This window comes from Aquiflexum sp., assembly GCF_041749095.1.
GTDB lineage: Bacteria > Bacteroidota > Bacteroidia > Cytophagales > Cyclobacteriaceae > Aquiflexum.
In genome coordinates this window covers 1-53164 of sequence record NZ_JBGTCA010000171.1, presented here as the reverse complement: position 1 = coordinate 53164, position 53164 = coordinate 1, and the positions used below count along the sequence as shown (strand labels likewise).

Annotated in this window: 46 protein-coding genes; 21 read left to right on the top strand and 25 right to left on the bottom strand. The window is 39.3% G+C overall.

The window, feature by feature from the left end; all coding sequences use genetic code 11:
* From menD to ACEW8O_RS08545, 3 genes are all read right to left on the bottom strand, one after another.
* On the bottom strand, positions 1-1355 hold a 1355-nt coding region (gene menD / locus ACEW8O_RS08555), incomplete at its 3' end, for a 2-succinyl-5-enolpyruvyl-6-hydroxy-3-cyclohexene-1-carboxylic-acid synthase (RefSeq protein WP_373494205.1).
* Positions 1356-1357: 2 nt separating this feature from the next.
* The gene (locus ACEW8O_RS08550) at positions 1358-2569 is read right to left on the bottom strand and encodes a chorismate-binding protein (protein ID WP_373494204.1); all 1212 of its coding nucleotides are present in this window, start codon (positions 2567-2569) and stop codon (positions 1358-1360) included.
* A 1-nt stretch (position 2570) separates the two neighbouring features.
* Positions 2571-2993 (bottom strand): hotdog fold thioesterase, encoded by a 423-nt coding sequence (locus tag ACEW8O_RS08545; RefSeq protein WP_373494203.1) that lies wholly within the window; start codon positions 2991-2993, stop codon positions 2571-2573.
* A gap of 54 nt (positions 2994-3047) precedes the next feature.
* Between ACEW8O_RS08545 and ACEW8O_RS08540 the strand changes: the two genes are divergently transcribed.
* Positions 3048-3677, top strand: coding sequence for a histidine phosphatase family protein (locus tag ACEW8O_RS08540; protein ID WP_373494202.1), 630 nt, complete (start codon positions 3048-3050; stop codon positions 3675-3677).
* Here ACEW8O_RS08540 and ACEW8O_RS08535 read toward each other — a convergent pair.
* From ACEW8O_RS08535 to ACEW8O_RS08525, 3 genes are all read right to left on the bottom strand, one after another.
* Positions 3655-4077, bottom strand: a complete 423-nt coding sequence (locus ACEW8O_RS08535) for a hypothetical protein (RefSeq protein ID WP_373494201.1) — start codon at positions 4075-4077, stop codon at positions 3655-3657. The two genes, ACEW8O_RS08540 and ACEW8O_RS08535, sit on opposite strands and share 23 nt — an antisense overlap.
* A gap of 110 nt (positions 4078-4187) precedes the next feature.
* On the bottom strand, positions 4188-4952 hold the full coding sequence (locus tag ACEW8O_RS08530; protein ID WP_373494200.1) for a zinc ribbon domain-containing protein: 765 nt from the start codon (positions 4950-4952) through the stop codon (positions 4188-4190).
* Positions 4953-4955: 3 nt separating this feature from the next.
* Positions 4956-6056: a Nif3-like dinuclear metal center hexameric protein gene (locus tag ACEW8O_RS08525; protein ID WP_373494199.1), complete on the bottom strand. Its 1101-nt coding sequence runs from the start codon at positions 6054-6056 to the stop codon at positions 4956-4958.
* A 42-nt stretch (positions 6057-6098) separates the two neighbouring features.
* Here ACEW8O_RS08525 and lpxK point away from each other — a divergent pair, with 42 nt between their 5' ends.
* The 5 genes from lpxK to ACEW8O_RS08500 all read left to right on the top strand — a co-directional run bounded on the left by lpxK (position 6099) and on the right by ACEW8O_RS08500 (position 12795).
* A complete protein-coding gene (gene lpxK, locus ACEW8O_RS08520) occupies positions 6099-7154 on the top strand; it encodes a tetraacyldisaccharide 4'-kinase (protein WP_373494198.1) in 1056 nt (351 codons plus the stop codon).
* Positions 7144-9108, top strand: coding sequence for a putative porin (locus ACEW8O_RS08515; RefSeq protein ID WP_373494197.1), 1965 nt, complete (start codon positions 7144-7146; stop codon positions 9106-9108). Before lpxK ends, ACEW8O_RS08515 begins: the two co-directional genes overlap by 11 nt.
* Positions 9109-9143: 35 nt before the next feature.
* The gene (locus ACEW8O_RS08510; RefSeq protein WP_373494196.1) at positions 9144-9725 is read left to right on the top strand and encodes a tRNA-(ms[2]io[6]A)-hydroxylase; all 582 of its coding nucleotides are present in this window, start codon (positions 9144-9146) and stop codon (positions 9723-9725) included.
* 131 nt (positions 9726-9856) lie between these two features.
* On the top strand, positions 9857-11101 hold the full coding sequence (locus tag ACEW8O_RS08505) for an ABC transporter permease (RefSeq protein ID WP_373494195.1): 1245 nt from the start codon (positions 9857-9859) through the stop codon (positions 11099-11101).
* A gap of 2 nt (positions 11102-11103) precedes the next feature.
* Positions 11104-12795 carry a GMC oxidoreductase gene (locus ACEW8O_RS08500; RefSeq protein ID WP_373494194.1) on the top strand — a complete coding sequence of 564 codons (1692 nt, stop codon included), beginning with the start codon at positions 11104-11106 and terminating at the stop codon, positions 12793-12795.
* Between the two features lies 1 nt (position 12796).
* Here ACEW8O_RS08500 and ACEW8O_RS08495 read toward each other — a convergent pair whose 3' ends face one another.
* The gene (locus tag ACEW8O_RS08495) at positions 12797-13150 is read right to left on the bottom strand and encodes a DUF805 domain-containing protein (protein WP_373494193.1); all 354 of its coding nucleotides are present in this window, start codon (positions 13148-13150) and stop codon (positions 12797-12799) included.
* Between the two features lie 60 nt (positions 13151-13210).
* A complete protein-coding gene (gene mtaB / locus ACEW8O_RS08490) occupies positions 13211-14530 on the bottom strand; it encodes a tRNA (N(6)-L-threonylcarbamoyladenosine(37)-C(2))-methylthiotransferase MtaB (protein WP_373494192.1) in 1320 nt (439 codons plus the stop codon).
* A gap of 232 nt (positions 14531-14762) precedes the next feature.
* Between mtaB and ACEW8O_RS08485 the strand changes: the two genes are divergently transcribed.
* From ACEW8O_RS08485 to ACEW8O_RS08460, 6 genes are all read left to right on the top strand, one after another.
* Positions 14763-16925 (top strand): glutamine synthetase III, encoded by a 2163-nt coding sequence (locus ACEW8O_RS08485; protein ID WP_373494191.1) that lies wholly within the window; start codon positions 14763-14765, stop codon positions 16923-16925.
* Between the two features lie 523 nt (positions 16926-17448).
* Positions 17449-20505 (top strand): SusC/RagA family TonB-linked outer membrane protein, encoded by a 3057-nt coding sequence (locus ACEW8O_RS08480; RefSeq protein ID WP_373494190.1) that lies wholly within the window; start codon positions 17449-17451, stop codon positions 20503-20505.
* A 2-nt stretch (positions 20506-20507) separates the two neighbouring features.
* Positions 20508-22109, top strand: coding sequence for a SusD/RagB family nutrient-binding outer membrane lipoprotein (locus ACEW8O_RS08475; RefSeq protein ID WP_373494189.1), 1602 nt, complete (start codon positions 20508-20510; stop codon positions 22107-22109).
* Positions 22110-22175: 66 nt separating this feature from the next.
* Positions 22176-23321, top strand: coding sequence for a glycoside hydrolase family 18 protein (locus tag ACEW8O_RS08470; protein WP_373494188.1), 1146 nt, complete (start codon positions 22176-22178; stop codon positions 23319-23321).
* 75 nt (positions 23322-23396) lie between these two features.
* On the top strand, positions 23397-24419 hold the full coding sequence (locus ACEW8O_RS08465) for a LacI family DNA-binding transcriptional regulator (protein ID WP_373494187.1): 1023 nt from the start codon (positions 23397-23399) through the stop codon (positions 24417-24419).
* A 185-nt stretch (positions 24420-24604) separates the two neighbouring features.
* Entirely contained in the window at positions 24605-25474 is an 870-nt protein-coding gene (locus ACEW8O_RS08460) for an ROK family protein (protein WP_373494186.1), read from the top strand.
* Here the strand turns inward: ACEW8O_RS08460 and ACEW8O_RS08455 are convergent.
* Complete coding sequence (locus tag ACEW8O_RS08455; protein WP_373494185.1) at positions 25471-26871, bottom strand: vanadium-dependent haloperoxidase; 1401 nt, start codon at positions 26869-26871, stop codon at positions 25471-25473. The two genes, ACEW8O_RS08460 and ACEW8O_RS08455, sit on opposite strands and share 4 nt — an antisense overlap.
* 46 nt (positions 26872-26917) lie before the next feature.
* Positions 26918-28156 carry an ROK family protein gene (locus ACEW8O_RS08450; RefSeq protein WP_373494184.1) on the bottom strand — a complete coding sequence of 413 codons (1239 nt, stop codon included), beginning with the start codon at positions 28154-28156 and terminating at the stop codon, positions 26918-26920.
* Positions 28157-28400: 244 nt separating this feature from the next.
* On the opposite strand from ACEW8O_RS08450, the gene ACEW8O_RS08445 reads away from it, so the two are divergent.
* Complete coding sequence (locus tag ACEW8O_RS08445; protein ID WP_373494183.1) at positions 28401-28925, top strand: phosphoheptose isomerase; 525 nt, start codon at positions 28401-28403, stop codon at positions 28923-28925.
* Between the two features lie 47 nt (positions 28926-28972).
* On the opposite strand, the gene ACEW8O_RS08440 is transcribed toward ACEW8O_RS08445, so the two are convergent.
* The 8 genes from ACEW8O_RS08440 to ACEW8O_RS08405 all read right to left on the bottom strand — a co-directional run bounded on the left by ACEW8O_RS08440 (position 28973) and on the right by ACEW8O_RS08405 (position 36960).
* Positions 28973-30382: a DUF6600 domain-containing protein gene (locus ACEW8O_RS08440; RefSeq protein WP_373494182.1), complete on the bottom strand. Its 1410-nt coding sequence runs from the start codon at positions 30380-30382 to the stop codon at positions 28973-28975.
* A 384-nt stretch (positions 30383-30766) separates the two neighbouring features.
* Complete coding sequence (locus ACEW8O_RS08435) at positions 30767-30946, bottom strand: Lacal_2735 family protein (protein WP_373494181.1); 180 nt, start codon at positions 30944-30946, stop codon at positions 30767-30769.
* 50 nt (positions 30947-30996) lie between these two features.
* Positions 30997-32580 (bottom strand): hypothetical protein, encoded by a 1584-nt coding sequence (locus tag ACEW8O_RS08430; RefSeq protein ID WP_373494180.1) that lies wholly within the window; start codon positions 32578-32580, stop codon positions 30997-30999.
* Between the two features lie 86 nt (positions 32581-32666).
* Positions 32667-33215, bottom strand: a complete 549-nt coding sequence (locus ACEW8O_RS08425) for a hypothetical protein (RefSeq protein ID WP_373494179.1) — start codon at positions 33213-33215, stop codon at positions 32667-32669.
* 3 nt (positions 33216-33218) lie between these two features.
* The gene (locus ACEW8O_RS08420; protein WP_373494178.1) at positions 33219-34217 is read right to left on the bottom strand and encodes a 3-oxoacyl-ACP synthase III family protein; all 999 of its coding nucleotides are present in this window, start codon (positions 34215-34217) and stop codon (positions 33219-33221) included.
* Positions 34218-34373: 156 nt separating this feature from the next.
* Entirely contained in the window at positions 34374-35276 is a 903-nt protein-coding gene (locus ACEW8O_RS08415) for an MBL fold metallo-hydrolase (protein ID WP_373494177.1), read from the bottom strand.
* The gene (locus tag ACEW8O_RS08410; RefSeq protein WP_373494176.1) at positions 35276-35974 is read right to left on the bottom strand and encodes an SOS response-associated peptidase; all 699 of its coding nucleotides are present in this window, start codon (positions 35972-35974) and stop codon (positions 35276-35278) included. The genes ACEW8O_RS08415 and ACEW8O_RS08410 overlap by 1 nt, the downstream gene beginning before the upstream one ends.
* 26 nt (positions 35975-36000) lie before the next feature.
* On the bottom strand, positions 36001-36960 hold the full coding sequence (locus tag ACEW8O_RS08405) for a YheT family hydrolase (protein ID WP_373494175.1): 960 nt from the start codon (positions 36958-36960) through the stop codon (positions 36001-36003).
* A gap of 122 nt (positions 36961-37082) precedes the next feature.
* On the opposite strand from ACEW8O_RS08405, the gene ACEW8O_RS08400 reads away from it, so the two are divergent.
* Both ACEW8O_RS08400 and hslV read left to right on the top strand, forming a co-directional pair.
* Positions 37083-38804 (top strand): pyruvate dehydrogenase complex dihydrolipoamide acetyltransferase, encoded by a 1722-nt coding sequence (locus ACEW8O_RS08400; protein ID WP_373494174.1) that lies wholly within the window; start codon positions 37083-37085, stop codon positions 38802-38804.
* Between the two features lie 318 nt (positions 38805-39122).
* On the top strand, positions 39123-39665 hold the full coding sequence (hslV, locus tag ACEW8O_RS08395) for an ATP-dependent protease subunit HslV (RefSeq protein WP_373494173.1): 543 nt from the start codon (positions 39123-39125) through the stop codon (positions 39663-39665).
* Positions 39666-39898: 233 nt separating this feature from the next.
* Here the strand turns inward: hslV and ACEW8O_RS08390 are convergent, their stop codons facing one another.
* From ACEW8O_RS08390 to ACEW8O_RS08370, 5 genes are all read right to left on the bottom strand, one after another.
* Entirely contained in the window at positions 39899-40495 is a 597-nt protein-coding gene (locus tag ACEW8O_RS08390) for a mobile mystery protein B (protein ID WP_373494172.1), read from the bottom strand.
* Positions 40486-40947 (bottom strand): mobile mystery protein A, encoded by a 462-nt coding sequence (locus ACEW8O_RS08385; RefSeq protein ID WP_373494171.1) that lies wholly within the window; start codon positions 40945-40947, stop codon positions 40486-40488. The genes ACEW8O_RS08390 and ACEW8O_RS08385 overlap by 10 nt, the downstream gene beginning before the upstream one ends.
* A gap of 275 nt (positions 40948-41222) precedes the next feature.
* Positions 41223-41450 (bottom strand): DUF4172 domain-containing protein, encoded by a 228-nt coding sequence (locus ACEW8O_RS08380; protein WP_373494170.1) that lies wholly within the window; start codon positions 41448-41450, stop codon positions 41223-41225.
* A gap of 71 nt (positions 41451-41521) precedes the next feature.
* Complete coding sequence (locus tag ACEW8O_RS08375; RefSeq protein WP_373494169.1) at positions 41522-42103, bottom strand: hypothetical protein; 582 nt, start codon at positions 42101-42103, stop codon at positions 41522-41524.
* 186 nt (positions 42104-42289) lie between these two features.
* Complete coding sequence (locus tag ACEW8O_RS08370) at positions 42290-42706, bottom strand: PIG-L deacetylase family protein (RefSeq protein WP_373494168.1); 417 nt, start codon at positions 42704-42706, stop codon at positions 42290-42292.
* Between the two features lie 331 nt (positions 42707-43037).
* Here ACEW8O_RS08370 and ACEW8O_RS08365 point away from each other — a divergent pair, with 331 nt between their 5' ends.
* The 4 genes from ACEW8O_RS08365 (at position 43038) to ACEW8O_RS08350 (ending at position 45959) form a co-directional block, all read left to right on the top strand.
* On the top strand, positions 43038-43703 hold the full coding sequence (locus tag ACEW8O_RS08365; protein WP_373494167.1) for a TetR family transcriptional regulator C-terminal domain-containing protein: 666 nt from the start codon (positions 43038-43040) through the stop codon (positions 43701-43703).
* 9 nt (positions 43704-43712) lie between these two features.
* Entirely contained in the window at positions 43713-45032 is a 1320-nt protein-coding gene (locus ACEW8O_RS08360; RefSeq protein ID WP_373494166.1) for an ABC1 kinase family protein, read from the top strand.
* A gap of 229 nt (positions 45033-45261) precedes the next feature.
* Positions 45262-45612, top strand: a complete 351-nt coding sequence (locus tag ACEW8O_RS08355) for a DoxX family protein (RefSeq protein ID WP_373494165.1) — start codon at positions 45262-45264, stop codon at positions 45610-45612.
* Positions 45609-45959 (top strand): DoxX family protein, encoded by a 351-nt coding sequence (locus tag ACEW8O_RS08350; protein ID WP_373494164.1) that lies wholly within the window; start codon positions 45609-45611, stop codon positions 45957-45959. The genes ACEW8O_RS08355 and ACEW8O_RS08350 overlap by 4 nt, the downstream gene beginning before the upstream one ends.
* 490 nt (positions 45960-46449) lie before the next feature.
* Here ACEW8O_RS08350 and ACEW8O_RS08345 read toward each other — a convergent pair whose 3' ends face one another.
* The gene (locus ACEW8O_RS08345; RefSeq protein ID WP_373494163.1) at positions 46450-49038 is read right to left on the bottom strand and encodes a discoidin domain-containing protein; all 2589 of its coding nucleotides are present in this window, start codon (positions 49036-49038) and stop codon (positions 46450-46452) included.
* A 467-nt stretch (positions 49039-49505) separates the two neighbouring features.
* Here ACEW8O_RS08345 and ACEW8O_RS08340 point away from each other — a divergent pair, with 467 nt between their 5' ends.
* Positions 49506-50597: a glycoside hydrolase family 18 protein gene (locus ACEW8O_RS08340; protein ID WP_373494162.1), complete on the top strand. Its 1092-nt coding sequence runs from the start codon at positions 49506-49508 to the stop codon at positions 50595-50597.
* A gap of 347 nt (positions 50598-50944) precedes the next feature.
* Here ACEW8O_RS08340 and ACEW8O_RS08335 read toward each other — a convergent pair whose 3' ends face one another.
* Positions 50945-52081, bottom strand: a complete 1137-nt coding sequence (locus ACEW8O_RS08335; RefSeq protein WP_373494161.1) for a sorbosone dehydrogenase family protein — start codon at positions 52079-52081, stop codon at positions 50945-50947.
* 613 nt (positions 52082-52694) lie between these two features.
* Between ACEW8O_RS08335 and ACEW8O_RS08330 the strand changes: the two genes are divergently transcribed.
* A partial coding sequence (locus ACEW8O_RS08330; RefSeq protein WP_373494160.1) for an ATP-binding cassette domain-containing protein occupies positions 52695-53164 on the top strand: 470 nt, incomplete at its 3' end.

Below are 53164 nucleotides of genomic sequence, written 5' to 3'. Positions count from 1 at the left end.
TTGTGCCAAAAAGCATTTCTGTCATAGAAAAACGCCATATCTCCGATAATCAAAGTAACCGGTTCTTTGGTCGTAAAAGTGCAACCTACCGCTGCGCTGTTACTCCCATCAATGCCACTCGTGCCCCTGTTACAGATGATTTCCTGTTTTCTTGCTCCAAGAAAATTCAGATACCTCACAGCCATGCTATTGGCAACATGCAATTTGGACTGGTCCGGAATGTATTCCAGGCATTTGGCCATTGCGCTATATTCTCCGAATTTAACCTTTTTAAGTAAGTGGGGGAGTAGTTCAGCTATTTTTTGATCCTGTTTTTTCCAGCTTTCTAGAAAGGAAGGATTGGAGGCTCTATCTTCTTTCAATAATAACTGAAGAAAAGAATCAGGTTCACAAGGAATAGTTTTCGTCAGACTTTGATAGGGATCAGGTGTATAACCATTTGGTTGTATATGCCAATGCGTTGCCTTCGAATTTCTGAGGAATAGTTTGAGGCTTTTTGAAATAATTGATTTCCCAAAAGAAATGATCAGATCAGGATTTTGTTCTGGATTTGAATAAGCAACAAAATGGTCATGAAAAACAACTGTATGCTTTGACTGCATATTGGATATGGTATCGGAAACCACCACAGCCTTTCCTTTAGCAGAAATATCATCCAGGAGTTTTTGAATATCCTGATCAGGTCTTTGCTGACCTGGTACAATCAATATTTTTTCAAACTTTTCCAATGAAACAGACAGTATGCTCCTGGCTTCATTCGAAAGGGATTTTTCAAAATCAATTGCCTCAATAGATCTTACATCCGTAAAACTGAATTCTTCATTTGATTCGGGATAAAAAGGCTCACGCAGGGGAATATTGATATGCACCGGTCCTTGGGGAAACTGCATTGCCAGGTTAATAGCCTCATTTGCCAACCTATTGGCATGCCAGACCTTATCAGGATGACCGTATTCATCTGGAAAATGAAAAGAACCTTTAACATGTTGCCCGTATATATTCGTTTGCCGTATGGTCTGCCCGTCCCATTGATCTATCCATTCCGGAGGTCGGTCTGCCGTAATTACCAAAAGTGGAACCTGCTGAAAAAACGCTTCCGCAACTGCAGGGGCATAATTATAGGCCGCCGAACCCGAGGTACATACAATGACTACCGGATGAGACAGTTGTTGGGCCATCCCAAGGGCAATAAAAGCCGCTGACCTTTCATCAGAGATGATCCTGCAATGAAAACCCTTGTGGCGGGTAAATGCCAATGTAATGGGCGCACATCTCGAACCCGGAGATAACACAGCATTGGATATGCCTTTTTGGTGGCAAAGAGAAACCAGATCAATGATGGGTTGTAAGATCAAAATCAGGTATTCAGGTTAAGGTGCTGACCAATAATATCACATTTCATTTCAGTTTCCTCCCATTCTTTCTCCGGAATAGAGTCTTCTGTCACCCCTGCCCCGGCATAAAGAATGGCCTGATTGCCTATTAGGCGTGCAGTTCGGAGATTCACATAAATGGAAGTTTCCTCTTCAATATTGACCGGCCCGATGTATCCTGCAAACAGTGACCTGTCGAACTTTTCATTTTCCCTGAGAAAGTCAAATGCCTCTTTTCTGGGCATCCCACAAACAGCAGAAGTCGGATGAAGTAATTCAAGCATGACCGAACCTAGTTGGGGAAAGTTGGTCGCTTTCATATCCACTTTAAAATCTGATCTCAGATGCAATAGGTTACCGGCCAATACTGTCTTGGGACCATGTTCATCATATTCCCGTAACCGGATTTTTTTAAAACAATCCACGATATACCGGCTTACCAAAGCCTGTTCTTCAATTTCTTTCTGTGTCCATGCCACAGATTTAAGGGGATTGTCTCCTTGGGCTTTTTGGGTTCCTGCTAGGGACATGGTATAAAATTCATCCCCACGGGTCTGGATAAGAATTTCCGGGGAAGCCCCGATCCAAGTTCCTAAATCAGGAATATGAAAAAAATTGATAAATGCATTCGGATAGGCTTGAATCAAGCTTTTTAAAGAAGATATCAGGTCAAAATCATGGTTTAATTTTATCTTTTTTATCCGGGCAGGTACGATTTTGCTCAGTTGACCTGAATCGACCGCTTTTATTCCTTTTTCTACCAATTCGGCAAATTCAATTTTACTGCATTCTTCAGAAACCTTTTTCTCTTGTGTTTTGTCATCTTCTGCAAAGTTCCTTTTGATGTTATCGGCAAATACTCCTTTTGGTTTGAAATGAATAATTGGCTCCAAATCATCCTTTTGATTTGCGACATTGATATTGAGGTCTATTTTAAAATATGTATTGGCCTCTAGGAAAATTGCCTTTTTATCCACTTGGTCTTCAAAAGGATGTACAATAAATCCGGATGGCAGTTCTTCAATATTTGGAGTTACTCTTTTTAAAAGTCCTGTCTTGTCAATCAATACCTGCAAAAATCCGGATTTCGGTTTTCTCCAAACCGCAATCTGATGACCTTCAAGCATGTGCCGGGATATCAGGTTGCCAAGGTAATCTTCGAGTGATATTTGATTGATATCTGTAGTAGTCTGCATATTACTTTTTATCAATTACGGCTATTGTAATTCTGCTGATACAGATCAAGTCACCTTCTTCATTGAATATCTTTGTTTCCCATACCTGGGTTTTTTTACCTAGATGGATTGGTTTTGTGACACCCCTTACAACTCCCTGCTTTACTGATTTGAGGTGATTGGCATTGATTTCCAAACCCACACAGTATTGCACTTTTTGGTCGACAGTCATGGTTGCTGCCACAGAACCTAAGGTTTCGGCAAGAACTACATTAGCTCCTCCATGTAACAGTCCAAGTGGCTGTTTGGTTTTGGAATTGACGGGCATTGTTGCTTCCAAAAAGTCTTCACCGATCTCTGTAAACCTGATGTCCAAAAAATCCGTCATGGTATTTTTTCCCATATTATTAAGAGTTTCTAGACTAAGGTTTTGAGGAAATATCATGGATTGTTATATAAAAGTTTTTTCTTTGGTACCTGAAAACAAAAATAGAGAAACTTGCTAACTAAAAAAATCTACTTGATAAGACATGGTCAAACTGATTACAATCTCCGGGGAGTTGTACAGGGCAGTGGGATTGATGCACCTTTAAACCTGAACGGTCGGAAACAGTCCGCTTCTTTTTTTGAGCATTATAAGGATGTCCCTTTTGGGAAAGTTTACTACTCAGGTCTTCAGCGTACCAAACAGTCAGTCCAGGGATTTATTGAGCTTGGACTGCCACATGAGGGGGTTCCTGAATTGAATGAGATTTCCTGGGGCAGATATGAAGGGTTGCCGATGACCCACGAGGAAAATAAATATTATGAATCTATGTTGGAAAGATGGAGTTCGGGTGACCTTGACTATGCAATAGAAGGTGGAGAAAGTCCCGTGATGGTAGCAAAAAGGTTACAAAAGGGAATCAATTACATTCTTTCGCAGCAAGTTGAAACGATTTTGATCTGTATGCATGGAAGGGCAATGAGGATTTTACTTGCAGTAATGTTAGGATATGACCTGAAATATATGGATGTATTTTCACATCAAAATCTTGGCCTATACCTTTTGCAGCAAAATAAATCAGGGAATTTTATAGTAGAAAAATTTAATTGTGGCGATCACCTCAAGGGCTTGGAACTACTTTGACTGCTTTCCCGGATTTTTTGTTTTTTTGTATTTTATCTTCCAAGGAAGCCACTAGGTATTGATATTTGTTTTTGGATTCGTCCATGTCAATGATCTGAAAAGCTAATTCACCCAATGAAGATACCTTGTTGGCGTTTACCCTAATAAAAAAATCAGCTAACTGACATTCGTTTATGTTGTCATAAGGGACTTTGACAATGATAGCTGCATCAGAATTACCTGCATAGGATTTTGTTTTGAATACATTGCTCAAGCTCAATTCAATATAAGTTGTACTGGTCTTGTTGGCTTTCAGTTCTGCTTTGTCAAAAAGAATCAAAAAGGTTTTTTCTCCTGGATCTTTTGCAAATCCCAAAGAAACAATACTGATAAAAAAGACGGATAGAAATATTCTTTTCATAAGTGCAAACTATAAAAAGAAAACGGGTTAAACAAAAAATGGTTTGAATTCAATTAAATAATCCGAAAAAAAGAAAAAGCCCGATTATCTCGGGCTTTTAAAATTATGGATTAAGCTCTGCTTCTCTTCTTCTTGGTTACCTCTTCCTCGATTTCGTCTTCAACACCGGCAAAAATCCTACCGCAGTGTTCACAGACGATGAGTTTCTTTTTCTCTCTGATGTCTGCCTGTCTTTGTGGTGGCACCACATTAAAGCAGCCTCCACAGGCACCTCTTTTGACCATTACCACAGCAAGACCGTTTTTGGCATTGGTCCTGATTTTGGTATAAGATTTGGAAAGCCTTTCTTCTATTTTTTTCAGGGCCTTGTCTCTATCAGTTTTAAGTTTGGATTCATCGTTCTCGCTTTCAGAGACGATGGTATCCAACTCAGACTTTTTATTGTCAAGATCTTTTTTCCTTTCTGAAAGGATGCCTTTCAGTTCATCAACTTCTAGGTTTTTTGTTTCTATTCTAGCTTGTGATTCCCCTATTTTCTTTTTGGATACCTGAATTTCCAAATCCTGCAATTCCAGTTCTTTAGTAATGGCGTCGTACTCCCTGTTGTTTCTGACATTCATCTGCTGTTCTTGGTATTTTTTGATGAGCTTCTCAGATTCTTTAATATTATCTTTGAATCTTTTGATGTCATCTTCCAATGTAACCAAATCCGTATTGAATTTATCCAATCTGGTTTCGTACCCAATAATCTCATCTTCAAGGTCTTGGACTTCTTCTGGGAGTGCTCCTCTTACTTTAAAAATCGCGTCGAGTCTGGAATCTATTTTCTGAAGGTTTAATAAGGCTTCAAGCTTTTGTGCAACTGTACTTTCCATGTACTATATGTAAGTTATGGGATTCGTAACTATTTTCGTCAAATAGAGTGCAATATTAGTAAAATTTTGCGACAATAAATCCCTGATTAATTCTTTTGTGTAAATTTCACTTTCATAATGTCCTATATCGCAAACAATCAGTTGATTATCAGCATTAAAGAATTCATGGTATTTGATGTCTGAAGTAATGAAAATATCAGCACCTGATTTTTTAGCATCAGATAAAAGAAAAATACCTGCTCCACCACAAACAGCAACAGTTTTTATTGGCTTATTTAATAAAGAGGTATGTTTTACTATTTGCAGGTTCATCTTGGATTTTAAGTAATCCATGAAGGCGATCGCTTTCATCGGCTCTTTAAGTTCACCGATCATTCCTGCACCGACCTCCTGGTTTTCGTTTTCTAGTTGTTGGAGAAAATAGGCCACTTCCTCATAGGGATGTGCTGCTTTGAGACTTTGAAGAACTCTTTGTTCAAAATGTTTTGGTAGAAGGACCTCAATTCTGGTTTCAGGTTCTTTATGCGGCTTCTCCTTAGAACCCTTATGCGGGTTTGATTTATCAGATGGAGTATAAGTCCCTGTCCCTTCTGACATAAAACTACAACCTGAATATTCCCCGATCTTTCCTGCACCTGCTGCAAAAAGGGCTTGAAGGACTACTTCTGCCGCTTCATGAGGAGCAAAAGTGGTAAGCTTTGATAGTAGTTCTTTTTTGGGTTGAAGAATCCTGGTTTTTGTCAATTCCAGCTTGTCACATATTTTTTTATTGACACCATGGGATACATGGTCCAGATTGGTATGAATGGCATAAATCGCAATATCATTTTTAATGGCTTTTATCACAGTCCTTTCGACATAGTTTTTGCCGGTAAGGCTTTTTAGTCCTCTAAACACGATAGGATGATGGGAGACGATCAAATTGCAGCCTAAGTTGATAGCTTCTTCAACCACCTCCTCTACTGTATCCAAAGTGCAAAGTATGCCTGTGACTTTGTCATTGGGATTGCCCGAGATCAATTGTGCATTGTCATAGGATTCCTGATAGGAAGGCGGTGCTATTTTTTCGAGGTAAGAAACTATTTCCCGAATCGTGTAATCCATAATTTTTATTTTACTTTGTCCAAAATTAAGGAAAAATAGCCAATGCGCTGGTACGACCCCTTGCTTTATCCTTTTGCTGCAATCTATGATGGTATCACATATTATAGAAACAGGATGTTTGAAACAGGGAAAAAGAAATCCATATCATTTTTGATCCCAACCGTTGTTGTGGGTAACCTTAACCTTGGAGGTTCAGGGAAAACACCAATGGTGGAATTTTTGATTGAATTATTTCTCCCTCATTTAAAACTTGCAACTTTGAGCCGAGGTTATGGTAGAAAAACCAAGGGTTTTTTGATAGCAAACGATGATTTGGGCCCATTTGAAATCGGAGATGAGCCTTTTCAGATTTTTGAAAAATACGGAAAAGAGGTGTCAGTAACAGTAGGTGAAAAAAGGACACTTGCCATCCCTGAAATTATTTCTCAAAAACCACAAACTGAATTAATTCTGCTTGACGATGCCTTTCAACATAGGTATGTCAAAGGGGATTATTATATCCTTTTAACGACTTTTCAGAAACCATTTTTCAGTGATAGAATTCTTCCCCTCGGTACATTGAGGGAAAATAGAAGTGGTGCAAATAGAGCCGATGTGATTGTCGTAACCAAATGCCCTGATCAGATATCAGAAAGTGAAAAAGAATTATACATTGAAAAAATACATAATATTGTCGAAGTTCCAGTGCTATTTTCGGGAATTGAGTACGGTGATCCCTTTCCTGTTTTCAATCAGCATCTCGAGCTTTTAAAGAAGGTAATTCTGGTTTCTGGTATCGCCGACAATCAGTTGTTTGTTTCAGAAGCAAAAAGTAGATATGAGGTGGTTGAAACCATAACCTTTGAAGACCATCATAGGTATAAAGAGGCAGACTTGATGAAACTATCAAGTTTGGTAAAAGAGCATCATAATTGTTTGGTTTTGACTACTGAAAAGGATGCTGTCAAACTTAAAAATAAAGCCTTTAATAAATATTTGGCAGAAATTCCGATTTTTGCCCTACCGATAAAAATCAAGTTGGCTGAAAAGGATAAAGAATTCCTTTTCGGACAGATCACCAAAATTGTCAAGGACAAATCGTATATCCGTGAGATTTAGCCCCATTATTATTCTTTTTTTACTCTTCTGTTTTTGGGCAGTTCAGTCACAGGCTCAAATCAGGCCTACAGGCCCTCCGACTCGAATGCCCCAACAAGGCAATACCAATCTGCAGCAAGGTGACCCTGACCAAGAAATAACACAACAGTCAGGTGAGCGGAAAAAACTGATTGATGACAGTACCAAAATGGTATTCGGGCCCAAGACCACACTTTATTTTTTGGAAAAGGATATCAAAAGGAATTTGACAAAAAAGTATGAGGTGGATACTGTGCTGACCGGTTTTCATTATTATGAACCTGTGGCCAATTCAGGTTGGATGTATCAGGATTTGGGCAATGTGGGAAGTGCGGCTAAGCCCATTTTTTATCATATTCCCCAAATGATCGGGACTACCTCCGGATTTCATGTATATGATCTGTACCATCATTCGGCGGACAGTATGCGTTATTTTGATACCAAATCCCCTTATACTCAGATGGATGCTTTTTTTGGTGGAGGCAACAGAAATATGCTGGACCTTTCCTTCGCCAGAAATATCAACCCAAGATGGAATGTTGGGCTCAATTTTCATACCATCAAAGCAAGAAAAACCCTCAATCCAAATGCAAGGGATGATAACTTGACTGAAAACACCTCATACTCTTTTCATACCAATTATAAGTCTGAAGACGGGAAGTATTTATTGTTGGCAAACCTTACACGGACGAGGCATTTGGTCAATGAACAAGGAGGAATCATCTCACCTGATATTGATACAACTTCTTTGTTCTTTGCTTATGAAGATGCTAAAGTCTGGCTGAGGAATTCCCGTGCTACAGACCTTCGGGTTGATTATCATTTATATCATGAATATGAAATAGTAAAGGGTTGGCAGGTTTACCATGTCTTTGATAAAAGAAAACAAGATGTGCTTTTCAGATCCAATCTCAATAGTTCTGATTCTTTGTTTTTCAATAGATTCAACCCTGAAAGGTTGGTGTCCCGGGACAGCACGTATAATCGGGGCCATTTTTCGGAATGGAGGAATGAGGTAGGATTCAAAGGTGATATCGGGCCATTGTATTACAATGCTTTTGCAAAGTTCAGGTCAGGAAGAATGCATTTATATGATACCTTAATGAGAAGAAACAATTTCAACGAGCTCTTTTTGGGTGGGGCATTAAGGGGTGATATCAATGAAAAATGGAGGTTTGAAGCTGAAGGGGAATATTTGTTGCCCGGTGCCTTTAGAATTCAGGGTTTATTCGTTTCCCCCTTTTTAGAAGCATCATATATCAAAGCTTTGTATAAACCCACCTCTGTTCAGGATTTTTACTCGGGCAACCACCATAGTTGGGATAATTCTTTTTCCAATATTGGCGTAGATCAAATTAAAGGAGTTCTGAAAGCGGATTTCCCAAGCTGGAATTTCAGACCAAATATTACCTTGAACAGGGTGAGCAATTATGTCTATTTCAATGAAGATCAACAGGCCACACAAGCTGAAGGAGGGGCCTTCATGGTGATTCCAGGTCTGACTTATTCCTTCCATATCAAAAAGAAATTTTTCTGGGAATCAGAATTGTATTACAACATCATCACAGGGGATGGAAAGGAAAATTTCAGGATACCGGAAATCGTGGCCAACTCCAGGATTTACTTTGATAGTCCGATGTTTGATGAAAACCTTTTTATTCAGATTGGCCTGGAAGGGAGATTTAGAAGCGATAATTTTGCCGAGGCATATAATCCCGCCCTTCAACAATTCCATTTACAGAATGATTTCAATGTTTTTGCTTACCCTGTTTTGGATTTCTTTATGAATTTAAGGATCAACAGAACCAGGGTATTGGTGAGGATGAACCATATCAATATCAATATAATGAACGAACCAGGGTATTTCGTGACTCCTAATTTCACAGGATTAAGAAGGACACTGGACCTTGGTATTAGCTGGCCTTTGTTTGATTAATGTAGATGAATTGGGAAGAAAGTACAAAAAACAAGATGTTGAACTTGCATTTGCCCACGGATCCCCGTTGGGTGAATATCGCAGAAATGAACCTTGAAGAGATTCTAGTGGACCATGCTTACTGTGAACAAAAGGCAGCTTCTTCCTGTATTTCCTTAATTGTGAATTTTCATGAATTCGACGAATTGGTAGAAATGTTGGCCCCGGTGGTAGCTGAAGAATGGAGTCATTTTGAAAGGGTATTGGATCAGATCAAAAAGAGGGGATACAAATTCGGAAAACCTAGAAAGGACGAGTATGTGATCAAGTTGGTAGAATTCGTCAGAAAAGGTGGAAGCAGGTCTGACCAATTGGTAGAGCATTTATTGATGAATGCGCTGATTGAAGCAAGGAGTTGTGAAAGGTTCAAGCTTCTTTCAAAAAACATTTCCGATGAGGAACTCAAAAAATTCTATTACGAATTAATGGTCTCCGAAGCGGGTCATTACGTGAACTTTATCGAATTGGCAAGAAGATACAAGGATCAGGAAAAGGTCAATGAGAGATGGAAACAATGGTTAGCTTATGAGGCAGATGTGATTGGCAATCTTGAATTAAGGGGGGACAGGATACATTGACCTCCGATAGTACGTCTTAAGGCTGTAAAAACATTTTTTACATCGATGGGAGGATTTTTTTCCGGATTATACTTAATATTAAAATTGGATCGGGCTTAATAAATTTATTTGTGTCCCATTTTGTACAGAATATGAATTTGATCGAAAATATTAAAGAAGCACTCAAGTCGGTTAAAGTTAACCTGCTTAGGACCATTTTGACCGGAACTATTATTGCGATTGGGATAATGTCGCTTGTTGGAATGCTGACCGCCATTGATGGAATCAAGGCTCAGATAGCTGATAGTTTTTCCGGTTTGGGAGCCAACAATTTTGACATCAGGTCAAAAGGATTTTCAGGAGGAAGGGGTGTGCAGCAGGGCGTTGCAGAAAAGACATATCCGATTGTAAGGTTTAAAGAGGTGCTCAGCTTCCAGGAGCAATTCAGTTCAATAGGCCCTTCTACTATATTCACAACTGTTTCAGGTGCGGCTGAAGTAAAAAGGGGGTCCAAAAAAACCAATCCCAATGTCAGAGTCACGGGTATCGATGATCAATATTTTAAGATTAAAGGTCTTAAGGTAGAGCAGGGGAGAAACTTCAGTATTACAGAAATACGATATGGTACCAATGTCTGCGTGATAGGATTGGATATCGTCGAAACATTATTCGGAAAAGAGGAAGATCCATTGAATGACTACGTTAATTTTTATGGCAAACGCTACACCATAATTGGTATTTTGGAAAAACAGGGCAGTGTCGGTGGGGGTTCAGGTGCCGACAGGGCTATATTCATACCTGTGGAGAATGCCAGTAGGTTGGATCAAAGAGGGACGTTTAGGTACTCTCTTACAGCAAGTGGTTCTGATCCATTAAAGTTGGAATACGAGATGGGACAGGCCACAGGTATCATGAGGAAAATCCGTCAGGACAGGATAACCGAAGAAGATTCATTTGAAATCGTCAAAAGTCAATCCGTTGCAGAAAGCTTGGAGGAAGTAGCCGGCTACCTGAGGATTGGTGGATTTGGTATTGGATTTATAACGCTTTTGGGGGCTGCTATTGGATTGATGAATATCATGTTGGTCTCTGTGACAGAGCGGACACGGGAGATCGGAATAAGGAAGGCACTTGGTGCAACACCCTTGAGAATCAGGCAGCAATTTTTGATAGAGGCAATCGTAATCTGTATTATGGGAGGCATCCTGGGAGTAATCATTGGGATTGCAATAGGAAACATAGTAGCAAATATCATCGGTCCCGGAGGTTTTTTGGTTCCATGGCTTTGGATTTTTGTGGGCCTTGCCATATGTATATTTGTTGGTTTGGCTTCGGGCTATTTTCCAGCGAGAAAAGCCAGTAGGCTTGATCCAATCGAATCACTCAGATACGAATAAGTATGAAGAAAGAAAATGAATTTGACGCCATCGTAATCGGTTCTGGCATCAGTGGAGGCTGGGCTGCAAAGGAATTATGTGAAAAAGGGCTTAAAACGCTTGTGTTGGAAAGAGGAAGAAATGTAGAGCATAAAAAGGATTATCCTACTATGACTGCTTCCATATGGGAAATGCCTCATCGCAATAGAATGCCGCTAGAGGATAAATTGGAAAACCCGGTCGTCAACCGATGCTATGCCTATGCAGAAGATACAGAGCATTTTTTTGTGAAGGACACAGACCACCCTTACGTACAGGATAAGCCTTTTGATTGGGTGAGAGGCTATCAGGTAGGTGGAAAGTCTTTGCTTTGGGCAAGGCAGACCCAACGATGGAGCAAATATGATTTTGAAGCTCCGGGAAGGGATGGTTTTGCTGTCGATTGGCCTATCCGATACAATGAGATTGATCCCTGGTACAGTTATGTGGAACGTTTTGTTGGAATCAGTGGCAGCAAAGAAGGAGTTGAAACTTTACCTGATGGGGAATTTCTTCCTCCATGGGAAATGAACTGTGTAGAAAAAGTGATCAGGGATAGGATTGTAGAGGCCTACAAAGACCGGTATGTCATGATAGGAAGGTGTGCCCATTTGACTGAACCTCAACCCCATCATTTGCAACAGGGCAGAGGTCAGTGTATGGCAAGAAATCAATGTCAAAGAGGATGTCCCTTTGGTGCATATTTCAGTTCCAACTCATCGACTTTGCCTGCCGCTGCAGCTACGGGTAATTTGACACTCAGGCCTGACTCGGTAGTTCATTCCATTATATATGACGATGCAAAAGAAAAAGTGACCGGTGTCAAGGTAATTGACAGCATCACGAAAACTTCCACAGAATATTTTGCTGATGTAATTTTTTTAAATGCCTCAGCACTCAATTCGAACCTTATTCTACTCAATAGTAACTCAAATAGGTTCCCAAACGGTCTGGGCAATGACAGTGGGCTATTAGGTCAGTATATTGCTTTCCACAATTATCGGGGAAATATCAGCGCTGCATTTGAAGGATATGAGGATAAATATTATTTTGGAAGAAGACCATGTGCTGTAATGATGCCCAACTTTCGGAATGTTGAAAAACAGGAAATGGATTTCCTTAGAGGCTACATGACTTTTTACAGTGCAGGTAGAGGAGGATGGGGAGGCAAACCTAATTCACCGTTTGGGTCAGAATTCAAAGATCAGAATTCCACTCCCGGGCCTTGGCATGTTTCTATGATGATGCAAGGGGAAACTATTCCCAAAGAGCATTCTAAAGTTTCCCTAAGTCTGGATAAAGTAGATGAATGGGGAATGCCATTATTGAATATAGATGTGGATTACGATGACAATGATATCCAATCCATGAATGACTTCTTTGAACAGGGAACAGAGATGTTGGAAAAGGCCAGCTGTTTCAATATTAGAACAAGAGATACGAAACAAGCGCCTGGTCTGGATATACATGAGATGGGCGGAGTCCGAATGGGGAGAGATCCCAAGTCTTCATTATTGAATGGCTGGAACCAAATGCACCATTGTAAAAATGTTTTCGTCACCGATGGAGCGTGTATGACCTCTACAGGTTCACAGAACCCTTCCATTACCTATATGGCATTGACTGCAAGAGCGGTAGATTATGCAGTAAAGGAGATGAAAAAAGGAAATATTTGATCTAAACCAAATCCGTTTTCCGGGGATCTGGGCCAAATTTATTTTCACCATCCTGACCTTCCTCCCAGGCCAACCAAACAAATCCAAAGAAATTGACAGGAGGCGGAATTAAGAGATATAAAGAATATTTCCAATTGTAACCTAAATCATGCAATCTTCGGATAGCCTGGATCATTAACAAAACAATAGAACCGATAAGTAAAATGCCAAATACCCAAAATGTGATCCATTCCTTGGATCGATATGATTCGAAAATCATAATTAAACTCAAAACATTGATAGAATAAAAAGTTAAAAATAAGGTCAAGTATTTTCTTCTGGAAATTCTTCCTTCTGGATTAAGTATAGGTATCATAAAAAATTAACCTGTAAAAAAATATATTGTTTGGTTTTTAGAGTGTTTTATGTACAAAACTCAATGTTTTTCCAGGATCATCTCCGGTTCCAATACATCAACATTTCCTTTATCATTAATTTCACTTAGAGTTACCTGTTTCAGCTCGTTGATAAGTAAAGGGTCATATTTTGCCGAAACCCTAATGTAGTTTTCGGTGAATCCATGCATCTGACCATCTTCGATATCCTCCTCAAAAAGAACTGTAAAGGTTCTACCTAGATTTTCTTCATAAAATTTCCTTCGTTTTTTCTCCGAAAGTATTCTGAGCATTTTGGAGCGTTCGTTTCTTTTTTTAATGGGGACCACTCCGTCCATTTCTGCCGCTCTGGTATTGGCACGTTCTGAATAGGTGAAAACATGCAGGTAAGAAATATCCAAATCATTCAGGAAATTGTAAGTTTCCAGAAACAGTTCGTCCGTCTCTCCAGGAAATCCTACTATGATATCTACGCCAATACAGCAAGGTGGCATCAAGGTTTTGATTTTTGATATCCGATCCTCATACAATTCCCTTAGATATCTCCTACCCATACTTCTCAATATGGAATTACTGCCTGATTGCAATGGGATATGGAAATGTGGGACAAACCTTTCTGACTGGGAAACAAATTCAATGATTTCATTGGTCAATAAATTGGGCTCGATGGAAGAAATCCTAAACCTTTCTACCCCGTGCACAGCATCAAGGGCCATCACCAAATCGGCAAAGCGTTCTTTTCTTTTACCCTCATGAATCCCAAAATCACCAATATTAACTCCTGTAAGTACCACTTCTTTGACATCAGTACGGGCAATTTCTTCAGCAGAGGCAAGGATATTCTCTATGCTGTCACTTCTGCTTTTACCTCGGGCAAGGGGAATGGTACAAAAAGCGCAACCATAATTACATCCATCCTGAACTTTTAAGAAGGTCCTTGTTCTGTCATGAATAGAATAGGCATTATTGAAAATAGTTGCCTCTTGGATTTCTGATGCAAGTACTTTGGTTTCCTGTGCTTTGGCAAACCCATCAAGCAACTCTATCAGTCTGAATTTCTCGGCAGCACCCAAAACAGCATCAACACCTTCAATTTCGGAGATTTCCTTTGGTTTTAGCTGTGCATAGCAGCCTATGATTGTGACGTAAGAGTTTGGAGATATTTTTTTGGCCTCTTTGACTATCTTTTTACACTTTTTGTCTGCGTTCTCTGTGACCGAACAGGTGTTGATGATAAAAATGTCAGGATTTTGCTGAAAATCCACTTTTTCATAACCCTTCGCCTCAAACATTCTACTAATCGTAGATGTCTCCGAATAATTCAATTTACACCCTAATGTATAAAACGCGACTTTTTTCACCTATCTCCAAACTTTACAGGCGACAAAGTTAAATATTATCCTGAAGTTTTCAATTTTCTATTTTTTAGGGTAAAACAATGTTTTTTTTCAGTAAACTAATTAAAATCTACCCTTATTTTTTAAAAATAATGTAAAAATTTAAAATATTGGCTTCAAAAACGGGTAGTTGTCTTTGAAATTCATATTATTTCCTATTTTTGTGGGTATAAAATCAAACCACTTATTGTAGAAAATGGCAACTTTAAGACAAAGTGCGCTCCTAATAGCGCAAGGCAGACAAAGAACGTTTGTCAATCCTCCCTCTCCAAAAATTTCTGACTTCTTCGGAAGCAATGTTTTTGGAATTAAGCAGATGAAAGAATCATTGGCTCCATCTGTATTTAAAAAAGTAATGGAAGCCATAGATAAAGGCAGTAAAATTGACCCCGCCACTGCTGAAGAAGTAGCGTCCGCGGTGAGAGTTTGGGCCTTATCCAAATCCGTCACACATTACACACACTGGTTTCAGCCCTTGACGGGCTCCACAGCTGAGAAGCATGATGCGTTTTTTGATGCACATGCAGGAATTGAAAAGTTTAAGGGTTCTGCTCTCGTTCAGCAGGAACCTGATGCTTCTTCTTTTCCCCATGGCGGGATTCGTTCTACTTTCGAGGCAAGGGGATATACTGCTTGGGATCCTTCATCGCCGATTTTTATTTTTGATAAAACACTTTGTATTCCCACCATATTCGTTTCTTATACAGGAGAGGCGCTAGACTATAAGACTCCTTTGCTCAAATCCATGGAGGCGATCAATGCAGCAGCGGTTGAGGTGTGTCAATTGTTTGACCGGAACGTAAAAAAAGTAACGCCATCATTGGGTGTAGAACAGGAATATTTTGTGATAGACAAAGCGCTTTTTGCAACAAGACCGGATCTTGTTATGGCGGGAAGAACGGTTTTTGGTCATAACCCGGCACGAGGTCAGCAGCTCGAAGATCATTATTTTGGATCTATCCCAACAAGGGTAAAAGACTTTATGGTGGATTTCGAAATTGAAGCCCTCAAACTTGGAATTCCTGTTTCAACCCGTCATAATGAAGTTGCCCCTGGACAATTTGAGGTTGCCCCTTTATTTGAAGAAATCAACAAAGCTGTTGACCATAATCAATTGTTGATGGACCTGATGGACAAAATTGCTGAAAAGCATGACCTTAAGGTTCTGTTTCACGAAAAGCCATTTGCAGGCGTAAACGGAAGCGGTAAGCATAACAATTGGTCCCTGATTACAGATACCGGAGTAAACCTATTCCAACCAAGCAATTCCGCAAGGGAAAATCTACAGTTCCTTACTTTTGTGATAGCTACTGTAAAGGCAGTATATGACCATGCTGATTTATTGCGGGCAAGTATCGCTTCAGCCAGCAATGACTTTAGATTGGGAGCAAATGAGGCCCCACCGGCCATTATGTCTGTATTCCTTGGCTCCACCTTGACCTCTGTATTGGATGAGTTGGAAAAGAACGGTAATGTGAAAATCGAAAAAGGTGATAACATGTATATGAAATTGGGTATTTCAAAAATACCTGAAATCATTTTGGACAATACGGATAGAAACAGAACTTCTCCTTTTGCCTTTACAGGCAATAAATTTGAATTCAGAGCAGTTGGTTCAAGTGCCAATTCTGCAGGCCCAATGACCGTATTGAATGTGATTGTTGCTGAAGTATTAAAGTCTCTGATTAAGGATATTGAAAAAGAAATCAGTTCAGGCAAGGAGAAAAAAATTGCGATTGTCAATGTTCTTAGAAAATATATCAAAGACAGTAAAAAAGTAAGATTTGAAGGGGATGGTTATTCAGATGAATGGGCAACGGAAGCGGAGAAGCGTGGATTGTCCAATCTAAAAAGCACTCCATTTGCTTTGGATGTTTACCGTGACAAAAAGACTATTGACCTTTTCAACAAACATGGCGTACTGAATGCCATTGAAGTCCATGCCAGACACGAAATCATGCTGGAGAGTTACATTAAGAAAGTTCAGATCGAATCCAGGGTAATGGGCGACTTGGCTTTAAACCATGTGATTCCAACAGCCATATTGTATCAGAATAAACTGATTGAAAATGCAAATGGATTGAAAGGTCTTGGACTTGACAATACTGCGGCAATTGAAACTGTCAAGGAAATCAGCAAACATCTTGAATCACTAAAACAAGGTGTCTATGATATGATAGATGCAAGAAAGAAACTTAATAAAGAGGATGATTTAGTGAAACGGGCAAAGGGTTACGGTACAGAGGTCAAGGAAGCATATTTTGAGAAAATCAGATATGCTGTGGATAAACTTGAGTTGGTGGTCGATGATGAATTTTGGCCATTGGTGAAGTATCGGGAAATGTTATTTATCAAATAAAGATTAAGAACCGCTTCGGCGGTTTTTTTTTTGACCTGCCCGTAAAGTTTTTCGTGCAGGTATTTTTTTTTGAAAGTACCGGAGACTTAATTTATAATTTGGATTTTTTAAATAAAAAGAAGTCTAATAAATATAAAAATTAAGACGCCTGGTAGATAAGTTTTTTAATTAAATAACTTTTATCTAAAAAACTTCATCTAAAATATTAAAAAGACGATCCAATTTGAATATCATTATTAAATTTATTAGCTAAACCGATTTATTAAATATAATAAATAATGAAAGTCAGATAACTTTTTTAAAAAAAAAGATTAAATAATTTTAACAATAATATTTTTTTAATATTTTTACATATCCCTTAATTCTTTGTAATATAGATTTTACGATATAAAATTCTTAATAACATGTTTATTGTAAACAAACATTCTAAAATCATAAATGAAATGCATTTAAAATGAAATATTACTGAACTATATTCTATAAATAACCAATGATTAAATGAAGTAACCTTAAATTAAATTCTATGAACAAAGTTGTACTATTAATGTTAGCAATGGTCATGATATTTGCCTCTGGTATTGAGGCATATGGCCAGACGCGGGTTCTCACCGGTAGAGTGGTAGATCCTTCCGGAGAACCTATTCCAGGAGTTAACGTCCTGGACAAGCAAGCGAATACCGGTACTACCTCCGATTTGGATGGGAAGTATTCTATAACTGTGACCAATACTACCTCATTGGTGTTTTCTTTTATAGGTTTCGAATCCCAAGAAATTGTTGTAGGGAATAGGTCTGAGTTAAGCATAACTTTACTGGAAAGCGACACTGCTTTAGGTGAAGTGGTAGTTACCGCCCTTGGATTGACAAAGGACAAGGAAAGGATTGGTTATGCCGTAACCACTGTTGGTGGTGATCAAATGGATTTGGCACGGGAACCCAATGTGGCCAACTCCCTTACAGGTAGGGTAGCTGGTCTAGTAGTAAGAGGAACAAATAGCGGGCCGCAAGGAACCTCAAATATTGTTCTTCGGGGCCTTCCGAGTATCTCTGGCACTGGTTCCCCATTGTTTGTAATCAATGGGGTACCCATGGACAATTCTCAGCTTGGTTCCTCTGGTCAGTGGGGCGGAGCTGATAATGGGGATGGCATTGGTAACTTAAGTCCTGATGATATTGAATCTATGACGGTTCTGAAAGGACAGGCAGCTTCTGCACTATATGGTGCAAGAGCCTCCAATGGTGTGATTATGATTACAACAAGAGGTGCTAAAAGAGGAGGCGATTGGATGCTTACCTACAATGTTAACGTAATGACGGAGCAGGCTATGGATTTTACCAATTTCCAGAAAGAATACGGTCAGGGTACTGGAGGTCGCCGACCGCAAACTGCCACAGAGGCACAGACAACCGGCCGATTTGCTTGGGGAGAAAGAATGGGCGGTAATGTTATCGGCTTTGATGGAAACCAATATCCATATCAACCATCAAGTGAAAATTGGATGGATTTTTACAGGACAGGAACTAACTTGACCAATACAATTGCTGTTTCCAAAGGACTTGGAGAGGATGGTTCTTTTAGGCTGTCTGTTTCTGATGTAAGGTCAAAATCGATCGTTCCCAATAGTGATGTGGACAGGTTAAGTATCAATTTAAATGTGGATCAAAATATCACTGATAAGTTAAATATATCTGCAATGATCAATTACCTAGATCAACAAAGCACAAATATTCCCTTTTTAAGTGACGGGCCAAAAAATCCTAACAACTTTTTATTTCTAGCCCCAAATATCCGTCCGAGTATTTTTGCTCCCGGAATTAACGAAAATGGGAGAGAAGTGGTCTTTAGTGACGATATATTCGTAACCAATCCTTACTTCATTACTTCACGCGGGATCAATGACAGAGGTAGAAAAAGAACGATTTCTGCAATCGCTGCGAGGTATAATTTCGCTCCCAAGACTTATGCTTTGTTCAGGGTTGGTAATGATGTATCCAATGATGACTTCTTTTCAGTTGATCCTACAGGATTAGCTTACACACAAGAACAGAGAGGGAACCTTGGTGGGAGAGGATTGTCCACAAGGTCAGAAACGAATGTTGATGCGATTTTTGGATCTGAATTCTCAATTACCGATGATATAATTTTTGATGGTTTATTAGGAGGAACGTTCCGAAACAATAGGTTTGAACAAGTGAGTGTCGGAGGTTCCCGTTTTGTAATTCCGGGATTGTACTCTCCATTCAATGTTGATGTATTTAATAGGGGTTATGCTTTCAATGAGCGAGAAGTACTTTCGGCTTTTTATTCTTTCGGGTTTGGTTATAAAGATTTCCTGACCTTGACGACTACCGGGCGATATGATGTATACAGTACCTTGCCTATTGATAATAACAGAATCTTCTCCCCATCAATCACAGGTGCATTCTTGTTTGATAAATTCCTTAACTTACCAGCATTGGATTTCGGTAAGATTAGGGCGAGCTATGCAGTTACTAGTGGCGAACCATTCAATGCTTATCAAACTCAGTTTTATTTCAGTTCTGCAAATACCTTTAATGGAGTTGCAGCAGGAGCATCTCCCCTTACTTTGCCAAACCTTTTCTTAAAACCATTTACGACAGATGAAATAGAATTAGGTTTTGATCTGGTTTTCTTCAAAAACCGCTTAAGCATTGACGTTGCTTATTTTACCAAAACCACGAATAATGAGATCATGCCTGCTACTACCAGTATCTCTTCAGGTTTCTCAAGTGCTGTGGTGGCAACCGGGTCTGTTAATAACAGAGGTTTGGAGTTGATGATTTCGGGAACTCCGATTCAGACCAATGACTTTACTTGGAAGTCTATGTTTAATTTCACTAATGTTAGAAATGAAGTTTTGAATACAAACTTAGATAATACTCCAATAAATCTCGGTCAAAATAGACAGACGCTTGGTAATGCAGTGACAGCCTATGTTCCGGGACTTCCCGGTCCTCAAATAAGAGCTTTTGATTATCAATATGATGCCAACGGAAATGTCGTGGTGAACGATGCAGGTCTTCCTGTTCGTGGTGAACTTAAAAATTGGGGTTCAGTACTTCCCACTCATTATGGTGGTTGGAATAACGAATTCATTTATAAAGGCGTTTCTTTTTCCTTCTTGATGGATTACAACTTTGGGAATAAAGTGTTGTCCGCAACTGAGTTTAATGCACATTTCCGTGGATTGCATCAAAATACCCTAGTTGGAAGAGAAGGTGGTGTGACAACTAATGAAATTACAGCTCCTGCAGAAAACTACTATCAGACACTCGTTCAGAATGTGACAAAAACCAGTGTGGTCGATGGAGACTTTATCAAGCTTCGACAGTTGACACTGGGATATACCTTCCCCGCAGCCATGTTTAATTCGGTTCCAATATTTAAAGGCCTGACAGCTTCGATCGTTGCGAGAAATTTGGCCATCTTATGGAGGAAAGCGGAAAATATAGATCCTGAAGCTCAATTTGGATCAAATATCAACTTTTTGGGTATAGAAGGTACTGCTTTGCCACCTACACGTTCTATTGGATTTAACCTAAACTTCAAATTGAACTAATTATGAAAAAATATATAAGTTTATTTCTACTAAGCAGCTTTTTAATAGTCACATCCTGTGACGAGAGATTTGAAGAGCTAAATACGGATCCAAATAGGCCAGGTGGTTCAGTTTTTGACCCGAACCTGTTACTTCCTACTATTAGTTATCAGCATGGTAACCTGCTTACGGGTTATTCAGGTCCGATTTTATTTCAAAGCATGTGGATTCAGGCCATGGCATCCACTTCAACAGGAGGGGCCATTTACTATTCCAATGCAGATAAATATGTGATATCCTCAAGTACACCTAGCTACATTGAAGGTAACTGGAACAATGGATTTCAACTTTCTTCAAGAGTGAATCAGATGCAAATATTGGCACAAGCTAGAGGTTTGACCAATCTAAATGCTGTAGGAGAGATTTTGAAGGTAAGTGCTTTGTCAGTCGTTTCGGATACCTATGGTGATATTCCATATTCAGAGGCGCTTAAAGCTCAGGAAGGAATTTCGCAACCTGGGTATGATAGTCAGATGGAAGTATATAATAAGTTGCTTACCGACCTAGAAACAGCATTAAGCTCAATTAGTCCTTCAGCAGACCCGATAAGAAATGATGTCATATACAGTGGGGATATTGCCAAATGGAGAAGATTTGGATATTCTCTCATGCTAAAGCTAGGTTTGCGTCTGACCAATGCAAATCCTTCCTCAGCACAGTCCTGGGTCCAAAAAGCAGTTGCAGGTGGAGTCTTTTCATCACCTGGTGATGATGCTTTGGTTCCATCTGATGAAGCAAACGGGTATTCTAATACAAGTGCCAATGCTTTGAATGTTCCAGATGATATATATGAGGTGCGTTGGTCTAAAGTTATGATTGATTACCTGAAAGCTACCAATGATCCTCGTTTGAGTATAGTGGCTGAGGTACCCCCTCCGGGGCTTGCTGCTAATAGAAATGGATTGGTAGTAGGGAATAATAACCCTGCTGCTCAAATTGGCTTGCCAAATGGGTATGACCTCAGAGGTGGTGAATTTGATATTACAACTCATCCTAATTTCCCCGGTGCAACTGGTTCCGGAGGTGACGAAGCTGTCATTGGAGCCTACTCAAGACCAACTGCTATTTACAGAAGAAGGAACGCCCCCATTTTTATTTTGACTTATGCAGAGGTTCAATTGTTATTGGCTGATGCGACTGTCCGGGGATTCACTACTGGTTCACCAACTGATTTTTACAGAAATGGTGTATTGGCTGCTTTTACGACTATGGGTAAATTTGGTGGAGCAACAGTATCCAATGCAGATGCAATTGCTTATGTGAATGCCAATCCGCTAGACCTGAGTGTTCCAAATGCTTCCTTGAGAATGATCAATGAACAGATTTGGGCAACAACTAGCCTTTTTGTAAATTTTTTGGAAGCATGGAACAATTGGAAACGTACAGGATTTCCTGAATTGACACCTGTTAATTTCCCCGGGAATTTTAGTTCAGGACAAATTCCAAGAAGACAGCCTTACCCTGCCGGAGAATCCGCCACAAATCAGGAGTCATTGATGGCAGCAATTTCTCGCATGGGAGGAGATAACTGGATCACAAGGACTTGGTGGGATGGCGGGAATTAATTTTCCAAATAATCCACTTATATAAAAAAGGTGCCCGCGGGCACCTTTTTTATTATATTCAAATCTATGAACAAGATATTATTTACTTCAATGTTGCTTTTGGTTTGGATATGTTTTTCATGCCAGACACAAAAAGAATCGCAAAAACCTGAAACTTCCGATTCGGCTTCTTACAAGATCATAGGCTATATAGCAGGATGGAAAGGCGTAGATCTGGAAAAAATACATGCCGATAAGCTGACCCATATCAATTATGCATTTGCGAATGTGGTAGATGGTGTGGTTATCGAAGGTGAAGGTAGGGCAGAACAGGATAAGGAGAATCTGTCAAAGCTAAAGTCTTTAAAGTCCATCAATCCTGACCTGAAAATCTTAATTTCCATTGGTGGCTGGACTTGGTCCGGTGGATTCTCTGATGCAGTACTTACAGATGAATCCCGTAAAAAATTTACAGATTCGGCCATTGATTACCTAATTAGACATGAGCTGGATGGATTGGATTTTGATTGGGAATATCCCGGATTACCGGGTGACAACAATACCTACAGGACAGAAGATAAAGAAAATTTCGTGTTTATGTTGAAATCCGTGAGGGAAGCCTTGGACAGTCTTGGTGCATTGAACAATACCCATTATCTGAGTACAATTGCATCCGCCGGATTCAAAGAATATCTTGATGTCAATGATATGGCTGAGGCCCAAAAGTATCTTGATTTCATTAATATCATGACCTATGATTTTATTGTCCAAGGTAATAAACCTACCGGTCACCATACCAATTTATTTGCAGGGGATCAAGAAAAGAGATCTGCAGAAAATGCGGTAATGGACCATGTCGATGCTGGTATTCCTATCGAAAAACTTGTGATGGGCATGGCGTTTTATGGTAGAAGTTGGCAGGAAGTCAATCCGGAAAACAATGGACTTTATCAGATGGGAAAGGGGTGGAAAGGCTTTCCTTATAGTGCGATTGAGGAGTTGATTGCCAGTGATGACTACGTAAGGTTTTGGGATGACGTGGCCAAGGCACCTTATTTATGGAATGCTACTGATAAAATTTTTGTAACCTACGAAGACCCTGAGTCGATTTTCAATAAAGTTCAATTTATCAAAAAGCACAACATGGGCGGGGCCATGTTCTGGGAGTACAACGAAGATTCAGATGAAAGAACATTGCTAAATGCAATTTATAACGGATTCAATAACCCCTAAATTCATTTAAGCCAATGCTTTAATAAAAAATATGTCCATATTGCTTTTCTTATTGTTATATAATCATAGAAAGATATGGCAAAAAAGAAAATATCCATAAAAGATATTGCCAAAACACTTGGCATTTCTATCACGACAGTTTCATTTATCCTTAATGGTAAAGCCAGGGAAAAAAGAATCAGTGAAGAATTGACCAAAAAGGTACAGCAATATATCAAGGAAGTAGGCTATACCCCAAGTCACCTTGCCCAAAGTCTTCGTCTTGGAAAATCCAAGGTGATTGTTTTTATGGTGGAGGATATTTCCAATCAGTTTTTTGCCTCCATAGCAAGGTTGATTGAAGAGAAGGCCTATAAAAACGGTTATAAAATCATCTATTGCAGTACCGAAAATGAAACTGCCAAAGCCAGAGAACTGATCAATACTTTTAAAGTCAGGAATGTGGACGGTTTCATCATTACTCCTACTCCTGACTTGGAAGAATCCGTAAAGGGACTTTTGGATGAAGGCTTTGGATTGGTATTGTTTGACAGGTACATGCCTTCTGTGGATTCCAGCTATGTCATTGTTGAAAATGAAAAAAGTGCCTTTGAAGCTACCCAGCATTTAATTGATACAGGATGCAAGAATGTAGCATTGATAACTGTTGAATCCGAACAGATACAAATGACCGATAGGTTAAAGGGTTATCAAAATGCAATGTTACAGAATCAACTTACTCCAAACATATTCCAAGTAAAATTCCACAATATCGCAGAAGAAGAAGCCTACAACCGAATATTTGATTATTTCTCCAATAACCCGGATTTTGACGGAGTGTTTTTTGCCACAAATTATCTTGCTTTCGAAGGACTTGAAGCTTTGGGAAACCTTGGTATGGATGTACCGGGTCAGGTCAAAGTGGTTTCCTTTGACGACCATTATTTTTTCAAGTTGTATAAGCCAAAGATAACAGCAATAGAGCAACCCCTGGAATTGATTGCTGAGAAGCTAATGGAGGCAATTTTACACCAACTCGATGAGGCTGAAATGAACAGTGAACCAAAACAATTCACCCTTCCAAATAAGCTAAATGCAAGAGATTCATCAATTATTTAGGTAAAAATCAAATTAAATAATTATTCCAGAGCTTGTTAGCAGGTTTTGGCCTTTTATGAAATCTGGGAAAAAATTTAAATATGATAAATCGTTTTAGTAAATTTGGTACTGTTGCTTTGAGATTTAGTGAGTTGATTGCTGATTAAATTATCGGAAGTTTTTGAGAATAATCTTAAACTCAGAATATGTCGAAAAATGTAATTTTAGCAGGTGATATAGGCGGTTCACATATTTCCATTGGGAGATTCGTTGAAAACTCTGATAGCTTTCTGTTGGATAATATCCAAAGAACGCAGATTGATTCGTATGCTTCAAAATCAAAAATTCTCGAAGAGTGGGCAGTGATTATCAGGAATATGGTTCATCAGAATGAAATTTTTTCATTGTCTCTTGCAATGCCTGCCCCCTTTGATTACGAACAGGGGATTTGCCTGATTCAAGAACAGGGGAAGTTCAAGCACTTGTACAATATAAACATTAGAAATGAACTGTCAGGATTATTGGGTATTTATCCATCAGATATCAAATTCATCAATGATGCCAAGGCTTTTCTTTTAGGAGAGACTTTTTTTGGACAAATGAATGGTGCAGAAACCGTTTTGGGCCTGACATTGGGTTCTGGGCTTGGTTCATCCATCAAAAAAGACCGGCAGGTCGTTGACGGGGAACTTTGGCAATCACCTTTTCGAGATGGTATTGCAGAGGATTATTTGGGGAGTACTTGGTTTGTCAATTGGGTAAAGAGGGAGACGGGTATTCAGGTAAATGGTGTCAAGGAAATAATTCAGAACCGGGAAATTCTAGACAAGGCAGGAAATGTATTTGATGTTTTTGCTGATAATCTGGCAGAATTTATTTCACTGCATTATCCAAAAATACAAATGGAAAAGGTGGTTCTTGGCGGTAATATATCATTGTCATCCCCCTATTTTCTTAACAAGTTAATGGACAATTTAGCCAAGAAGGAAATAAATATACCAGTTGAAGTCAGTCAATTAGGAGAGAAAAGCGCTATTTATGGTGCGTTGACAGTTTTTTTTGAAAACAATAATTAGTTTGGAACCGGACCATTTATTTGTTGAATTTTTGACCTATCATCATCCGTAAATTTCAGTCTTCCATTGACTCTTTCAAGGATATATTTAGCAATCTGTTCCCCCTGTTTCACACCTTCTTCTATAGCATCTCTGAAATGGATGCCACCATATAGCCTTGATATTGCGGCCTCTTCAGCGGCAAGATTAAAGGATTTGAATTCCCTTTCTGGCAGTCCAAAGTACACTTCCGAATCGTCAATGAATTCAAAATTATCCCCAAAGTAATCTGTGAGCACCATTGAACTCGTTTTTGAAATCACACTGTGTCCACTGGTATATTCCGGAAAGGGTGGAGTCTGGAGTAACGGCCTCCAACTTTGGTCTATATATTTTTGAATGGCTGACTCTGGTCTTATCCTATCTGAGTCATATTTTTCCTCCCAGCAACTCACAAATGCATCATGCAGGGACATAGAAACCAAAGTGTGGATATAAATCGTTTCTTTCCAGGATAATCCTGCTTTTTTGCTGGCAATACCTGTAATACCTACCCAATGTCCACCAGGGGAAATCTTTTTCATCCCTATGGCCATATGACCGGAAAACTGTACCATAAAAGGGTTACAATCCCAAAAATTGGCTATAAGTTTCTGGTCGTCTGTCAAATTGGAAGTGATTTTAAATACTTCTGTCAATTGGTTTTTGAAAGAACTTCCTTCTTCAAGATTGAAAGGTGCCGGTTCTTTTGGCTTATAAGGCATTAAATCAGGGATGAAAAAAGTTTTTATGGTTCGCCATTCAGGTTCTACCGCGGCCATATAAGCCGGTGGAGTAGGGTACCAATGGCCTTCATTTCTTTTTGGAGTATATCGGGTCAATGTACTCAATTGGCTATAACCATCGTTTCCGGCTATATTCAATACTTCTGAAGCGACTTGCTGGGCATATCTAACATTTTCATCCAAAGCACTTTTTGAAATCCATTTTGATTTTGTAAATGATTTGATAAGCTCTTGTTGCTTTGCTTCCAAAAGTTTTCCGGAAGGCATTATTTTTTTGCCCACCTCCATCATGGCATAGGTAGATACAAATTCCGGAGATAATTTTTTTTCCGTTCCGTCTATGTTTCCGGGTTCCCGGAGGTTACTTTTTGAAAAAAGACAGGTTTCTTCGGTTTGACCTGTCAGTCTGTTCCAAGCCAAATGAGCACCAAGCATGGAGTAGGCATAGAATCTGGCAGCAGCGGGAGGGGAGGCTACGTCAGTAACCATCACCTCTGTCACAAAAAACAAGTTGTCAATCAAAACATCTATTTTGGGTTCATTTTTCTTTTGGCCATAAACCGGCTCACTGATTCCTAAAATCAGGGAAATCAGAAATAATGTTCCAATATTCAAAATTTTAAATTTTATCATTTTTTGTTAAGAAACCGGATATTCGGGTTTATGATTGATGAGAAAGTTAAAGCAGTACATCTTCAAATATTTTCTCATTGACTACTGCTACACCGCCCATTAGCCCGACTTCTTTCCCTAATTTATATAAGCTAATTTGGGTGTTTTCCCTTGCTTTAGCCATGCTGTAGATATTCAATGCCTGCATGATAGGTGTAATCAGGTACTGTTTGGCCTCTGCAACGGATCCTCCTATGATAATAAGTTCAGGATTGAGTAATTGGATCAAGATTGAAATCCCTCTTCCAAGATCAAGGCCTACTTCAGAAAGAATGGTGATGGCTCTCTGATCTCCGGCCAAAGCTGCATCTACCACCACATACGGTTCCAGCTCTCCTTGGTTTTCCCTTACTATTCTTGCCAAAATGGAATCTGAATCTGTCGAAATGGCCTCTTTGGCCATTCTGACAATGGCTGTACCTGATGCTACGGCTTCCAAACAGCCTTTTTTTCCGCATGAGCAGGTGATGTCCCTTGATTCAAAAATCGGAGAATGGCTAAATTCCCCGGCAAAACCGGATGCGCCCTGATAAATTTTCCCGTCTATGAGGATTCCAAGCCCAATGCCCCAACCGATAAATATCCCCAGGACATTTTTGAACTGATCATTCTGTCCAAACTTAAACTCAGCCAAAGTCATCGCTCTGGCGTCATTTTCCAGAAAAACTTTTCTTCCAAGTCTTGATTCAAAGTTTTCTACCAGACTTTTTTTACCAAATTTCAAATAAGTATGATTGATACCGTTGATGGAATCTATCAATCCAGGCATGGAAATACCTACGGCGATTATTTTTTCATCATCCAATCCGGACTTTTTCCGGTGTTCTATCAGAAATTCGCAGATTTGCTCAAAAGTTTCTTTTTCATTGTTCAATGTAAGTCTAATGGTTTCCGCTTCGGTAAGTGCTTCATTAGAACAGTCATAAATGGCCGTACGGACCCTGAATTTGTTGATGTCCACGCTTTGAATGCAAAAAGCTTCATTGGCCAATTGGTAAAGATCTGGCTTTCGACCTCCCTGGGATTCGGCACGACCATTTTTGATGACTTCTCCCGAATTCATCAAATCTCCAAGAAGCGAATTTACAGTAGGTAAGGAGATACCAACTTCAGTACAGATTTCACCTGCTGTATTGCTACCCTTGGTATAAAGGTTTTTTATTAATTTGAGTTTATTGGTGAAACTTTTTGTTTCGACCACACCGGCTATTTTTTCTAAAGATTTTTTGGGATCAATTAAGTTCATTTTTTAGGCTTTGGAAAAGCCAATTAAATTAATTTTTAAAGAATATCAAAAGGGCTTAATAGAAAAAATGTAAGATGCCTTATATGTTTGTTCAAATTAAACAAAGTTTTGCCTAAAATTCATCAAATCATTTAAAAGTTTTTTTTAATCAGGTAAATCTTCATTTACCTCAAACCTTTATTACATCATTTTTTATTTGATAACTTTGAATTTAATTGCGTAAAATGTAAAATTGAAAACCATTATGATTGATAAAAAATTTCTTGGGGCTGAGACCGACAAAGAAACTCTTTTTGAAAAGCTAGGAGAAATTCTTGATTTAAAAGGATTCAATATTGACAAACTAGATATGCAAAGACCTTGGGGAGGTTTTTTTGTAATTGATGAAAATAAGATTGAAGCATTTAGAGCCAGGTTTTTTCCCGAATTGGATTTGGATCAATTGCAGGCCAATAAAAAATTGAGCCCCAAGATCCTTTTGGTCGCTCCCCGAAAGAGGCTGTCCTGGCAATATCATTTTAGAAGGGCAGAGATTTGGAAACTCATCAGTGGAGATGCATCTATAATCAGGAGTGATACCGATGTGCAAAATGAACCAATTCAAATGGCAATTGGGGAGTTGGTCAGGTTAAATCAGGGCGAAAGGCATAGATTGGTGGGAAAAGATTCATGGGGTATCGTAGCGGAAATCTGGATGCATACTGATGAAAACAACCCGTCTGATGAAGAGGACATTGTAAGGTTGGAAGATGATTATGCCAGAAAATAAAAATGGCCCAATTTCATGGGCCATTTTTTATTATCAGTTTGATTTATTTAGTCGCCACCTCTACTGCCACCTCTTGTCCCGGAAGAAGATCTTGAATTGTTATTAGAACTGCCTCTCGAAACGGTACCTGAATTTGACCTACTACTGCCTGAGTTGCTTGGTGATCTCATGGCAGGTTGGCTTTGCCTGTTGCCGGAATTGCTCCTCATAGAGGGCTGACTTTGCCTGTTGCTGGAATTACTTCTCATAGCAGGCTGACTTCTTTGGTTGTTTTGAGGGCTGGCAGGCCTTGCCACTTGATTTGAGGCAGGCCTTGATTGCCTTGTTACCGTAGGATTGTTTGCAGCCCCCCTATTCACTTGGCTATTTTGATAACTTCTAGAGTTCACAGAGGGATTTCTGCTGGAATTCGAAGTTCTAGGTGCTGTTTGTCGCTGCTGTATTCTGTTCTGATTTCCAACCCGAGCCTCCCTGTTGGTATTTTGCCTATTTTGGACTTGAGCATTCCTGGAAGGTGTGGCAGCGGAGTTTCTTGATGGACTGGCCGCAGATTGGTTCCCAGGTCTGACTTGTCTTGTTTCCGCCCCACTTGATTGGGCATTCCGTCTTGGAGTTTGAACAGATCCATTTGCAGCGCTGTTCGACCGGTTTTGAGTCGCAGACCTTTGCTTGTACTCATCAGCAGAATACACTCTTGAGGGTCTCGACGCATTTCCGGCAGATCTATTTTCAGTTACTTGAGGTCTATAAACATTCAACCTGTTGTTTTGGACTACAGCTCTTCCCGGTCTGGAAGAATCATTCACCTGATATACCGGCACCCTTGATCTTGTAGCCCTTTCTATATCTCTTCTTGCAGGCCCGGTTAAGTAGGTATTATTGTTATGGACATAAGTTTTGTTGATAATTGTAGTGCTGTTATAAACATTCATAATATTGTAATGAGGTACAAAATACCTATGGAAATGTCTATGTCTAAATCTTCTCCGGGGAAGAAATACCCAATGAGAGGCAGGGGCATAGAAAGAGGCATTGATACCAAAACCGGGACCTAACGGAGCCCAACCATAATAACCACCCCCTGTTCTCCAACTAACCCAAGCAGGTCCCCAATCATATCCGGGAATCCAGGACCAGCCGTAGAAGTTACTAAAGAACCAACGGCCATAATGGAATGGTGCCCAACCCCAGGAATAATCTGAAACCCAAGTATTGCCGAAGTTTGTCATGGCCCAATAACCATTGGTGGCATACGGCTGAAAGCCCTGGTCAACATAGGGAACCCAAACATAACCATGGACAGGATCCATGACCCAATCCCCGAAAGGGCTAAGTTCATTGTAAAATACCTGAAAAGAAATACCTGCATGAGGTGACGCAGTCACATTTTGACTAAAAGCGATACCTATGCCTAGCATGAGTAAGAAGCTGTATCGGTAAATGGAGGACTTTTTCATAAGAGTATGGTTTTAAGCATTTGGGTAATTTTACGGGATCTGAAAGAATAATGTTTTAGAATAGTATTAAGAAAAATGTAAAATATTTAGTAAAAACGTTTTAGCAATTTTTTTAATTATATATAATATTGTAATAGTTTAAAAAAATTATTATTAATCCAAAAAATTTTGGTCACCTAATTTCCTTTACTTTTAGTAGGAAGTAGGAAGTTATGCAATCACAGAAAACAGTTTGCAGTAAGCGGGATCAATGTCGATAACAGAAATGCCACAGGTGGCATGAATCCAAATTTAACCAGCTCTAAAATAAAATTAACTTTTTTGGTGGTATGGAAACGGATAGCTTTTTAAGATTAAATTTATTTCCAATAAAAAATTCGGAAGTCAGTTTCCGGATTTATTTTTCAAGGCATCTATTTTTTTTGCGATTTCTTCGGCTTCAGCCATCAATTTATCGGCTTCGGTCCTGTTACTGTGGGAAACTTTGTGCGCTTTTGAAAGCATAGAGGAATAATCTTCCTGAAGTTTCTCTATTTCTGATTTTTTCTTGAATAACCCAAACATAATTTTATTTTTTAAAACAGCCTTGGGAAGAAAGTGTTTCAAAAAACAAATCAGTATCTGAACTGTATCACATTCTCCGGTTCATTTTCCTCTACAATCTCATCGTCCTTGAAGTTGATAATTTGTTCCAACCTTCCACTTAAATTATAGTATCTCCAGGGTCCTTCTTTTTTCCCATCAACCATGTTTCCTTCCGAGGCTTTTCTGCCATTCTCATGATAATAACTCCATGTCCCTTCTGGCTTACCACTTTTATAGTTTCCCTCAGACTCCTTAGAGCCATCCACATAATAGGTGATACGAACACCTTCACCGTCTTTCAATGTGCCTTTGTTCAACGTCTTTGAACCGTCATAAGAATAATAATCACTTACATTGATCAACCTTCCATTGCTCCAAAACTCCTCTTGGGTGAGCTGCTTGTTGTCGTAGAATAACCCCCAGGTTCCATCTTCAAAACCCAGAAAATAGCTTCCAACGGTTTTCAATTGGCCACCGTCATAATAATAAATCCATTGCCCATTCTCTGAACCCAGCGTGTATTCACCTTCAGCGATTAATATTCCAATTTTATTAAAATATTTCCAAAGTCCTGTTTTGAGGTCATTTTTATATTCCCCAATTGAATAAATCTTTCCTTCAGCAAAGAAACTCTTCCAAAGGCCATCTTTTACACCACCTTTATATTGACCTTGTACAGAGGGATTACCATTGGAATGAAATTCCACATACTCTCCAACCGGAAGGCCAAGTTCATAAGTCTTTCTTTTGGACAATGATCGGTTTGGGTAAAATTCCTCCCAAGTACCCACAGGAAGGTCATTTTCATACTTCTCTATCCTTGCTAGTCTTTTGTTTTCATAATAGTATTTCCACTCTCCTGTTTTATTTCCATTCTGAGTGTAATATTTTTCAGACTCCACTGTCCTGCTGCCGGGGAAGTAAGTGATCCATTGGCCCACTTTCCTGCCATTGGCAAATTCACCTTTTTCCTCCACCATGTTACCAAAGGTATATCTTGTAAAAGGCCCATGAGGTTGGTTGTTTTTATAATTGACCTGCACCAAAAGTTCACCACCAATGGCATATTCTACATAAGGCCCCTCAATGTTGCCCTTTTCATAATTCTGGACAACTGCCAAATCTCCATTATTGTAAAATGTAACCCATTTGCCGTGTTTTTTTCCGTTTGCATATTGCCCCTCTACTTTTGCCTGACGGGGATTGAAATATTCCGGCTGATTTACCCTGCCATAATATTCCTTGTAAGGACCTACCGGGATACTGTCGTTGAAGACCATTTCAATTTTCAGTGCACCTGCTTGGTCATATTCTCTGTAAATGCCGGTAAGTTTATTGTCTCTGTATTCAGCCTCTACATTGCGGTATTTATTGGCATGAAAGCTAACTGCCAATCCTTCCCTTTTGCCGTTGGAAAAGTTAATGGTCTGAACCAAGGAATTAGTCTGGGGATTTTGAAATCTCCAAAGACCTTCCATTACGCCATTTCTCATTACTCCTGTGCCTACAATGGTTGAATCGGCATTGTAGAGAGATACCATATTGGCATCTGTTTGGGCAATTGCAGCAAGATTTAGGAATACTATGAAGGTTAATCCAAAAATATATTTCATAAAGCGAGATTTCTGGTTTTTATTAATTAACGGTAAGCGATTAAGGTCGGTTCTAAATTAGTTTAAATTGTGAAATAAGGAAAGTTTTAATAATGATTATCAAAGATAAATGTAATTTCTTTTTTTAAAATAGCATAAGTTTTATCAAAGTCCGGGTCTATATCTATTCTTCTGTAAATCTGAAAGAAGTCCGATGATGTATTTCTTTGGATAATTTTTGTTGAAGGGTTTTTATTGATGATTTTTTTATAGTCCCAAGGAGATTTTTGGTCCGAAACAATATAAAATTTCAACAATCTCCTGATAGACTCCTCCATTTTGATTAAGGTATCCTTTCCATACAAAATGAAAACGAAAAGGCCATTTCCCCACCAATTTAAAATTCTGATGTTAAAAGCAGTGGCCGGATCAAAATCCCTAGCGATATCTAGAACCTGATAGGGACAATTGTCTAACCTGTAGCCATTTGTGACTTTGGTTCCTTTGGAAGTGGGATGTATCAGAGAGAGTTTCTGTTGTGGAAAATCGCCTGCCAACTGCTGAAAAAGTTGGATGTATAAATCTGTTTGTTCTTTGATTCTATGATAAAGGACAGGATCCAGGGTCAGGTCAAGGTCAAAATTTCTCTCTGACATCTCTTACCAATTCAATAAGGCAGATGCCCAGGCAAAACCGCTACCAAATGCAGCCAAACATATCAGATCACCTTCTTTCAATCGGCCTTGTTCCCAGGCCTGACTTAAAGCAATCGGAATGGTTCCCGCGGTGGTATTTCCCAAATACATGATGTTGTTGAACACTTTTTCGTCAGGAAGCCCCATTTTTTTTTGGATGTAATTGCTGATCCTCAGATTGGCCTGATGCGGTACCAATAGGTCTATTTCGGATTTGTCTTTTCCATTCGCCTTTAAAGCTTCTTCTATGACTTCCTGAAATCTGACAATGGCATGTTTGAAAACAGCGTTACCGTTCATTTTGAGAAAAAAGTCCCCCCTTTCTATCAGTTCGGCAGAAACTCTTACCTTACTGCTGCTGCTTGGTGCCAAACAATACAATTCTTCTGCGTGTGCACCGTCAGCATGAAGATGGGTGGATAGAATTCCCGGTTTTTCAGTCTCTACAGCACTTAAAACTGCCGCCCCGGCACCATCTGCAAATATTACAGCGCTTGACCTTCCTTCATCGCTCTTGTCCAAAGCAGATGATTGGATCTCTGCACCGACCACAAGTATATTTTTATACATGCCTGTTTTTATAAACTGATCTGCAACAGACAAAGCATAGATGAATCCCGAACAGGCATTTCTGATATCCAAAGCCCCAATACCGTTCATTCCCAATTCTCTTTGAAGAAGTACGCCATTGCCCGGTAAAAAATAATCAGCGGTTATGGTAGCGAAAACTATGAAATCAATGTCTTTTGCAGATAGGCCTGCCCTCTCCAATGCCATTTTGGAAGCGGTTACCGACATGCTTGTAACAGTATCTTTTCCCGGAGTAAACCACCTTCTTTCATGAATACCTGTCCGTTCTACGATCCAATCATCATTGGTGTCCATGATGGTAGATAGGTATTCATTGGTAATGATGTTTTCGGGTATATAATGTCCTGCACCGGTTATTCTGGATTTTTTCATAAAATTGAAGATATTTTGGGTTTGCCAAGATGGCTTTTTGCCTCAGGCTGTTCAAACAAATATCCTATATCCTATGGTGATTACCAAAATATCAATTTTTAAAGAGCAACTTATAAGAGTTGGCTGGTATTTTTGTTCATTATTTGGCTAGGAACATTAATTAATCCTCCCCTGACTCTTCAACCTCCAATATCTATACAATCCCGCCACTGACATCCAACTTGGATTGGCGTATTCATATACCTGGATCAAGTCCTCATCACAACCCTCACTTCTCAAGTGAATTTTAGTGTATTCCATAAATAAGGGAATGACTTCTTGTTGATCAGTGTTTGCATCGAAATGAGGTTTGATCCATTTGCTCCAATCGTGAAGAATATAACAAAGATTATCTAAATGCTCGTCCACATTATTGATGATCCCAAAATGTGTCAGAAACAAACATTCCGGTTTTTCTGCTTTCAATATTGCCATTGAGATTTCCCAATCCCTGATATTGATATCGGGAGGAGGGCAGGGCGGTACGGCTGGGCCACCTTTTATTTTTACACCGGCCACATCACCTGTGAAAATCACATTTTTCATTTTCCATGCAATATGATGTGTAGCATGCCCGGGAGTATGCAAGGCTTTGAATCTGATTTTGCCAAAAACAAGTTCTTCTTCATGCCCAACTTCAATAATCTGATCTTCGGGAATAGCTTGCATTTCTCCCCAAAGTCTTTCCATTTCATCACCATAAATCTGCTTGGCAGAATTCCAGAGCTTTTCCGGTGAAGCCAAGTGGGGAGCACCGACAGGATGGACATATATTTTGGCACCTGTTTCGGCAAGTTTCCAGGCAGCACCGGCATGGTCAAAATGAATATGGGTCAGCAGCACATGCTTGATCTCCTCCAGTTGATATCCGTTTCTTAATATCCCCTCTTTCAATTGCTCAAATGTGCTCTCAGGACCGGTTTCAACCAATACTGGACCATGAGATGTTTCAACCAAAAAACTGGCAATGGCTTCATTGGTGTCTAAAAAATTCAGGTCAATAATTGCAACGTTTTCCATTATCCAAATAAAGTATAATTTCCAAATTGGTCCATAGGTGATGTTTTTCGGATGATAGCAGGACTATCATTCACCACACTATTTACCAACGGAGAAACGGTATAACTGATCATTTCATTGGCAGAATAAGTTCCTAATAATTTGACCAGTTCTTCTTCTTTGCTGTATTTGTCCAGCCATTTTTTTTCATCTTCTTGTTTTAAAATGACAGGCATCCTATCATGGATTTCAGATACTAAGCTGTTTGGTGTAGTAGTAAGAATTAGGAAAGTATGCTTGTTTTCACCTTTTTCATTTTCATATTCTTCCCAGATGCCCGCAAAAGCAAAGGGTTCCTCATTGGCAAGGGTAAACCGATATGGTGTTTTGGTTTTTTTACCGATTTTTTTCCATTCGAAAAAGCCATCCGCAGGGATCAGGCAACGCCTTTTTTGGAATGAGGTTTTGAAAGAGATTTTTTCATTTACACTTTCTGCCTTGGCATTGATAAATTTTTGGGAGACAGGTTTGTTCTTCGCAAAATCAGGCGTGATTCCCCAATAAAAATAAGAAAATCCTTTTGGGCTGTCAGTAGTGATCACCGGGACCAATTGCGTTGGTGCGATATTGTATCTTGGTTTGAAGTCAGAAAGCATTTCTGCCTGAAATCTTTCTTCCAGTTCAATTTTACTTTTACTTAATGAATATCTTCCGCACATGGGATAATTAATGGTTTTTTTGAAAATTACAGATCTCCGGTGATAAATTCAAATGCTCTTTTTTCAGACCAATAGATATCCTCACTTTTTCTTGGACTGAATCCAACATGCCCACCGTATTTTGGGAATTCCATCCAGACAGTATCCAGTTGGCGTGCAAATTTAACCGGGAAACATTTATCACTTAGAAAAGGATCGTTTTGAGCATTCAATATCAAAGAAGGAACCTTGATGCCATCAAGAAAATAAAGAGCCGAATTTTGTTCATAATAATCATGGGCATCTTCAAACCCGTGCAATGGTCCTGTGAAGTGGTCATCAAAATCCTGTAAGGTCTTGATTTTACGTAATGTCCCCACTGGGATTTCATCAGGAAAAAAAACTGCTTTTTTGGCGACTTTTTCTTTCAATGTTTTGAGAAAACGATTGGCATAAAGGATGTTTTCCCTTTTGGATATCTGAATGGAAGAACTTTCCAGATGAAGGGGGACAGAGATAGCCACTCCTTTTCTGATTTTGGGATTTCTTTCTCTTTTTTCTCCAAGATATTTCAATGTCAGGTTTCCACCGAGGCTGAATCCTATCAAATAGATGGATTCATAATTATCAGCGGCATGATGAACCACAAAATCAAGATCATAAGTAGCTCCTGAATGGTAAAAAATAGCCTTTTTGTTCATTTCTTCTGAGCATCCCCTGAAGTTCCAATTGAGCACATCAAATCCATTGATGTAAAATTGTCTTGCCATGCCGGCCATATAGGGACGTTGGCTGTTGCCTTCCAGTCCGTGGCTGATGATCGCGAGGTTTTTGGAATGTTGCTTCAACCAATCCAAGTCCAAAAAGTCACCGTCCGGAGTGGTAACCCTTTCTCTTTCAAAAGGTAAACTAAATGGATTTCTAAAAATACCCGGGTAAATCGTCTGCAAATGGCCGTTAAAAAGCCATTTCGGGTGATCATAATCAGTTTTTTTAATCAAAGGCATTTTAATACAAAAAGGAACTTTAGGTACTTTACAATCCTGAAATTACTACTATTAAATTTGAATAAAGATATTTTAAGAACTATTTTTGACCTGCTTAAATTTTGAATAGGATATAAAAGCTTATGGCCGAAATAATACGAATGCCCAAAATGAGCGATACCATGGAAGAAGGGGTAATCGCAGCGTGGTTGAAGAAAGTGGGTGATGCTGTCAAACCCGGAGACATTCTTGCCGAGGTAGAGACGGATAAGGCCACCATGGAATTGGAGTCTTATGAGGAAGGGACTTTACTGCACATTGGAGTTGAAGAAAAAGGCGCAGTACCTGTAAATGGGGTGATTGCTATTATTGGAGAAAAGGGTGAAAATATTGATGACTTGCTCAAGGAGATAGAAGGTGGGGGTGCCTCGGAGTCTCAAGAAAAGGTAGAAAAGAAGGAGGAAGGAAAGACAGAAGAGAAGTCTACTAATAAGGAGGAACCTAAAAAGGAGGAATCCAAAAAAGAAGAACCTAAAAAAGAAGAATCTACTGGAGAGGAAGTGGACACATCAGATATTAATGCCACTTTAATCACCATGCCCAAAATGAGTGATACCATGGCAGAAGGTACCATCGCTTCTTGGCTCAAAAAGGTAGGTGATGAAATTAAATCAGGTGACATCATTGCAGAAGTGGAGACGGATAAGGCTACTATGGAATTGGAGTCTTATGAAGATGGTACTTTGCTGTACATCGGTGTAGAAGAGGGTGACTCTGTCGAAATTGATGGTGTGATTGCCATTATTGGTGAAAAAGGCGCTGATTATGAGAAATTGCTAAAAGCACAAAAATTAAAAGGAAGTAAATCTGAGACTCCTCAGGAAGAGGAGAAAAAGGAAGATAAGGTAGAAAAGACACCAGTTAAAGAAGAAAGCAAAACTGAAGAATCCAAAGCGCCTGAAAAAACAGCCTCTCCATCTTCTGAAAACGGAAGGTTAAAAGCTTCCCCATTAGCCAAAAAGATGGCGGAAGAAAAAGGCTTTGATATTTCATTGGTAAAAGGTTCAGGTGAGGGTGGGAGAATTGTAAAACGTGATGTGGAATCTTTTGATCCTGCAAGTGCTAAACCTGCTGCTCAGGCGAGTTCAGCCTCACCAGCTGCATCTGCACCTACAGTTGGACAGGAATCCTACAAGGAGGAGAAAGTATCCCAAATGCGTAAGATAATTGCCAAAAGGCTTGCTGAGAGTAAGTTTCAGGCACCGCATTTCTACCTGACCATGGAAATCAACATGGATAAAGCCATCGAGGCCAGAAACAGCATGAATGAAATTTCTCCAGTGAAAATCTCCTTCAATGACATGGTGATCAAAGCATCTGCTGCAGCACTACGTCAAAATCCCAAGGTAAACTCATCATGGTTGGGTGATAAAATCAGGTATAATGAGCATATCCATATTGGAATGGCAGTAGCAGTAGAGGAGGGACTTTTGGTTCCGGTGATCCGTTTTGCTGACAGCAAGTCATTGTCCCAGATTTCCAATGAAGCCAAAACTTTGGGTGGAAAAGCCAAAAACAAGGAATTGCAGCCAAAGGATTGGGAAGGCAATACCTTTACCATTTCTAACTTGGGAATGTTTGGAATAGATGAATTCACTGCCATCATCAATCCGCCTGATGCCTGTATTTTGGCTGTAGGAGGGATTAAGGAGACGGTCATCGTGAAAAACGGTCAGATGGTAATTGGCAATGTCATGAAAGTGACTTTGTCATGTGACCATAGGGTAGTTGACGGTGCAGTTGGTTCAGCCTTCCTAAAGACCCTAAAAGGTTTATTGGAAGATCCGGTCAGAATCTTGATCTGATCCTGAAAAAATAAAATATGCCAAAAAGTCCTGTTTACTCAGGACTTTTTTGGTTTTGTATGGTTATTGAATTAATTAAATGAAATAAATGGAAATATGCTTTAGGCGAAATAAAATAGAAATAGTTGAACGTCATTTTAATTTCATTAGATATTAATTGATATTGGAAATTAATAGATATTGTCCGTCGTGGCGTATTGAATCTGTTTCTATCCTTTTTACTACAATATTCTAACAAAGCATATTTATTCTCATTTAGGCCGGAGGACAGGTTGTCTGTCTCACGTCTCAAATCTAACGTCTCACGTCTATAAAAATATGGAAAAAATAAAATCAACTACCGTAGTCGCCATCAGGCATAATGGAGAAGTAGTCATTGGTGCCGATGGGCAGGCTACATTGGGCAATACCATTGCCAAAAGCACGGTCAATAAAATACGAAAATTGCAGGGGGGGAAAATCGTGACTGGTTTTGCAGGGTCTACTGCAGATGCCTTCACCTTGCTCGAGAAGTTTGAAGAAAAGATGGGTGCCTATGGTAATAACATGAAAAGGGCAGCGGTGGAGTTGGCCAAAGAATGGCGAACAGACCGGATGTTGAGCAAATTAGAGGCGATGATGATCGTGGCGGATAGCAATGATATCCTGATTATTTCAGGTACAGGGGATGTGATCGAACCGGATATGGAAATCGCCACCATTGGTTCAGGAAGCATGTATGCCCAATCAGCCGCTAGGGCATTGAAAAAGTATGCTCCCCAACTATCTGCCGAAGAAATGGTAAGGGAAAGTTTAGGTATTGCCGCAGATGTCTGTATATATACCAACCATAATTTGGTGGTGGAGAAGGTGGTGAAATAGGATAGGGATTTAAGACCTTCTGAATTGTGAAAATTCAGAAGATCTTTTTTGTTTTTCTTTTATGTAAAATGAAAATATTTTTTATGTTAATTGAAAATTTATCGTCATTAACAAATGATTTTCAGGGTTTTATAGAAAAGCTTTTGCGGTATAAAATTTCCAGAATCTGGGTGCAATTCACTATCAAGATGAAAAGAACTTTTATGAGAAAATAAAGCCTAGAATATCCATCTCTAATTTTGTGCAAATTCAATTAATGGTGAAATGTTTCCATTATCAGCTTCTCTTAAAGCGTTAATGTACTTTTTTCTAATTTCGCTAGCTTTAACCATTTTTGATTGATGCCACGAAAATATTTTATTTCCAAATATTGATTCCATCATTATATCAGCCATCATCCTGGAGTGTCTTCCATTTCCATTTGAAAAACAGTGAATAGATACTATCCGATGCTTGAATCTTATGGCTATTTCTTCAGGTGGAAAAGTTTTGTTTTCTATCCAATATTTTGTGTCATACAGTAAATTCTTTAATTCAATCCCAATTTGTGTCCATGATGTTCCAATATTTTTTTCGGTCCTCCTAAATTCTCCTGCCCATTTCCATACATCGCCATACATTTTTTTGTGTAAGTCTTTTATGAACTTTTCTGTCAAAATTTTTTCAAGTTTGAATTTAGTATGAATAGTCCATTCAACCGCTTTTTCAATGTTCAGTTGCTCGAATTCATCAAGTTCCCCTTGGGTAGTAATTGACTTAATTTTTAATCCCTCTTTTTCAGCAAAGTCTAAAGGTGTTTGCCCATCTTTATAATCGAATTCTAATCCCATAATGACTTTCTCATCTCTCGCTTTATTTCGGCAGCGAGTTCCTTTATGGTTTTTGCTATTTTTGCATCTCCAATTCCTTGGTCCTCTAATTTCATGTTTTGATTGGTCCTTAACACTATTTTTTGGGCTAGCCTTTCTGCTTTTATTTGTATCAAATTATCGATGGTCCCATCTTTTGGGACCAGTGCATATACTAACTTTAAGTCCATTGCATTGGCTACATCTTTTAAAGAATTAAGTGTTATCGTTCCATTAGACTCACTTTCTTCAATTCTTTTAACCCCCTGTCTTGTTATATTTAATTTGGTGCCAAGTTGAGCCATTGTCATATTCAGGGTGGTCCTGATTGCATTTATCCATCCGCGTTCTGGAACCAGACCCATTCTTGTTTGGGAAAATGGTTGAAGCTTTTGATCCAACTGTTTAATTAAAAGTTTTTGTTTATTTCTCATTTTTTGTAAATTTTTAAGTTTACATTTTATATAATATGTAAACATATGAATTTACAAATTTATAAAAAAGTCAATATATATGTGTACAAAAAGAAAAAAAAGTAAACAATTAAGTTTACTTACTACGGCTTTTTTAAAATAAAAATCAAGGATTCTGAGCTATGAGCAGTTGGGATCTTTACCCAAACCTGAACAAGTACAATAGGTTCAAAGGTAGCAATTCAAACTTGTTCTACCATTGGGAACTGGGATAGTAATTAGCCGAACTTAATAGCTTAATCTGAATGCATAGTAAGAGCTCCACCTTCTATTTCTGAGGATTTAAGTACATCAAGCGTTAAGGTGTCCAACAAGGCTTCATTTTTTAGGTCGAATCCTAAGGATTCCATTTTTCCAAGAAGTCTTCCTTGCAGATTTCTCGCCTCACTTAATAAATTAAGTATTTTATCAATATTCCATGTGAAATGAGGCCAATCGGCATGTTGATGAATAAAAGTTCCCATTCGTAGTATATTTTGCAACGAATATCCATATTATTCAACGCACCACAAAATTAATTCATTTTCTTTCCAGTTTATTTTGCTGCTTCTTTCGGCTCATAAAGCTTAAAGCTCTCCATGAATTCATTTATCTTCGATGTTTCCGGGATTCGCCGCAACGCTGCAAAAGCGACCGTATAAATCCTTGAACCCTTTTTTGCCAAACGGATGGAAACCATAGAGTTTGTATCTCTCGAAACAGGAAACAGCTTATAGCTCAGGCATTTTTGAAAACCCTGGAGTTGTTCAACCGACCTTTCATTAACAGAAAAATTTCCGAAAGTTGCCGCCAATGTCTTGACCGTCTGATCGAACATAGCTTCTACCTCCCATGAATCTAATATCGCTTGCGGCAGGTCAGAATAACTGACTATATAATGGTGTTCGTCCCCAAAAGAGGTGTTAAAAGTCACTGTTTCTATGGTTTCCGTACCCCAAATAGTTTTTTGAACACTAACACTCGGTTCCCTAGGAAATTTTGCAAGAAACCTTCCTTCAGTCGAGCCAAATAATCCTGATTTAGTCTGAATTATATCAGGCCTTTCATCTGAGCAGGATAGGAGATGTAAGGAAATCAGCAATAAGCATATATTGCTTTTCTTTAGTCGATCGCGCATACTTTTTATTTTTTGTATTTATTATTGTTGCTAACGTGTTGGTTTTGTGACGGCTGCGGTTTTCGAAGCTGCGTCCTGTTCCACGAAACGTAAACGAATTTAAGAAAACTAAACTTTATACCAACCTGTCACCCGCAGCTGGCACAAACCCGGTGTTGCGCTGGCGGCTTCGTCCACTCTTTTTAATTAGTCCCAAAACTCAGTCCTGTTTTTTAGACTTATAGCAAACCATCTAAAATACTTTGTGTTTGCTTTATCCTTTGTAGCTAGGTCAATCAACTCATTAATTTCATCAGGGGTAAATTGTGTCACGTAACATTTAGCCGCTTCAATCATCTTTTGTTCGTCTCCGTCAGAATAAACGACTTTTAGATTAATGTATTTTTTATGTACGTAACTTAATTCATTGTTATCAATCACATCTTCCTTGATGTCCACTGGGAAGTATAATGGATACTTGTCCACCCAACCCTCTCTTAGTAATAACTCGGTCACCATTGCACCAGTAACAATATGCTCAGGATGTCCGTATTCCCCATCCGGTCCAAATGTTAGTAAAACGTCTGGGTTAATTTTTTCGATATACTTTTTCAGTTCTTCCATTGCCTTCTTGCGACCATCCAGATATGGTCGAACTCCGAATTTTGTATCAAGTCTGTCAATATGTAAATAAATGGGCGGATTGATTTTAAATTTTCGTCACATGAGATTAATAGTCCTACGAGAATCACTGTCATTATAAATTTTATTAATTGATTCAAATTTCTCTCGATGTTACTTGTCTGACAATATTGTAAACGTTTTGCTATTGCTAATATTGATGATATACCTACTATAAAACTAAACCATTTTTCAATAATTCAACCCGATTTATTCCACTTTTCTAAACTTCATATCCCTTTTCTAGGTTATGCCTCTAGTAAACAATGCCAACATGGAAAAAGCAAAGCCAAATAAAACTACGAAAGTAGATCATAGGACAAAAATAATAGTCGGATACGTCGAACATGTATTGGAACATGGCAAACAGCCTGCCTCGGTTTTCAAGTTTGCTAAGGCACTTAAAATGAATGAGGAGGAATTTTATAACTATTTCACCTCTTTCGAAGCCATCAAATCAGCCGTTTGGTCCAAGCTTTTTGAGGATACCATCAATAACCTTGAGTCACAGGAAGTTTTCAAAGAATACAGTGCGAGAGAAAAGCTGCTTGGATTTCTTTTCACACTTGTTGAAGAACTAAAGAAAAACCGTTCTTATTTACTTTCTCTCTATGGAGAGAAGAAAAATATGAAAAGTCTGCTGCCTACAGAAGTGAAAGTGTTCAGAAGCAAATTCAAGGATTTTGCGAATGAGATCATTTTGGAAGGGAAGGAAACTGAGGAAATTGCCAGCAGACCGGTGATTTCAGACCGATACGATGAGGCACTTTGGCTGCAGGTGTGGTTTGTATTTCAATTTTGGTTGAAAGACACTTCCCCAGCCTTTGAGAAAACCGATGCGGCGATTGAAAAATCCGTCAACTTGGCCTTTGACCTGATGGGTAAAAGCGCTTTTGACACCTTTATCGATTTCGCCAAATTTTTGTACCAGAATAAATAGAATTAACCCATGAGTAATAAAGTAAAAGAGCAGCAGAGTATCCCTGTATCCAAAGTTCAGCGGGCTGCTAAATTCATCAGTACCGGTGCAAAAGTTGGGGGTAATTACATGAAGCATTACGCCAAAAAGGTTGTGAATCCTTCCATGACCAATGAACAGCTGCATACTGACAATGCATCTGACATTTACAATTCATTGAGTCAGATGAAGGGATCGGCTTTGAAAATAGCCCAAATGATGTCCATGGACAAAAACCTGCTGCCAAGAGCATACCAGGACAAGTTTACCATGGCACAATATTCTGCACCGCCTTTGTCCTATCCTTTGGTGGTCAAGACCTTTCAGAAGAGTTTTAAAAAATCACCGGACGAAATGTTTGACACATTTACTCGATCTGCTGTCAATGCGGCATCTATCGGTCAGGTACATCAGGCTACCAAAGACGGAAAGAAATTGGCTATAAAAATCCAGTATCCTGGGGTGGCAGATTCAGTAACTTCTGACCTGAGACTCGTGAGGCCTTTTGCACTTCGATTGCTCAATATGAATGAAATAGAGCTTGACCACTATATGGGTGAAGTTGAAGAGCGTTTGATTGAAGAGACAGATTATTTGTTGGAAGTGGAGCGGTCCAGAGAGATATCTGAGGCATGTGGACATATTCCAAATCTCAAATTTCCTGTATATTACGATGAACTGAGTGCGGATCGGATCATCACCATGGATTGGATTTCGGGAAAACACATCAAAGAATGGATGGATACCAATCCTTCGCAAGAGTCCCGAAACCAGATTGGTCAGGCACTTTGGGATTTTTACCACCATCAAGTACATAACTTAAAGCAAGTACATGCAGATCCCCATCCGGGCAATTTCATCATTCAGGAAGGAGATCAACTGGGTATTATCGATTTTGGCTGTGTGAAGGTGATCCCCGAGGATTTTTACCAGGGCTATTTCGCTTTGATCAAAAAAGAACTCTTGATCAATCAAAAGGATTTAGATCAAATTTTCTATGATTTGGAATTTATCTCTGATAAAGACACTGAGGTTGAAAAGTCCTTTTTCAAAGGCATTTTCACCGAAATGATATCACTTTTGGGTAAACCTTTTCATGTTGACAAATTTGACTTCGCCGATGATGATTTCTTCAATGAGATATTCCAATTGGGAGATAGAATTTCCAATGATAAAATGTTCCGAAAGTCTAGGCAGGCGAGGGGTTCCCGTCACGGACTTTATATCAATAGGACCTATTTTGGTTTGTATAATCTGCTCAATCAATTGAAGGCTGAAGTGAATACCACAAAACCAGAGTGGATAAAATGATCTGTAAACAGATAAAAATCAGGCCCCTATTTTGTTTTAATAAAATTTCTCGTTAGCAATAAATTAGAAAGTCCTCTTGAATAAAAAAGTTTTATGATACATCAGTAGATGGCTTTTGTTGAAAGTTGATCAAAAAGAAATTTATTCATGTATCTTGATCAAAAATCGGTATCCAATCCAAATAGGCTTTGCAAAACCGGTGTATTCTTAGGACTTCAAAAAAAAGATGATGGCAAATTTATCTATAATAGCGCAACTGATAGTTGCTGTTTCTATTGTAATCGTATGGGTATTCCGTTTTGAGAATATCGAAAAAGAATTTAAAGAGTATGGATTGAATACATTTATGCGTTCGGCTGTGGGTGCTGCCAAAATAGCATTGGCAACCTTACTTGTGGCAGGTATTTGGTATCCTTCTTTGGTTCTTATCCCGGCTCTACTCATGGCTTTCCTGATGGTCAGTGCCCAATATTTTCACTTTAAAGTGAATAATCCTTGGCAGAAACGTATGCCCTCTTTGTTTCTTTTGATTCTTTGTCTATTTATAGCGGCAGTTTCTCTCAATTTAATCCCTGGATGAGTTTATTAGTTGGATTGGTGCTTTTCTCAAGTATTTCTTTTTTGATTTATGGGATAGCTTATTTTACATCACCCAAAATGAAAAGTGAATTCACCCGTTTTGGATTAGAAAAATTCGGACCGCTTACAGCTATTCTAGAGATTTTGGGAGGCTTGGGCTTACTCGTTGGTTTGATGTTTAATTTTTTTTTATTGATATCCGCAGGAGGTTTAGCATTGTTGATGCTTTTGGGAGTAGGGGCGAGGCTTAGAGTAAAGGATGGATTTTTGGAAATGCTACCAGCTTTGTTATTTTTTGTTCTCAATTCGTTTATATTTATTGAATCAATAAAAATTATTGGAGATTAAAATTTCTAAAGATGGCAAGAAAATGGCCATCAAAATTTAATACCTGTTCTTTGCAGATTCTTTATGTTTAGGGATTGGCAAGGGGTTCAAGATATGGGTTGTATATCAACAAAAAATATTTTGACATTTATAATTTACTCAATCAATTAAAAGCCAAAATCATCTCCACGAAGCCGGAATGGTTGGAGTCAACGAAAAAGTTGTATACTAGATGTTTTTGATTTTTGTAATTGGATTCTGTCCCGTTAGGGACATCATATAGGTAAAACAAAACTAGAAAAAGGAGAATATTGTGCCTTTAGGTACAAAATATATTCCGTACCTAAAGGCACTCCATCCTCCTTTAATTTTTCTATTTCTACCTACATCATGTCCCTAAAGGGACTAGAGCTATCGAGATTAATTTAGGTTTTTTGTCTATTATTACCCCGATAAAATCCCTTATTAGCTTTTAATGAAACAATGATTGTCAAACCCTATTCACTTTGATTTATCTCGAAAACAGCTTCAAATTTTTCATTGACCAAGGTTTCTCTCCTTTACTATTTGTTTCTATTTTCAAATAGGTAGATTTTCCTTGGGGATTCCAGTTCAAGGTATTTATTCCTGCAACACCATTTTTCTGACCGACTTTGTTCCAGGAGGTTCCATCTGAGGAGATGAATACGGAATAGCTTATCGGAAATCCATCTTTACCGGAATCAAATTGCACTTCAGTAAGTGTCTGGGGAGTCGGTAATTCGACCAAATACCACATTCCGGGTTCTTGGGAGGATTCCGTTTTCCAACCTTTAAATGAAAATGCATAGGATGGATCTTTTGATGAACCTACTCCCCCCAAGGCTGTGCTACTGGCCTTTATTATCCAATTATCCTGATGGGGCAAGGATTTGGGAATATCTCCCATCAATTCTTCGAAGGAATAATTTCCCTTTCTGGTTTCGGTCTCCTTTCTGATTTTGGCTACATATTCCGGAGTAACAAATGTCCCACTGTTTCCGAAGTCATTCCGGATATAGGACAGGACGGAAGCGATATACGCATCATCGTTGGAAATCATAGCAATCATGACTCCTTCATATTCCTTGGAATCAATAGGGCCGGAAAGTCCATGCAACATGACCTTGACAGCATATTCGGGATGGTTCAAGATCCTTGGCGAACCGGAAAAAGAAGGTGCAATCAACCTACCGTTCCCAGCAGGCGATCCCAAACCTTTGGGGCCGTGACAGGTCGAACAGTAACCATCATAGATAGATTTTCCTTTGACAAAAAGAGCCAATTCATTTTTCTCAAACCTTATTATCGATGCTTTTTTGGCCTCCTCAATTTTCTCTAGAAGTTGGCTTCCGATTACCTGAATGCCATTCGAGCTGTTTTTTTTCAAGGTCTCCTTGATCAACAGGTCGACTTTTTCAATTTTCAACACGTGGGCACTAAGAAGTGCCTGTATGGCGACATCAGGATGATTGTCTTCTGCAGCTGTACTGTAAAGTACCGAAATGCTTTTTTCCCCATACTTATACAAAGTTTCTGCCGCCCTTAACCCTTGGATTCTAATGTTGGGATTGGGGTCTACGGCAAATTTTTTGACCAAATCAGATTTCAACTCTCCCAAACCTTCCAAGGTCCAAAGGGCATGGATTCTAGCAAGTTCATTGGTTGAACTTCCCGCCATGGTGATCAGGTCAGGGACGATGGTTTTGTCCTGATTGAGGATGAGGGTTTGTTGGGCCATATCCCGCCACCAACCATTGGGATGCTCCAAATGGCGAATCAATTCCTTGGCTGATTCCTCATACATCCTTGGCTTTTGTGTATTTCTAGGCATCCCTTCATAGGAAAGTCTCCAAATTCTGCCATTACCGACAATATCCTCCATTTGATATTGTTGTATTTTTGTCCGTAGGTAACTGCCCTCCTGAGTCCATTCACCTTCTTGAATGATTCCACGGTATAAATCCACGATGTAAAGAGTCCCATCAGGGGCAGTAGCCATATCCACCGGTCTAAATAAAGGGTCAGTGGATTGGATAAATTCTGAAGCTTCACTGATATACTTGTTTTGTAAATAAGACAACCCTTCCACATTTTCTGAACCTATTCTTCTTACAATTCTACCTACAGGTTCTCCGTACAGATAATCCCCTACAAGGTCTTTGGGTAGCCGGTCACCTCTAAAGACATCATTACCGGCGGCACCTGTTACGTTTGATAATGATCCGTCAGGCTTTGCTTCCTGCATCCCAGGCTGAAAATCCGCATAAGTGACAAGACTGTAAGGAACCCGAAATCCCTCTTTAAGTGCCCCTTTCACATTGAAATTCCCATAGATGATTGGGAACTGAAAGCCTTGTGGAACTCCACCTGCACCGTCCTGGAAAAAAAGCTTACCATAATTGTCCTGGGTTACTCCCCATTGACCCCAAGGATTTCCACTATCTTCCTGTATCACCCCGTTCGGCGTCCAACGAATCCGCTTATTATTGTATGTACTGTACATCCAATTATCCAAAGCCCATGTGAGGAAGCTGGTCTGATGCTCGACATTGCCTGATCTGCCCAATCCAGAGGCGAAAAGTTCTTTCTTATCCGCTTTACCATCCAGATTGGTATCTGTATACCGATAGACGTGGTCCTCATTGGATTCCATGGATAAAATGCTGTTTGGCCCGAATGGAACTACATATCGTGGAAAAACCAAACTGTCCAAAAAGACTGTTCCAGTTTCATAAACCCCATCCCCATCCAAATCTTCCCAACGGGAGATTTGGGAAGCAGGTAAGAGTTCCCCTGTTGCATCCAAATCCTGCATGTAAGTCCGGAGTTCCAGGACATACATCCTGCCATTCCCATCAAATTGGATGGCAGCTGGTTCGCGTATCTGTGGCTCTGATAAGACAGGTTCGATTTTAAATCCCGGCTTTAGGACAAACGATTTCTTTTGTTCATTGGCGGAGACAGGGATTACAGGAGGTTTGGGGCTAAGGTCTATTCCTTTCCAGATTTTTGACTCAAGATCAGCCCCTTCCGGAATGCTGACAATAGGATATGGCTCCGATTCACGATTTGGATCCATGGATTCTGAAGGTGATACATCAAACGGTGATCGAATGGGTTCTTGACAGGAAAAGAATATTATTAATATTAAGACAGAATAAAAGGAAACTTTTTTGACTGAATTCATAAAGCAAATACTATACATAAATTAAAACCTTATTAAATGCTTGATAAAGCAAACAGGGATTATCCGAAAGCGAAATTTCACCATAAATTCAGTTCATGAATTCTGTTTTTCCTGCTTAAAGAATCTTCCGCAGGAAGTACAATGAAATTTACATGGATAAAAATATTTGGTTTTTTCCAATTTTATAATTTTTTTTAAAAAGTATTTTATCATTTTAAAAAAAATTATTCAACACAATAAGACTCATGTACGGCAAATCTCTCTCTTCCTTAGTAATAAGTTTAGTTTTTACGCTTTTCTTAGGATGTACATCCCCGTCAGTCCAAGAAAACAAGACAGAATCCGATAAAACAGTCATCATGGCTTATTATGTCCCGGAGAAGGATTATCAGCCCGATATTATTCCGGTCGAAAAATTAAGTCATATTATATTTTCTTTTACTAAAGTCATTGATGGGGAGATGGAGTTCAGCAAGCCGGAGATTTCAGGACCTAAGCTTGAAGCCTTAGTCTCCCAAAAAAAGCGGAATCCATCCCTGAAGGTAATGATTGCCTGTGGAGGTTGGGGAGCAGATGGGTTTTCTGATATGGCTTTGACCGATGAGAGCAGGACAAAATTTATTCAAAGTGCAAAGAGATTTATTGAAAAATACCAATTGGATGGAATGGACATGGACTGGGAATATCCGGGGATCTCAGGTGCCGGAACCAAGGCCAGGCCGGAAGATACCCAAAACTTCACCCAACTGATGAAAAGTCTCAGACAAATGCTTGATACTTTCGATTCACCAAAGATCCTGACCTTTGCTTCTGCCGGATGGGAGCGGTATTACGATTTCATTGAAGTTCATGAAGTCATGAAATATGCAGATTTTATGAATGTCATGACTTATGACCAAGTTTCTGGTGAGTCAATTTATACAGGGCATCACACCCCGTTAGGAAACGTACCGAGTGAAGACATTGCAGGGACTCCTTTTCAAGCGCATTTGGACAGCTTATATGCGGTTAAGGAAAATCCGGATAACCATCCCCGATCAGCTGAAAAAATAATTGATTTCCTCCTTAATGAAGGAGTAAAACCTGAGCAATTAGTGATTGGGTCGGCTTTTTATGGGCGAGTTTGGGAAGGCGTTCCTCCCGTCAACGAAGGCTTATATCAACGGAGCAAAGACATTCACATCGGTTGGCTTTCTTATGATAAGATCCGCAGCCAATATGAAGCCGATAGTAATTTCCAACGGTTTTGGGATGACAAAGCCAAGGCACCCTTTATGTATAATTCGAGAGACAGTTTGTTTGTTTCCTATGATGATACCGTCTCAGTAGCACTCAAAACCCGCTATGCTATACAAAAGGGATTGGGAGGTATCATGTTTTGGCAATTGGGAAATGATACAAAAAGTAAAGGGAGTCTTTTGGATGCAATTTATGCTGAACATCAAAAATAAATTCGTCAATCGATAAAGTTAAGGTCCCAGGAATTAAAGGCCTGGATATTCCCTTTTGGATACCAGATCAATTTTAGATATCCGTGCCTTTCAGGCCCATGAAAATGGACTAATTATTATTCTTTTATGAATGGGAGGTGCCCATTCCTTTGATATCAAGGCCTTTCAGGCTTATTCCTTCATCCCATACTCACATTCTTCTTAACTGAACACCAACAGTGCCTACTTAGTAACACAACTGAAAACGGCCCACTGAAAACTGCCCACTGCCTAATGAAACTGCCCTTTGCCAACTGAAAACTGCCAACTGATCACTGCCAACTGAACACTGAATACTGCAAACTTCCTCACTTCCCTCCATAACTGATTCTATAAACACAATTTGCCATATCATCTGATACCAGCATGCTGCCGTCAGGCATTTGCAACACATCCACAGGTCTGCCCCATACATCTTGGCTCTCGTGGTCCAACCAACCTTCTGCAAAAACTTCCTCTTTCACTACTTTTTGATTTCCATCCAACACTACATTGGTCACTTGATATCCAATTTTCTTGCTTCTGTTCCATGAACCATGCTTGGCGATAAAAATATTGTTTTTGTATTGTGTGGGAAATTGGTTGCCGGTGTAAAAGCGCATTCCCAATGGCGCTGTATGTGGACCCAATTTCAAGGCAGGTGCAGTATAGGCTGATTTGTCTTTACCCTGATTGCCAAACTCAGGGTCTTTTACATCACCTGCATGATAATAAGGATAGCCAAAATGCAACCCCTTTTGAGGTGCATGATTGAGTTCACAGTCAGGTATGTCATCTCCCATCATGTCCCTACCATTATTGGTAAACCACAAGTCTTTGGATTCCGGGTGCCAGGCAAAGCCAACACTGTTTCTGATCCCATGGGCAAAAATTTCAGGTTTGATATTCGATGAGTTGACATCAATTCTGGTTATGGAAGCAAATATTTCTTCCTCTGATTTGCAGATATTGCATGGGGCTCCAACGGGCACATACAACATCCCATCTGGGCCAAAAGCGATGAATTTCCAACCATGATGCGCTTTGTCAGGATATTGGTCATAGACCACTTCGAAGGTAGGTTTGTCCAGATTGTTATCAATATCCTTAAATCTTAAAATCCGACTGACTTCAGCTACGTATAGGTCTCCGTCCTTAAAAGCCACTCCGTTTGGCATCCTGAGACCTGAGGCCAAAGTGTATTTTTTATCTGCTCTACCATCCCCATTGGTATCCTTCAGGGCATAAACATTTTTTCCTTGTCGGTTGCCTACAAAAACAGTACTTCCATCAGCATTCATGGCTAAAGACCGTGCATTATCCACATCCTCAGCCCAGACCTCTATTTTAAAACCCTGAGGAAGTTTGATGGTTTCCAACTGTATATAGGAATCCTTTTTTTGAGCATTGCAGGAAAATGCCACAAGGCAAAAAAATGCGATCAAGGTTATTTGGTGTTTTTTCATGGTGTTTTTTAATTTTCAATGTCATGGTATTATCCGTCATGCTGATTCTGACGGCTATCGGGATCAGCATCTCACGAGGATCCGAAAATGATAAATATTAAACATATATAGAACCTTTTGAGATTCCTCGTGCCTCGGAATGACGTAATCGGAGCAGCCAGTCACCACGTAGGAAGGGTCTCATGTGGAGCAGTAAATGATAGATTTAAACATAAATAGGACCTCTGGAGATCCCTCGTGCCTACCAATGACAGATTTCTTAGCTGCCGTCACCCTTCTCCCGATGGCTATCGGGAGAAGGGTCTATCGAGGATCAGGAAATGTATTATAAACATAAATAGGACCTCTGGAGATTCTTCGTACCTCAGAATGACGGCTGCCTAGGGGGTAACTTGATGTCATTTTCATTTCTGAACATTATTAAAATGTTAAGGTGTCTGAATGACGGATCTTTTTTCTCGGCACTTAATACATAATCACCTTAATACTGCCACTGCCTACTGATCAATGATCACTTCCCCACGAATTTACCCAAATTTCCCTTTTTTACCCCTATGCGTTTAATATTCCTTCCGAAATCCTTTATTAATGGCAGAATAGTTATTTTTGCAGCATGTTATCAATCAGTAATCTTTCATATTTCATTGGCGGCAGGGCTTTGTATGAAAATGCTTCGCTGCACATTAAACCAAAAGACAAAATCGGACTCGTCGGATTCAACGGTACCGGTAAGTCCACCTTATTAAAAATCATCAATGGCGACTACCAACCTTCCTCCGGAGAGGTACAAAAAGCCAAAGGCACAACAATAGGTTTCCTAAATCAAGATCTGCTTTCCTATCAGTCCGAGGACAGTATTCTGAATGTGGCTTTGGAAGCCTTTCAAGAGACTTTGAAACTACAGGAAGAAATAGATGCTGTTCTTAAACAAATGGAGACAGATTATTCGGATGAAGTTATCAATAAACTAGCTAAGCTTCAAGATCTGTTTGAGGCCAACGAGGGATATACTATTAAAGCCAAGGCCGAAGCAGTTTTAGAAGGTATAGGATTCAATACAAAAGACCTGAACAGGCCTTTGAA

Bases quoted from the DNA above. Each gene is read 5' to 3' on its own strand.
- ACEW8O_RS08550 (WP_373494204.1), bottom strand. From the start codon at position 2,569: ATGCAGACTACTACAGATATCAATCAAATATCACTCGAAGATTACCTT.
- ACEW8O_RS08545 (WP_373494203.1), bottom strand. From the start codon at position 2,993: ATGATATTTCCTCAAAACCTTAGTCTAGAAACTCTTAATAATATGGGA.
- ACEW8O_RS08535 (WP_373494201.1), bottom strand. From the start codon at position 4,077: ATGAAAAGAATATTTCTATCCGTCTTTTTTATCAGTATTGTTTCTTTG.
- ACEW8O_RS08530 (WP_373494200.1), bottom strand. From the start codon at position 4,952: ATGGAAAGTACAGTTGCACAAAAGCTTGAAGCCTTATTAAACCTTCAG.
- ACEW8O_RS08525 (WP_373494199.1), bottom strand. From the start codon at position 6,056: ATGGATTACACGATTCGGGAAATAGTTTCTTACCTCGAAAAAATAGCA.
- lpxK (WP_373494198.1), top strand. From the start codon at position 6,099: ATGCGCTGGTACGACCCCTTGCTTTATCCTTTTGCTGCAATCTATGAT.
- ACEW8O_RS08510 (WP_373494196.1), top strand. From the start codon at position 9,144: ATGTTGAACTTGCATTTGCCCACGGATCCCCGTTGGGTGAATATCGCA.
- ACEW8O_RS08505 (WP_373494195.1), top strand. From the start codon at position 9,857: ATGAATTTGATCGAAAATATTAAAGAAGCACTCAAGTCGGTTAAAGTT.
- ACEW8O_RS08500 (WP_373494194.1), top strand. From the start codon at position 11,104: ATGAAGAAAGAAAATGAATTTGACGCCATCGTAATCGGTTCTGGCATC.
- ACEW8O_RS08495 (WP_373494193.1), bottom strand. From the start codon at position 13,150: ATGATACCTATACTTAATCCAGAAGGAAGAATTTCCAGAAGAAAATAC.
- ACEW8O_RS08485 (WP_373494191.1), top strand. From the start codon at position 14,763: ATGGCAACTTTAAGACAAAGTGCGCTCCTAATAGCGCAAGGCAGACAA.
- ACEW8O_RS08480 (WP_373494190.1), top strand. From the start codon at position 17,449: ATGAACAAAGTTGTACTATTAATGTTAGCAATGGTCATGATATTTGCC.
- ACEW8O_RS08475 (WP_373494189.1), top strand. From the start codon at position 20,508: ATGAAAAAATATATAAGTTTATTTCTACTAAGCAGCTTTTTAATAGTC.
- ACEW8O_RS08470 (WP_373494188.1), top strand. From the start codon at position 22,176: ATGAACAAGATATTATTTACTTCAATGTTGCTTTTGGTTTGGATATGT.
- ACEW8O_RS08465 (WP_373494187.1), top strand. From the start codon at position 23,397: ATGGCAAAAAAGAAAATATCCATAAAAGATATTGCCAAAACACTTGGC.
- ACEW8O_RS08460 (WP_373494186.1), top strand. From the start codon at position 24,605: ATGTCGAAAAATGTAATTTTAGCAGGTGATATAGGCGGTTCACATATT.
- ACEW8O_RS08455 (WP_373494185.1), bottom strand. From the start codon at position 26,871: ATGATAAAATTTAAAATTTTGAATATTGGAACATTATTTCTGATTTCC.
- ACEW8O_RS08450 (WP_373494184.1), bottom strand. From the start codon at position 28,156: ATGAACTTAATTGATCCCAAAAAATCTTTAGAAAAAATAGCCGGTGTG.
- ACEW8O_RS08445 (WP_373494183.1), top strand. From the start codon at position 28,401: ATGATTGATAAAAAATTTCTTGGGGCTGAGACCGACAAAGAAACTCTT.
- ACEW8O_RS08440 (WP_373494182.1), bottom strand. From the start codon at position 30,382: ATGAAAAAGTCCTCCATTTACCGATACAGCTTCTTACTCATGCTAGGC.
- ACEW8O_RS08435 (WP_373494181.1), bottom strand. From the start codon at position 30,946: ATGTTTGGGTTATTCAAGAAAAAATCAGAAATAGAGAAACTTCAGGAA.
- ACEW8O_RS08430 (WP_373494180.1), bottom strand. From the start codon at position 32,580: ATGAAATATATTTTTGGATTAACCTTCATAGTATTCCTAAATCTTGCT.
- ACEW8O_RS08425 (WP_373494179.1), bottom strand. From the start codon at position 33,215: ATGTCAGAGAGAAATTTTGACCTTGACCTGACCCTGGATCCTGTCCTT.
- ACEW8O_RS08420 (WP_373494178.1), bottom strand. From the start codon at position 34,217: ATGAAAAAATCCAGAATAACCGGTGCAGGACATTATATACCCGAAAAC.
- ACEW8O_RS08415 (WP_373494177.1), bottom strand. From the start codon at position 35,276: ATGGAAAACGTTGCAATTATTGACCTGAATTTTTTAGACACCAATGAA.
- ACEW8O_RS08410 (WP_373494176.1), bottom strand. From the start codon at position 35,974: ATGTGCGGAAGATATTCATTAAGTAAAAGTAAAATTGAACTGGAAGAA.
- ACEW8O_RS08405 (WP_373494175.1), bottom strand. From the start codon at position 36,960: ATGCCTTTGATTAAAAAAACTGATTATGATCACCCGAAATGGCTTTTT.
- ACEW8O_RS08400 (WP_373494174.1), top strand. From the start codon at position 37,083: ATGGCCGAAATAATACGAATGCCCAAAATGAGCGATACCATGGAAGAA.
- hslV (WP_373494173.1), top strand. From the start codon at position 39,123: ATGGAAAAAATAAAATCAACTACCGTAGTCGCCATCAGGCATAATGGA.
- ACEW8O_RS08390 (WP_373494172.1), bottom strand. From the start codon at position 40,495: ATGGGATTAGAATTCGATTATAAAGATGGGCAAACACCTTTAGACTTT.
- ACEW8O_RS08385 (WP_373494171.1), bottom strand. From the start codon at position 40,947: ATGAGAAATAAACAAAAACTTTTAATTAAACAGTTGGATCAAAAGCTT.
- ACEW8O_RS08380 (WP_373494170.1), bottom strand. From the start codon at position 41,450: ATGGGAACTTTTATTCATCAACATGCCGATTGGCCTCATTTCACATGG.
- ACEW8O_RS08375 (WP_373494169.1), bottom strand. From the start codon at position 42,103: ATGCGCGATCGACTAAAGAAAAGCAATATATGCTTATTGCTGATTTCC.
- ACEW8O_RS08370 (WP_373494168.1), bottom strand. From the start codon at position 42,706: ATGGAAGAACTGAAAAAGTATATCGAAAAAATTAACCCAGACGTTTTA.
- ACEW8O_RS08365 (WP_373494167.1), top strand. From the start codon at position 43,038: ATGGAAAAAGCAAAGCCAAATAAAACTACGAAAGTAGATCATAGGACA.
- ACEW8O_RS08360 (WP_373494166.1), top strand. From the start codon at position 43,713: ATGAGTAATAAAGTAAAAGAGCAGCAGAGTATCCCTGTATCCAAAGTT.
- ACEW8O_RS08355 (WP_373494165.1), top strand. From the start codon at position 45,262: ATGGCAAATTTATCTATAATAGCGCAACTGATAGTTGCTGTTTCTATT.
- ACEW8O_RS08350 (WP_373494164.1), top strand. From the start codon at position 45,609: ATGAGTTTATTAGTTGGATTGGTGCTTTTCTCAAGTATTTCTTTTTTG.
- ACEW8O_RS08345 (WP_373494163.1), bottom strand. From the start codon at position 49,038: ATGGATCCAAATCGTGAATCGGAGCCATATCCTATTGTCAGCATTCCG.
- ACEW8O_RS08340 (WP_373494162.1), top strand. From the start codon at position 49,506: ATGGCTTATTATGTCCCGGAGAAGGATTATCAGCCCGATATTATTCCG.
- ACEW8O_RS08335 (WP_373494161.1), bottom strand. From the start codon at position 52,081: ATGAAAAAACACCAAATAACCTTGATCGCATTTTTTTGCCTTGTGGCA.